General features: G+C 63.7%; 50 protein-coding genes and 2 tRNA genes (2 of these 52 running past the window's edge). 34 read left to right on the top strand and 18 right to left on the bottom strand.

Annotation, left to right across the window (positions count from 1 at the left end; translation table 11 throughout):
* Window positions 1-532, top strand: the 3' portion of a protein-coding gene (gene truA, locus LDB26_RS02770) for a tRNA pseudouridine(38-40) synthase TruA (RefSeq protein ID WP_257540211.1). It extends 212 nt beyond the left edge of the window; only the last 532 of its 744 coding nucleotides appear in the window; its start codon lies off the left edge, out of view; it ends in the stop codon at window positions 530-532.
* A 3-nt stretch (window positions 533-535) separates the two neighbouring features.
* On the opposite strand, the gene LDB26_RS02765 is transcribed toward truA, so the two are convergent.
* The gene (locus tag LDB26_RS02765; protein WP_257540208.1) at window positions 536-1255 is read right to left on the bottom strand and encodes a queuosine precursor transporter; all 720 of its coding nucleotides are present in this window, start codon (window positions 1253-1255) and stop codon (window positions 536-538) included.
* 86 nt (window positions 1256-1341) lie between these two features.
* Between LDB26_RS02765 and LDB26_RS02760 the strand changes: the two genes are divergently transcribed.
* Window positions 1342-1418: transfer RNA gene (locus tag LDB26_RS02760), tRNA-Arg, on the top strand.
* Window positions 1419-1470: 52 nt separating this feature from the next.
* Here the strand turns inward: LDB26_RS02760 and LDB26_RS02755 are convergent.
* A complete protein-coding gene (locus tag LDB26_RS02755) occupies window positions 1471-1923 on the bottom strand; it encodes a 3'-5' exoribonuclease (protein WP_062063861.1) in 453 nt (150 codons plus the stop codon).
* Window positions 1924-2084: 161 nt separating this feature from the next.
* Here LDB26_RS02755 and LDB26_RS02750 point away from each other — a divergent pair, with 161 nt between their 5' ends.
* On the top strand, window positions 2085-2762 hold the full coding sequence (locus LDB26_RS02750; RefSeq protein ID WP_257540206.1) for a spermidine synthase: 678 nt from the start codon (window positions 2085-2087) through the stop codon (window positions 2760-2762).
* Window positions 2763-2774: 12 nt separating this feature from the next.
* On the opposite strand, the gene LDB26_RS02745 is transcribed toward LDB26_RS02750, so the two are convergent.
* Window positions 2775-3116 (bottom strand): antibiotic biosynthesis monooxygenase, encoded by a 342-nt coding sequence (locus tag LDB26_RS02745; protein ID WP_257540203.1) that lies wholly within the window; start codon window positions 3114-3116, stop codon window positions 2775-2777.
* A 68-nt stretch (window positions 3117-3184) separates the two neighbouring features.
* The gene (gene fsa, locus LDB26_RS02740; protein ID WP_062063856.1) at window positions 3185-3838 is read right to left on the bottom strand and encodes a fructose-6-phosphate aldolase; all 654 of its coding nucleotides are present in this window, start codon (window positions 3836-3838) and stop codon (window positions 3185-3187) included.
* A gap of 165 nt (window positions 3839-4003) precedes the next feature.
* Here fsa and LDB26_RS02735 point away from each other — a divergent pair, with 165 nt between their 5' ends.
* Window positions 4004-4669, top strand: a complete 666-nt coding sequence (locus LDB26_RS02735) for a DUF2490 domain-containing protein (protein WP_257540201.1) — start codon at window positions 4004-4006, stop codon at window positions 4667-4669.
* Window positions 4670-4714: 45 nt separating this feature from the next.
* On the top strand, window positions 4715-6886 hold the full coding sequence (locus tag LDB26_RS02730) for a primosomal protein N' (protein ID WP_257540199.1): 2172 nt from the start codon (window positions 4715-4717) through the stop codon (window positions 6884-6886).
* 251 nt (window positions 6887-7137) lie between these two features.
* Here the strand turns inward: LDB26_RS02730 and ada are convergent, their stop codons facing one another.
* On the bottom strand, window positions 7138-8199 hold the full coding sequence (gene ada / locus LDB26_RS02725) for a bifunctional DNA-binding transcriptional regulator/O6-methylguanine-DNA methyltransferase Ada (RefSeq protein ID WP_306812048.1): 1062 nt from the start codon (window positions 8197-8199) through the stop codon (window positions 7138-7140).
* Window positions 8200-8337: 138 nt separating this feature from the next.
* Between ada and LDB26_RS02720 the strand changes: the two genes are divergently transcribed.
* The 8 genes from LDB26_RS02720 (at window position 8338) to LDB26_RS02685 (ending at window position 17841) form a co-directional block, all read left to right on the top strand.
* Window positions 8338-9885 (top strand): S1C family serine protease, encoded by a 1548-nt coding sequence (locus LDB26_RS02720; RefSeq protein WP_062063850.1) that lies wholly within the window; start codon window positions 8338-8340, stop codon window positions 9883-9885.
* A 181-nt stretch (window positions 9886-10066) separates the two neighbouring features.
* Window positions 10067-10621, top strand: a complete 555-nt coding sequence (locus tag LDB26_RS02715) for a F0F1 ATP synthase subunit delta (protein ID WP_062068557.1) — start codon at window positions 10067-10069, stop codon at window positions 10619-10621.
* Window positions 10622-10623: 2 nt separating this feature from the next.
* Window positions 10624-12153 (top strand): F0F1 ATP synthase subunit alpha, encoded by a 1530-nt coding sequence (gene atpA, locus LDB26_RS02710; RefSeq protein WP_062063848.1) that lies wholly within the window; start codon window positions 10624-10626, stop codon window positions 12151-12153.
* A 55-nt stretch (window positions 12154-12208) separates the two neighbouring features.
* Complete coding sequence (locus LDB26_RS02705) at window positions 12209-13093, top strand: F0F1 ATP synthase subunit gamma (protein WP_062063846.1); 885 nt, start codon at window positions 12209-12211, stop codon at window positions 13091-13093.
* Between the two features lie 25 nt (window positions 13094-13118).
* Window positions 13119-14564: a F0F1 ATP synthase subunit beta gene (atpD, locus tag LDB26_RS02700; RefSeq protein WP_062063844.1), complete on the top strand. Its 1446-nt coding sequence runs from the start codon at window positions 13119-13121 to the stop codon at window positions 14562-14564.
* Between the two features lie 50 nt (window positions 14565-14614).
* Entirely contained in the window at window positions 14615-14869 is a 255-nt protein-coding gene (locus tag LDB26_RS02695) for an ATP synthase F1 subunit epsilon (RefSeq protein WP_062063842.1), read from the top strand.
* A 481-nt stretch (window positions 14870-15350) separates the two neighbouring features.
* Complete coding sequence (locus LDB26_RS02690; protein WP_257540197.1) at window positions 15351-16874, top strand: CpaF family protein; 1524 nt, start codon at window positions 15351-15353, stop codon at window positions 16872-16874.
* A gap of 148 nt (window positions 16875-17022) precedes the next feature.
* Entirely contained in the window at window positions 17023-17841 is an 819-nt protein-coding gene (locus LDB26_RS02685) for a class I SAM-dependent methyltransferase (protein WP_257540195.1), read from the top strand.
* Window positions 17842-17927: 86 nt separating this feature from the next.
* Here LDB26_RS02685 and LDB26_RS02680 read toward each other — a convergent pair whose 3' ends face one another.
* Window positions 17928-18359 carry an OsmC family protein gene (locus LDB26_RS02680; RefSeq protein ID WP_257540193.1) on the bottom strand — a complete coding sequence of 144 codons (432 nt, stop codon included), beginning with the start codon at window positions 18357-18359 and terminating at the stop codon, window positions 17928-17930.
* A 101-nt stretch (window positions 18360-18460) separates the two neighbouring features.
* On the opposite strand from LDB26_RS02680, the gene LDB26_RS02675 reads away from it, so the two are divergent.
* From LDB26_RS02675 to LDB26_RS02625, 11 genes are all read left to right on the top strand, one after another.
* Window positions 18461-18826 (top strand): PRC-barrel domain-containing protein, encoded by a 366-nt coding sequence (locus tag LDB26_RS02675; protein WP_062063835.1) that lies wholly within the window; start codon window positions 18461-18463, stop codon window positions 18824-18826.
* Between the two features lie 157 nt (window positions 18827-18983).
* Window positions 18984-19646 (top strand): alpha/beta hydrolase, encoded by a 663-nt coding sequence (locus LDB26_RS02670; protein WP_062068555.1) that lies wholly within the window; start codon window positions 18984-18986, stop codon window positions 19644-19646.
* A 102-nt stretch (window positions 19647-19748) separates the two neighbouring features.
* Window positions 19749-19922, top strand: coding sequence for a YezD family protein (locus LDB26_RS02665; protein ID WP_231746425.1), 174 nt, complete (start codon window positions 19749-19751; stop codon window positions 19920-19922).
* A gap of 157 nt (window positions 19923-20079) precedes the next feature.
* Window positions 20080-22539 carry a TonB-dependent receptor gene (locus LDB26_RS02660; RefSeq protein WP_062063832.1) on the top strand — a complete coding sequence of 820 codons (2460 nt, stop codon included), beginning with the start codon at window positions 20080-20082 and terminating at the stop codon, window positions 22537-22539.
* Between the two features lie 90 nt (window positions 22540-22629).
* Window positions 22630-23502 (top strand): 3-methyl-2-oxobutanoate hydroxymethyltransferase, encoded by an 873-nt coding sequence (gene panB / locus LDB26_RS02655; RefSeq protein ID WP_257540191.1) that lies wholly within the window; start codon window positions 22630-22632, stop codon window positions 23500-23502.
* A gap of 74 nt (window positions 23503-23576) precedes the next feature.
* Entirely contained in the window at window positions 23577-24275 is a 699-nt protein-coding gene (locus LDB26_RS02650; protein WP_062063828.1) for a tetratricopeptide repeat protein, read from the top strand.
* A 14-nt stretch (window positions 24276-24289) separates the two neighbouring features.
* Window positions 24290-25633 (top strand): PQQ-binding-like beta-propeller repeat protein, encoded by a 1344-nt coding sequence (locus tag LDB26_RS02645; RefSeq protein WP_231746467.1) that lies wholly within the window; start codon window positions 24290-24292, stop codon window positions 25631-25633.
* Window positions 25634-25666: 33 nt separating this feature from the next.
* The gene (gene der / locus LDB26_RS02640) at window positions 25667-27034 is read left to right on the top strand and encodes a ribosome biogenesis GTPase Der (protein ID WP_257540189.1); all 1368 of its coding nucleotides are present in this window, start codon (window positions 25667-25669) and stop codon (window positions 27032-27034) included.
* Window positions 27021-27260 (top strand): sulfurtransferase TusA family protein, encoded by a 240-nt coding sequence (locus tag LDB26_RS02635; RefSeq protein WP_062063823.1) that lies wholly within the window; start codon window positions 27021-27023, stop codon window positions 27258-27260. The genes der and LDB26_RS02635 overlap by 14 nt, the downstream gene beginning before the upstream one ends.
* A 55-nt stretch (window positions 27261-27315) precedes the next feature.
* The gene (locus LDB26_RS02630; RefSeq protein WP_257541953.1) at window positions 27316-27756 is read left to right on the top strand and encodes an Hpt domain-containing protein; all 441 of its coding nucleotides are present in this window, start codon (window positions 27316-27318) and stop codon (window positions 27754-27756) included.
* A 54-nt stretch (window positions 27757-27810) separates the two neighbouring features.
* A complete protein-coding gene (locus tag LDB26_RS02625; RefSeq protein ID WP_257540187.1) occupies window positions 27811-28815 on the top strand; it encodes an LLM class flavin-dependent oxidoreductase in 1005 nt (334 codons plus the stop codon).
* 3 nt (window positions 28816-28818) lie between these two features.
* Here the strand turns inward: LDB26_RS02625 and LDB26_RS02620 are convergent, their stop codons facing one another.
* Window positions 28819-29883 (bottom strand): acyltransferase, encoded by a 1065-nt coding sequence (locus LDB26_RS02620; RefSeq protein ID WP_062063819.1) that lies wholly within the window; start codon window positions 29881-29883, stop codon window positions 28819-28821.
* Between the two features lie 255 nt (window positions 29884-30138).
* Here LDB26_RS02620 and LDB26_RS02615 point away from each other — a divergent pair, with 255 nt between their 5' ends.
* Window positions 30139-31797 (top strand): ATP-binding protein, encoded by a 1659-nt coding sequence (locus LDB26_RS02615; RefSeq protein ID WP_257540185.1) that lies wholly within the window; start codon window positions 30139-30141, stop codon window positions 31795-31797.
* A 6-nt stretch (window positions 31798-31803) separates the two neighbouring features.
* On the opposite strand, the gene LDB26_RS02610 is transcribed toward LDB26_RS02615, so the two are convergent.
* From LDB26_RS02610 to LDB26_RS02585, 6 genes are all read right to left on the bottom strand, one after another.
* Window positions 31804-33261, bottom strand: a complete 1458-nt coding sequence (locus LDB26_RS02610) for an MATE family efflux transporter (protein WP_062063817.1) — start codon at window positions 33259-33261, stop codon at window positions 31804-31806.
* 38 nt (window positions 33262-33299) lie between these two features.
* The gene (locus tag LDB26_RS02605; protein ID WP_257540182.1) at window positions 33300-35999 is read right to left on the bottom strand and encodes a valine--tRNA ligase; all 2700 of its coding nucleotides are present in this window, start codon (window positions 35997-35999) and stop codon (window positions 33300-33302) included.
* Window positions 36000-36103: 104 nt separating this feature from the next.
* Window positions 36104-38143: a S9 family peptidase gene (locus LDB26_RS02600; RefSeq protein ID WP_257540180.1), complete on the bottom strand. Its 2040-nt coding sequence runs from the start codon at window positions 38141-38143 to the stop codon at window positions 36104-36106.
* 106 nt (window positions 38144-38249) lie between these two features.
* The gene (locus LDB26_RS02595) at window positions 38250-38756 is read right to left on the bottom strand and encodes a DUF2497 domain-containing protein (RefSeq protein WP_062063811.1); all 507 of its coding nucleotides are present in this window, start codon (window positions 38754-38756) and stop codon (window positions 38250-38252) included.
* A gap of 66 nt (window positions 38757-38822) precedes the next feature.
* Window positions 38823-40304 (bottom strand): TolC family outer membrane protein, encoded by a 1482-nt coding sequence (locus LDB26_RS02590; protein WP_257540178.1) that lies wholly within the window; start codon window positions 40302-40304, stop codon window positions 38823-38825.
* A 13-nt stretch (window positions 40305-40317) separates the two neighbouring features.
* Window positions 40318-40950, bottom strand: coding sequence for a protein-L-isoaspartate O-methyltransferase (locus tag LDB26_RS02585; RefSeq protein ID WP_062063807.1), 633 nt, complete (start codon window positions 40948-40950; stop codon window positions 40318-40320).
* A 192-nt stretch (window positions 40951-41142) separates the two neighbouring features.
* Between LDB26_RS02585 and LDB26_RS02580 the strand changes: the two genes are divergently transcribed.
* The 4 genes from LDB26_RS02580 (at window position 41143) to LDB26_RS02565 (ending at window position 45288) form a co-directional block, all read left to right on the top strand.
* Window positions 41143-41216 (top strand) — tRNA-Cys (locus LDB26_RS02580).
* 164 nt (window positions 41217-41380) lie between these two features.
* Window positions 41381-41485, top strand: coding sequence for an Arm DNA-binding domain-containing protein (locus tag LDB26_RS02575; RefSeq protein WP_231746424.1), 105 nt, complete (start codon window positions 41381-41383; stop codon window positions 41483-41485).
* Window positions 41486-41754: 269 nt separating this feature from the next.
* Window positions 41755-44130 (top strand): TonB-dependent receptor, encoded by a 2376-nt coding sequence (locus LDB26_RS02570; RefSeq protein ID WP_062063805.1) that lies wholly within the window; start codon window positions 41755-41757, stop codon window positions 44128-44130.
* Window positions 44131-44238: 108 nt separating this feature from the next.
* Window positions 44239-45288: a tyrosine-protein phosphatase gene (locus tag LDB26_RS02565; protein ID WP_062063803.1), complete on the top strand. Its 1050-nt coding sequence runs from the start codon at window positions 44239-44241 to the stop codon at window positions 45286-45288.
* Window positions 45289-45331: 43 nt separating this feature from the next.
* Here LDB26_RS02565 and LDB26_RS02560 read toward each other — a convergent pair whose 3' ends face one another.
* The gene (locus LDB26_RS02560) at window positions 45332-46129 is read right to left on the bottom strand and encodes a helix-turn-helix domain-containing protein (protein ID WP_257540176.1); all 798 of its coding nucleotides are present in this window, start codon (window positions 46127-46129) and stop codon (window positions 45332-45334) included.
* Between the two features lie 97 nt (window positions 46130-46226).
* Here LDB26_RS02560 and LDB26_RS02555 point away from each other — a divergent pair, with 97 nt between their 5' ends.
* From LDB26_RS02555 to LDB26_RS02545, 3 genes are all read left to right on the top strand, one after another.
* Window positions 46227-47441 (top strand): MFS transporter, encoded by a 1215-nt coding sequence (locus LDB26_RS02555; RefSeq protein WP_257540174.1) that lies wholly within the window; start codon window positions 46227-46229, stop codon window positions 47439-47441.
* A 123-nt stretch (window positions 47442-47564) separates the two neighbouring features.
* On the top strand, window positions 47565-49958 hold the full coding sequence (locus tag LDB26_RS02550) for a membrane-bound PQQ-dependent dehydrogenase, glucose/quinate/shikimate family (protein WP_257540172.1): 2394 nt from the start codon (window positions 47565-47567) through the stop codon (window positions 49956-49958).
* 71 nt (window positions 49959-50029) lie between these two features.
* Complete coding sequence (locus LDB26_RS02545) at window positions 50030-50713, top strand: glutathione S-transferase family protein (RefSeq protein ID WP_197413700.1); 684 nt, start codon at window positions 50030-50032, stop codon at window positions 50711-50713.
* Between the two features lie 6 nt (window positions 50714-50719).
* On the opposite strand, the gene chrA is transcribed toward LDB26_RS02545, so the two are convergent.
* The 4 genes from chrA to LDB26_RS02525 all read right to left on the bottom strand — a co-directional run bounded on the left by chrA (window position 50720) and on the right by LDB26_RS02525 (window position 54528).
* Entirely contained in the window at window positions 50720-51910 is a 1191-nt protein-coding gene (gene chrA, locus LDB26_RS02540; RefSeq protein ID WP_062063796.1) for a chromate efflux transporter, read from the bottom strand.
* Window positions 51911-52131: 221 nt separating this feature from the next.
* Window positions 52132-52554 (bottom strand): nucleoside-diphosphate kinase, encoded by a 423-nt coding sequence (gene ndk / locus LDB26_RS02535; protein WP_062063794.1) that lies wholly within the window; start codon window positions 52552-52554, stop codon window positions 52132-52134.
* 91 nt (window positions 52555-52645) lie between these two features.
* A complete protein-coding gene (locus LDB26_RS02530; protein ID WP_062063792.1) occupies window positions 52646-53083 on the bottom strand; it encodes a DNA polymerase III subunit chi in 438 nt (145 codons plus the stop codon).
* On the bottom strand, window positions 53083-54528 hold the full coding sequence (locus LDB26_RS02525) for a leucyl aminopeptidase (protein ID WP_062063791.1): 1446 nt from the start codon (window positions 54526-54528) through the stop codon (window positions 53083-53085). Before LDB26_RS02525 ends, LDB26_RS02530 begins: the two co-directional genes overlap by 1 nt.
* A 249-nt stretch (window positions 54529-54777) precedes the next feature.
* On the opposite strand from LDB26_RS02525, the gene LDB26_RS02520 reads away from it, so the two are divergent.
* Both LDB26_RS02520 and LDB26_RS02515 read left to right on the top strand, forming a co-directional pair.
* Window positions 54778-56979, top strand: a complete 2202-nt coding sequence (locus tag LDB26_RS02520) for an LPS-assembly protein LptD (protein ID WP_082635312.1) — start codon at window positions 54778-54780, stop codon at window positions 56977-56979.
* An 86-nt stretch (window positions 56980-57065) separates the two neighbouring features.
* A protein-coding gene (locus tag LDB26_RS02515) for a peptidylprolyl isomerase (protein ID WP_062063789.1) crosses the window boundary here: on the top strand, window positions 57066-57671 show its start. It continues 780 nt past the right edge of the window; only the first 606 of its 1386 coding nucleotides appear in the window; its start codon is at window positions 57066-57068; its stop codon lies beyond the right edge, outside the window.

Raw genomic sequence — 57671 nt, 5'->3', positions numbered from 1 at the left:
ACCCTTCCGGCTGATGGAGGCGGTCAATGCGCGGCTGCGGCCCCATCCCGTCGCGGTGCTGGCGTGCGAGGCGGTGCCGGATGACTGGCATGCGCGCTTTTCCTGCGTGGGGCGGTCCTATGTCTATCGCATCGTCAACCGGCGCGCGCCGCTGACATGGGAAAGCGGGCTGGCGTGGCGGGTGATCCAGCCGCTCGATGAAAAGGCGATGCAGGAAGCGGCGCAAGTGCTCGTCGGGTTGCATGACTTCACGACGTTCCGTTCGGCCCATTGCCAGTCGGCAAGCCCCATAAAGACGCTCGACCGGCTGGACGTGGAGCGGGCGGGCGACCGGATCGCGATCCATGCGGCGGCGCGGTCGTTCCTCCATCATCAGGTGCGCTCGATGGTGGGCTGCCTCGCCATGGTGGGCATGGGACGGTGGAGCGCGGCGGACATGCAAAGGGCGCTGGAGGCGCGGGACCGGGCGGCGCTGGCGCTCAACGCGCCGCCGGACGGGCTGTATTTCGTGCGGGCGGATTATCCGGCTTGAGGATCAGATGCGGGTGCGGAAGGGCGTGAAGTTCGTGCCCTCGTCATAGACGTCCAGCCCTTCGCGGCGCTTGAGCGTGTTGACGGCGAGGTAGGTGACGGGCGTCAGCACCGCTTCCCATGCCACCTTCATCGCCCAGTTGGTGACCATCACGGTCAGAACCTGCGCGGTGGTCCAGTTGCCGTAAAAGGCTAGCGGATAGAAAAGCAGGCTGTCCACCCCCTGCCCCACGATCGTCGAGCCGATGGTGCGGGTCCACAGATGCTTGCCTTTGGTCAGCAGCTTCATCTTCGCCAGGACGAAGCTGTTCGCCAGTTCCCCCGCCCAGAAGGCGACGAGCGAGGCGAAGACGATGCGCCAGGTGCTGCCGAACACGGCTTCATAGGCTTTCTGGTCGGGCCAGCCCTGCGCCGGGGGGAGCGCCACCACGACCCAGCTCATCAGCGCCATGAACAGCATCGCGACGAACCCCGCCCAGACGCAGCGCCGCGCGCGGGCATAGCCATAGACTTCGGTCAGGACGTCGCCGATCACATAGCCCAGCGGAAAGAACAATATGCCCGCGCCAAACGTGACGCCGCCCAGCGAGGACAGCTTGGCCGCGCCGATCAGGTTGGACAGCAGCAGGATCGCGACGAAGGCCGCCATGAAGAAATCGAAATAGCGCAGCGGACGTGCACCCAGCGTCGCCGCATCGATTTTCCGGACCCCCGCGTCGTTCATGCATGTTGCATATCCTGTGCGTGCAGGATTGCAAATGCCGCTGATGATTGCACACCGCCCCAAGCGCCGCTATCGAGCGCAACGATGGCCCCGTAGCTCAGCTGGATAGAGCATTCGCCTTCTAAGCGAATGGTCGCAGGTTCGAATCCTGCCGGGGTCGCCATTCCTGCCAAGCCGGGATAGCGCGGTGAACGCTGACGCAGCCGCGCGAGCGGTCAATAAGCCGAACCCAGGCAGAAGTCCTTGAGCGCGCGGGCATCATATAGGGCGTTGTGGGGCATCCTGCTGTTCGCGGCCGCGCTGAAACCCGCCGCGTTGATCAATTCCAGACGCAGCCCGTCGATGGTGATCATCTCGCCCGGTCCAGTCACCAGCAGATGACAGAAATAGCCCAGATCGTCCGGCCAGTCCGCCACGATCACCGGGTCCGGGTCGTTCGCCAGATAGACTTCGATATGCCGCGCCGCCTGTTCGCGGCTCAACATATGATCGACCCCCAGCGGAACGGACCGGAGATAGGGAATGACGTTCTGCTGCACCCATGAATGGACTTTCGCGGGAAGCGGCAACGACACGTAGAAATCCTGATCGCCATATTCCGGGACGAGCGCCAGACTGATCAAATCTCCGCCGAAGCCATTGAATTCGGTATCAAGAAAGTATCGCAATGGAGGAACGCTTTTCAAAGTGGGGGGCCAACAATGTCCGGCCGCTATGCCGCCGCGCCTCCTGTCCGTAAACCCTCCATCGCAGCTTTGCTTGGCGCATGACCGTGACATGCCATAGGAGGAGGCGAAGCCAAACCACCGCCCCATAAGAGAAAGACGTTATGCAGCCACGGGAATATATCGGATCGGCCACTGTCCCCGGTGGCGAAAAACTGACGCTCTATCGGCGCGGCGGGGATTTCATGATCGTGCTCGACCGCAATGAGTTGATGAGCAGCCGGATGAGCGGATCGGAAGAGGCGCTCGCCCATATGACCTGCGAACGGCTGCATGGCCGCAAATCCCCGCATTTCCTGATTGGCGGCTATGGCATGGGATTCACCCTGCGCGCCGCGCTCACCGCGCTGGACGGATCGGCGCAGATCACCGTGGCCGAACTGGTGCCCGAGATCATCGCCTGGGCGCGCGGGCCGATGATCGAACTGGCGGCCGGTTGCCTCGACGATCCGCGCGTGCGCCTGATCGAGGATGATGTCGCGAACGTGATCGCTGCCGCCAGCAGCCGTTACGATGCGATACTCCTCGATGTGGATAATGGTCCCGATGGGCTGGTCCGCCAGGCCAATGATCGTCTCTATTCACCGCAAGGTCTGGCGGCGGCCATCGCCGCGCTCAGACCGGGCGGCGTGCTGGCAATATGGTCGGCGGCACCGGATGCCGCCTTTGCGCGCCGCCTGTCCCAAACCGGCCTTGTCGTCGATGAAGTCAGGGTTCGGGCCCGCAGCAACGGCAAGGGCCCGCAACATATCATCTGGTTCGCGCAAAAGGCCGCGCGCTGAACGCCCCGGCCGTCAGCCTTCCGCCGGAAGGCCCCGCGACCGCAGCAGCAGGTCGTCCGTGACGGTCATGGTGAAAATGGGATCGGCATCGGGCGGCACTTCGGCCACCGCGTCGCTGAAGGCGGCGCGGGTTTCGGGATCGTCATAGACCATCTTCCGGTCGAAGGCCGCGCGCCATGTGGCCTCGTCCGGCCATTCGGCATAGCCGACGAAACGCCCGTCCCCGTCGCGATGCAAGCGCGAACCATAACTGCCATATTTTTCACGGATGAGGTCCGTGCCCCGGCGCCATGCCGCGCGGAACTGGTCTTCCTTGCCGGGGTGGACGCGCCACCAGTAAACCGCGACGAACATGGCTTTCTCTCCCTTGTTGCAAGGGAGAATGACCGGAAGCCGGAGATGTTTCCAGCCCCGCCCTATAATCAGAGAAGCGACTGGCCGGTTTTTTCCCAATCCGCCAGGAACCCGGCGATGCCCTTGTCGGTCAGGACATGGTTGAACAGCGCCTTGATGACGGCTGGCGGGGCGGTCATGACGTCCGCGCCGATCTTCGCGGCTTCCAGGACATGGATCGGGTGACGGACCGAGGCGACCAGAATTTCCGTTGTGAAGCCATAATTATCGTAGATCAGGCGGATGTCCTCGATCAGCTTCATGCCGTCAAAGCCATTGTCGTCATGACGGCCGACGAAGGGCGAGATGAAAGTCGCGCCCGCCTTCGCCGCCAGCAGCGCCTGATTGGCCGAAAAGCACAGCGTCACATTGACCATGCAGCCATCGTCGCTGAGCGCCTTGCAGGTTTTCAGGCCATCGATGGTGAGCGGCACCTTGATGCAGACATTGTCCGCGATCTTCCGCAGGATGGCGGCTTCCTTCATCATCGTTTCATGGTCGAGCGCGACGACTTCGGCGGACACAGGGCCATCGACGATGCCGCAAATCTCTTCCACCACTTCAATGAACTTGCGGCCCGACTTGGCGATCAGCGAGGGGTTGGTGGTGACGCCGTCCAGCAGGCCGGTGGCGGCCAGTTCGCGGATTTCGGCGGTGTCGGCGGTGTCGACGAAGAATTTCATGGTATGAGGCTCCGGGCGAAGGGACGAATCGTTCCTGCCCTTTAGCGGTTGGTGGCCGGAATCGCCATCACATCGCCATCACATCGCCATCGCCTGAACCGCAAAGGCTTTGCATCGGGCCCAGCGCAACTTTATGGCAGCGGCACCTTTCCAAAGGACCGATCCATGCCGTTACCCCCGCGTCTGCATATCCTCTCGGGCGCGCTCACCCTGTCTCCCCTGCTGACGGCCATGCCCGTCTTTGCCGAAACGAACGAGAATCAGGCGTGGATCGGCGAATCGGTGGCGATCCAGGCCAGCGAGGCCGACACTGTGACGCTGGACATGAGCCAGCGTTTCCGCAGCGCGCGGTCGGACGATGAGCAAGGCCTTTTCCGGGTGGCGCTGGATCATCGCGTCGCGCAGGGCGTGCTGGTTGGAGGCGGCATCGCTTATGCGGAGGGGAAGGCGGAAGAGGAGATGCGCCTGTTCCAGCAGGTGACATTCAGCCGGGGCATCTGGCAGGCCCGCACCCGGCTGGAGCAGCGTTTCTTCGACACGGCCGACCGCGCAAGCTGGCGATTGCGGCAACGGGTGCAGGCCAGCGTGCCGGTCGATGACGACAGACGCTGGACGATCGTGGGGGCGGTGGAAGTCTTCTTCCACCTCAACCGCGCACGGCCTTCGGACAAAAGCGGGCTGGCCACCATGCGTCACCAGATCGGCCTGCGCCATGCGGTGAGCAAGGCGATGGACGTGCAACTGCTCTATATGCGCCAGCAGAGCTTTCGCGATCACCGGCCCGATGCGGTGGCGCACGTCCCCTGGCTGACGCTCGCCTGGAAAATCTGACGCAGCGGCTTTGCCTCCACGGCCATGCGCGGTAGGGACAGTCGCATGAGTTCGCGCGCCCGTGTCCTGTTGCTGAACGCCGCCTTGGGGCCGCTCGACTATCGCGTGCCGCACGGGATGAACGCCAGGCCCGGCAGCATCGTCGTCGCGCCGCTCGGCCCGCGCCAGATCGTCGGCGTGGTGTGGGAGGAGGATGCTTTCCCCGATGTGGAGAGCGTGGGCGACAATCGCCTGCGGAACATCGTCGCGCTGGTCGATGCGCCGCCGGTGCCGGAGACGCTGCGGCGGCTGATCGAATGGACGGCGGATTATTATCTCGCGCCGCCCGCCGCCGTGCTGCGGATGACGCTGGCGTCGATGGCGGCGCTGGAGGGCGCGCGGACGGTCATCGAATATCGCGCCACCGGCACCCTGCCCGACCGCATGACCGAGCAGCGCACGCAGGCCATGGAACGGATCGGCGAGCGGCAGGGGCTGATCCGCGAGCTGGCGATGATCGGCGGGGTGAGCGACGCGGTGATTCGCGGCCTCATCAAGGCGGGCGCGTTCGAGGCGATGGAGGTGAGCGTCGACACCCCCTTCCCGCAGCCCGACCCCGATCATGCGCCGCCCGCTTTGTCGGACCAGCAGCGCGCCGCCGCCGACAGCTTCGTGGAGGCGGTTCATGCCCGCGACTTCGCGCCGTTCCTGCTGGACGGCGTGACGGGATCGGGCAAGACGGAGGTCTATTTCGAGGCCATCGCCGCCGCGATCCGCGAAGGGCGGCAGGTGCTGGTGCTGCTCCCCGAAATCGCGCTGACGGAGCCTTTCCTCGAACGCTTCGAGAAGCGGTTCGGCACGGTGCCGGTCAACTGGCACAGCGGTCTGCGCCAGAGCGAGCGGCGGCGGGCCTGGCGCGCCATCGCGGCGGGCGAGGCGCGGGTGGTCGTGGGCGCGCGATCGGCCTTGTTCTTGCCCTACCCCAATCTGGGCCTGATCGTCGTCGATGAAGCGCATGAGGCGAGCTTCAAGCAGGAGGATGGCGTCCACTATCATGCCCGCGACGTGGCGGTGATGCGCGGGCTGATCGAGAAATTCCCCGTCGTGCTCGCTTCGGCCACGCCCGCCATAGAGACGCGGCATCAGGTGGAGCTGGGCCGTTATCGGGAAATCAAGCTGCCGGGGCGCTATGGCGGGGCGGAAATGCCGGACATTGCAGGCATCAACCTGCTGACCGACCCGCCCGAACGAGGGCGCTGGATCGCGCCGCCGCTGGTGATCGCTATCGATGAGAATATGGCGAAGGGCGACCAGAGCCTGCTGTTCCTCAACCGCCGGGGCTATGCGCCGCTGACGCTGTGCCGCCATTGCGGCTATCGCTTCCAATGCCCCAATTGCACCGCGTGGATGGTCGAACACCGGCTGACGCGGCGGCTGGCCTGCCATCATTGCGGCCATGTGATCCCCTCCCCCCGCTTCTGCCCGGAGTGCAAGGAGGAGGACAGCCTTGTCGCCTGCGGTCCGGGCGTCGAACGAATCGCGGACGAGGTGAAGGCGCTCTGGCCACAGGCGCGCACCGCCATCGTCACATCCGACACGCTCTGGTCCCCGGCCAAGGTGGCGGAGTTCGTGAAGTCGGTGGAGGCAGGCGCAGTCGACATCATCATCGGCACGCAGCTTGTGACCAAGGGTTATCATTTCCCGAACCTGACGCTGGTGGGCGTGATCGACGCCGATCTGGGGCTGGAAGGCGGCGACCTGCGCGCGTCGGAGCGGACCTTCCAGCAGATCGTGCAGGTGGCGGGGCGCGCGGGGCGCGGGGTGAAGCCGGGGCGTGTCTTCATCCAGACGCGGATGCCCGAAAGCGAGGTCATACAGGCGCTGATCGCGGGCGATGTCGAACGATTCTATGCGGTGGAGACGGAGAATCGCCGCCACGCCAATGCGCCGCCCTTCGGCCGCTTCGCCGCGATCATCGTGTCGAGCGAGGATGCCGACGAAGCCGCGCAGGTCGCCCGCCTGATCGGAAAATCCGCGCCGCTGGTCGAAGGGATGCGGGTTTATGGTCCCGCGCCCGCGCCGCTGTCGGTCCTGCGCGGACGGCACCGCCATCGCCTGCTGATCCATGCGACGCGGCAGGTGGATATACAGGCGGCCATCCGCGAATGGCTGGGCAACCTCACATGGAAATCGGGCACGCGGGTCGCGGTGGACGTCGATCCCTACAGCTTCATGTAAGCGGGATCGTGATCGAAAGGCCCTGCATCAGTTGGAATTGCGGGCGAGCGCCTTCCCCTTGCGGTCATTGGCAAACAGGTAGATGCGCGCCGGGCTGCCCGCTTCCAGATCGCCCTTCCCCGTCTCATGGCGCAGCGGCGAAAAGGACCAGCAGCCTGCGAAACGCCCTCATGTTCAGTCATCCCCAATGACATCGAATCACACGCGAAATGGTGACAAGCAGGGTGCGGGAAGGAAAGGAGGATCGCCCCTTAAGGCCTCTTTTCCCGTTCCAGTAAGGCCCGCTTCCGTTCGATGCCATAAGCGTAGCCGCCCATGCTGCCGTCGCTCCGCAGCACGCGGTGGCAGGGAATGAGGACGGCCAGATTATTGTCGCCACAGGCCGTTCCCGCCGCGCGCACCGCGCCCGGCTTGCCGATGGCGGCCGCGATTTCGCCATAGCTGCGGGTTTCGCCGGGCGGGATGGCGCGCAGGGCCGCCCAGACCGCCTGCTGGAAAGCCGTGCCGCGCACATCGACGGGAAGGTCCGCATGGCCCGCCGGATCGTCGATCAGAGCCGCGACCTGCTTCGCCAGCGCATGAAGGCGCGCGTCGGCGGGCAAGATCTCCGCCCTGGGGAAGCGGCGGCGCAGATCGGCTTCATCCTCCTCGAAGCTGATCCGGCACAGCCCCTTTTCCGTCGCGGCGATCAGCGCGCGCCCAAGGCTGGTGAGGACGATCATATGGCGAATCGTCGCGCCCTTGCCGCCGTCCTTCCAGGCGCTCGGCGTCATGCCCAGATGGCGCTCCGCATCGGCATAGGCGCGGCTGGGGGCGTTATAGCCCGCTTCGTAGATCGCTTGAGTCACATTGTTCTCCTTTCCCAGCGCCGCTTTCAGCCGCTCGGCGCGCAGGGCGCGGGCATAAGCGGCGGGCGTCATCCCCGTTTCCCGCTTGAACAGGCGGTGGAAATGATGCGGCGCATAGCCCGCATGCGCCGCGACCTCATCGAGCGACGGCGGCGTTTCGGCTCCGACAATCAGGGCCTTGGCCCCTTCCACCGCCAGCCTGTCGCGCCCGACCTCATCGGGACGGCAACGCAGGCAGGCGCGAAATCCCGCCGCCCGCGCAGCCGCCGGATCGGGCAGGAAGATCATATTCTCCCGCTTCGGATGACGCGCGGCGCAGCTTGGCTTGCAATAAATGCCGGTGGTCAGGACCGCGCCGACGAACTGGCCGTCCACCCCGCGGTCGCGGCGCAGGAAGGCGTCCCAGCAGGCGTCGGGATCGGGCATGGTCCGCTCGGAGGCATAGGGATGAGTCATCTGGTTCATGCATATGGGATAAGGCGAAGGGAATCGCCACGCTTCCCGCCGCTTGCTGTCAAAACGGATATTCATTTCCGCTTCGCCGACGTTCCGCATATTTCCCGATTGCCTAATGGCGGCCTTAGCATATGTATGCGCGCCACTATGGTCGCTTTCCTTCGCCGCCTCTGCCTGATCCTTGCCCTCGCAATGCCCGCCATGGCGCGCGCCGAACAGCAGGACATCGCCGCCGCCGCGCGCGGCGTGGTCCGCGTCGTGCTGGTCGCGACGGACGGAAGCGAGGCTTATTTCGTGGGCCATGGCAGCGGCCTTGCCGTCGCGCCGGACAAGGTGCTGACCAACGCCCATGTCGTCGAACTGACGCGCGAAGAAAAGAATCTCGTCATCGGCGTGATCCCGTCCGAAGGGCGCAAGACCTTTGGCGGCCGCGTGATCGCCTATTCGCCGGGCAATGATCTGGCTTTGATTCAACTGGAAGAAGGCAGCCTGCCCGTCAGCACCTTCTATGCGGGTGCGGTCAGCGATGGGCAGCATGTGACCGCCATCGGCTATCCCGGCACGGTGGACCGGGCGCAGGGGCTGGGCCTCAAGCAGATGGTGGAGCCGCTGGGCACGGTGAAAACGAGCGGCAATGTCTCCTCCGGCCGGTCGACCCAAAGCTTCGACACGATCCTTCACACCGCTCCGCTCGCCGCCGGGAATAGCGGCGGGCCGCTGGTGGACGATTGCGGACGGGTACTGGGCGTCAACAGCTTCGGTTCGGTGTCGGACGGCAATGACGCCGAGTTCGGATTCGCGGTTTCCTGGCGGGAGGTCGCCTCCTTCCTGCGGCAGGCGGGCGTGTCGTCGCTGCACACGGTCGTCCCGTGCCGCTCCATGGCCGAAGCCGACGCGGCCGAAGCGGCCATCACCCAGCGTGAGGCGCAGGCGACCGAGCAAAGCGAACGGGCGCAGGCCGACACCCATGAAGCGGCGATGGCAAAGGCCCGCGACGATGCGGAACGCGACGTGATCTCCGCCCGCGAAAACGCCATGGCGGGCGCGGCGGTGCTGCTGGCGGTCGCGGTGCTGTGCCTTGGCGCGGGCGGCCTGTTCTACTCGCAGAAGCGGGAAAAGCGCGCGACATGGTGGCTTGCCGGCGGGGGCGTCGCCCTGTTCGCCGCGCTGGGGCTGTTCTTTCTCAAGCCCAGCTTCTCCAGCATCGACGAACGGATCGTCCTGCCCCAGGATCAAGGGACGGTCAGCAACCGGGCATTCGCATGGGCGGGCGACAATATCTGCCGCATCGACCTCAGCCGCAGCCGCCTGACGGTGTCGCAGGCCAATGACATTCCCTTCCACTGGGCCGAAGGCGGCTGCGTCGACCGGCAGACGCAATATGTCTCCACCGGCACGAAATGGCAGCGCGCCCATGTGCCCGAAGACCGCAATTTCGTGAGCGTCAGCGAATTCGACCCGGCGACCGGCCTGCTCAGGGTCCAGCGCTGGCTGCCCGATGGCGACACGATGGACAAGGCCCGCGCGCTCCTGAAAGACAAGCCGATCAAGGGGTGCAGCAGCGATTCCGACCTGCTCGCCCGCATTTCGGCGCTGCGATCCGACTTGTCCGCCCTTCTGCCCGCCCAGCCCAATGAACGGCTGGTCTATCGGTGCCAAAAGGGCCGGCTGGCCCCCGCCGACCCGCAAAACTGACCATTTTGCCGGTCGAGGGAGGCCCCGCCATGGGGCCATGCCTGACCCCATGCGAATGAATCGCGCTCCATGGCTTGCATAGTCATAATCGCGCTGCTAACCGGCCCCGCAACAGGGGAACGGGCGTGACTGCTCCCCTTTCTTTGCATGACCGGCATATTGAGTGGAGGACGGTAAGCGCGTGGAGACTACCGGCGGTATTCAGGCTAGCCTAAGCGGCCGCTATGCGGTGGCGCTGTTCGATCTGGCCCGCGACGGCAAGACGCTCGACACCGTTGCCGAGAGCCTTGCCGCTCTCAAGGCCGCGATCGCGCAGTCGGCTGATTTTAAGGGGCTTATCAACAGCCCTGTGCTGAGTCGCGATGCGGCGGGCAAGACGATGACCGCCGTGGCCGCGTCGATCGGGACGGACCCCCTGACCACCAAATTCCTGGGCGTGCTGGCGCAGAACCGCCGCCTGTCGCAGCTTCCCGCGGTCATCCGCGCCTATGAAACGCTGCTGTCGAATCACAAGGGCGAGGTTCGCGCCGAAGTGACGAGCGCCCATGCGCTCACCAAGACCCAGATCACCGCCCTGAGCAAGAGCCTCAAGGCGCGTGTCGGCCGCGATGTCGCGGTCGACGCGAAAGTCGATCCCGCGATTCTCGGCGGGCTGGTCGTCAAGATCGGCAGCCAGATGATCGACAGCTCCATCCGCACCCGTTTGAATAGTCTCGCCATGGCGATGAAAGGCTGAACATGGATATCAACGCCGCAGAAATTTCGAAGGTCATCAAGGACCAGATCGCCAATTTCGGCACCGAAGCGCAGGTGAGCGAAGTCGGCTCCGTGCTGACCGTGGGTGACGGCATCGCCCGCGTCCATGGCCTCGACAACGTCCAGGCGGGCGAAATGGTCGAATTCGCCAATGGCGTGCAGGGCATGGCGCTGAACCTGGAAGCCGACAATGTCGGCGTCGTGATCTTCGGCTCTGACGCCGAGATCAAGGAAGGCGACACCGTCAAGCGCACCGGCACCATCGTCGACGTTCCGGTGGGCAAGGGCCTGCTGGGCCGCGTCGTGGACGGCCTGGGCAACCCGATCGACGGCAAGGGCCCGATCGAATATACCGAGCGCAAGCGCGTGGAAGTCAAGGCGCCGGGCATCATCCCCCGCAAGTCGGTGCATGAACCCGTGCAGACCGGCCTCAAGGCCATCGACGCCCTCGTCCCCGTGGGCCGCGGCCAGCGCGAACTCATCATCGGCGACCGCCAGACCGGCAAGACCGCCGTCGCGATCGACACCTTCATCAACCAGAAGGGCGTCAATGCGGGCGACGATGAGTCGAAGAAGCTCTACTGCATCTACGTCGCCGTCGGCCAGAAGCGTTCGACCGTCGCGCAGATCGTGAAGCAGCTTGAGGAAAATGGCGCGATGGAATATTCCATCGTCGTCGCCGCGACCGCTTCGGAACCCGCTCCGCTCCAGTATCTGGCGCCCTATACCGGCGTCACCATGGGTGAGTTCTTCCGCGACAACGGCATGCACGCCGTCATCGTCTATGACGATCTTTCCAAGCAGGCCGTCGCCTATCGCCAGATGTCGCTGCTGCTGCGCCGTCCTCCGGGCCGCGAAGCCTATCCGGGCGACGTTTTCTATCTGCACAGCCGCCTGCTGGAACGCGCTGCGAAGATGAACGACGCCAACGGCGCAGGCTCGCTGACCGCTCTGCCGATCATCGAAACGCAGGCAGGCGACGTGTCCGCCTACATCCCGACCAACGTGATCTCGATCACCGACGGCCAGATCTTCCTGGAAACCAACCTCTTCTACCAGGGCATCCGCCCGGCCATCAACGTGGGCCTGTCGGTGTCGCGCGTCGGTTCCGCCGCGCAGACCAAGGCGATGAAGAAGGTCAGCGGCTCGATCAAGCTGGAGCTGGCGCAGTATCGCGAAATGGCGGCCTTCGCCCAGTTCGGTTCGGACCTCGACGCGTCGACGCAGAAGCTGCTGAACCGCGGCGCGCGCCTGACGGAACTGCTCAAGCAGGCCCAGTTCTCGCCCCTGCCCTTCGAGGAGCAGACCGCGTCCATCTTCGCGGGCACCAACGGCTATCTGGATAGCGTGCCGGTCAAGGACGTGACCCGTTACGAAGAACTGATGCTGGCCTATCTGCGTCACGATCACCCCGAAATCCTCGCGGAAATCCGCGACAGCAAGGATCTGGGCGATGGCGCGAAGGCAAAGCTCGTCGCCGCGCTCGACGCGTTCGGCAAGACGTTCGCGTAAGATTGTAACCGTCATCCCGGTCCCCATGCCGGGATGACGAACCAGAAGGTTCGTCATGGCCAGCCTCAAGGAACTGAAGCTCCGCATCGGGTCGGTGAAGTCGACCCAGAAAATCACCAAGGCGAAGCAGATGGTCGCCGCCGCGAAGCTGCGTAAGGCGCAGGCCGCGGCCGAAGCCGCGCGCCCATACAGCCAGCGCCTCGAAGCCGTTGTCGCTTCCCTCGCGTCCAAGATCGCGGGCGGATCGGGCGAAGGCGCCTCTCCGCTGCTCGCGGGCACCGGCAAGGATGAAGTGCATCTGCTGGTCGTCGCCAACTCCGACCGCGGGCTTGCCGGCGCGTTCAACGCGAACATCGTCAAGGCGGCGCGCGCGCGGGCCGACGAACTCATCCAGCAGGGCAAGACGGTTCGCTTCTACCTGATCGGCCGCAAGGGCCGTCCGGTCATCAACCGCACTTTCCCCGGCATGATCGTCGCCCAGTTCGACACCACCGGCGCGAAGGAACCGGGCTATAGCCAGGCCGAACAGATCGCCCACGAACTGACCGACATGTATCTGAACGGCAAGTTCGACGTCGCGCATCTCTTCTTCTCGCGCTTCAAGTCGGCCCTCGCCCAGATCCCGACCGAGCAGCAGATCATCCCGGTCAAGATCCCCGAGGACGCCGACCGCAACGCCATCGCCGCGACGGTGGAATATGAACCGAGCGAGGAAGCGATCCTCGACGACCTGCTGCCGCGCAACATCACGGTGCAGCTTTTCAAGGCGCTGCTGGAAAACAACGCGTCCGAACAGGGCGCGTCGATGACCGCCATGGACAATGCGACCCGCAACGCCGGCGACCTCATCAACAAGCTGACGATCCAGTACAACCGCAGTCGCCAGGCCGCGATCACCACCGAACTCGTCGAAATTATCTCGGGCGCGGAAGCCCTTTAAGACAACCGCACGCAAGGAAGCAGTCATGGCAACCACCAACAATGTAGGCCGCATCTCGCAGGTCATCGGCGCTGTCGTCGACGTGACCTTCCCCGATGCGCTGCCCTCAATTCTCTCGGCGCTGGAAACCAGCAACAACGGTCAGCGGCTGGTGCTGGAAGTCGCCCAGCACCTGGGTGAAAACACCGTCCGCACCATCGCGATGGATTCGACCGAGGGCCTGACCCGCGGTCAGGAAGTGACCGACACCGGCGCGCAGATCAGCGTTCCCGTCGGCCCCGCGACGCTCGGCCGCATCCTGAACGTCGTCGGCGAGCCGATCGACGAGCGCGGTCCGGTGCAAACCACCCTCACCGCCCCGATCCACGCCAAGGCTCCCGAGTTCGTCGACCAGTCGACCGACGCCAGCATCCTCGTCACCGGCATCAAGGTCATCGACCTTCTCGCCCCTTATGCGAAGGGCGGCAAGATCGGCCTGTTCGGCGGCGCGGGCGTGGGCAAGACCGTGCTCATCCAGGAACTGATCAACAACATCGCGAAGGGCCATGGCGGCACTTCCGTGTTCGCGGGCGTGGGTGAGCGGACCCGCGAGGGCAACGATCTCTATCACGAATTCCTCGACGCGGGCGTTATCGCCAAGGATGCCGAGGGCAATGCGATCTCCGAAGGGTCCAAGGTGGCGCTGGTCTACGGCCAGATGAACGAACCGCCGGGCGCCCGCGCGCGCGTCGCCCTTTCCGGCCTCACCATCGCGGAATATTTCCGTGATCAGGAAGGGCAGGACGTGCTGTTCTTCGTCGACAACATCTTCCGCTTCACGCAGGCGGGCGCGGAAGTGTCGGCGCTGCTGGGCCGTATTCCCTCGGCCGTGGGCTATCAGCCGACGCTGGCGACCGACATGGGCCAGCTTCAGGAACGCATCACCTCCACCAACAAGGGGTCGATCACCTCGGTGCAGGCCGTCTACGTTCCCGCGGACGATTTGACCGACCCGGCGCCCGCGACCTCGTTCGCGCACCTTGATGCGACGACCGTTCTCAACCGCGCCATCTCCGAACTCGGCATCTATCCGGCGGTCGATCCGCTCGATTCGACCAGCCGCGTTCTGGAACCGCGCGTCGTGGGTCAGGAACATTACGACACCGCCCGCGCCGTTCAGGAAATCCTGCAGAAATACAAGTCGCTGCAGGACATCATCGCCATTCTGGGCATGGACGAGCTGTCGGAAGAGGATAAGGTGACGGTCGCCCGCGCGCGCAAGATCCAGCGCTTCCTGTCGCAGCCCTTCCACGTCGCCGAAGTCTTCACCGGCATTTCGGGCAAGTTCGTCCAGATCGAAGACACGGTGAAGTCGTTCAAGGCCGTGGTCGAAGGCGAATATGACCATCTGCCCGAAGCAGCCTTCTACATGGTCGGCGGCATCGACGAAGTGGTCGAAAAGGCCAAGAAGCTGGCTGCTGAAGCCGCGTAAGTCGCAAGCTCAAAGCCCCTCCCCCGGCGGGAGGGGCCAAGGAAAAGAAGATGGCACTGCATTTCGAACTCGTGACCCCGGAAAAGCTCGTCCGTTCGGAGGAGGTCTGGCAGGTCGTGGTGCCCGGCACCGATGGCGACTTCGGCGTGCTGGAAGGCCATGCGCCCTTCATGTCGACCGTCCGCGACGGCGCGATCCAGATTTTCAGCGCGGCGGGCGCCGCGCCGGAAGTCATTCCCGTGCAGGGCGGCTTTGCGGAGGTCAATGAAAAGGGCCTGACCGTTCTCGCTGAACACGCGGGCTGAAATCACCGCTTTCCAGTCCAATCGCAGGATGGGTATGGATAGGAGAATAAACCCCGCGCCCTTATGGTGCGGGGTTTTTCTTTTGGGTGCTGGCTGATTGAGGAGCCTTCGTATCGCGAGACGACCGGTTACGGCCCGAGGCGAACCTCTTCCCTCCGTTCGCCCTGAATAGGGGCTGAGTCGTTCGACAGGGCTGACGACAGGCTTGTCGAAGGGGCGTATCGAAGGACAGTGGCGGGCGAGCAACCCTTCGATACGGGCCTTCGGCTCCGCTCTGCCCCTATTCAGGGCGAACGGAGATAGGAATGGCGGACAGGCCACTCCCCCTAACCGCCAGCGCCGCCGCTGTTTGCCCCCCCCCCGCGCCCTCGGCCGCATTAGCCATTTGTCAAAGTTTCCACCCTATTCACCTTTTCCAGCCATATCCGGTTGGCCTTGCCCTGCATGGTCGGCCTGAACACGCAATTTGCGGCGGAGAGTCATGAGCGCATTTGGACGGAAAAATGGACCTGCCGGCATCAAGCCGGGTTTCGGCGTCGCGCGACCCATGCATGCCCCGGTGCGCGAAGAGACGCAGGGAGGGGAACAGTTCCCGCCGCTCGAAACGATCGCCCTGCCGGGGGAAGCGCCCCTCGACCCCCTGTCCGCCCCCACCAGCCAGATGCAGCGCAACGCCGATGCGATGCAGCGCCTGGCCGATCGCGCGAACCTGGAACATGCGGCGGATACCGGACCGCAGGGCTTCGAGGCATCGGTCCACAAGATCAAGGAACAGGTGCTCCCCCGCCTGCTGGAGCGCGTCGATCCCGAAGCCGCCGCGACCCTTACCAAGGATGAGCTGGCCGAGGAATTCCGGCCGATCATCATGGAAGTGCTGGCGGAACTGAAACTCACCCTCAACCGGCGCGAACAATTCGCGCTGGAAAAGGTGCTGGTGGACGAACTGCTGGGCCTTGGTCCGCTGGAGGAATTGCTGGCCGACCCGGACGTCACCGACATCATGGTGAACGGCCCCGACCAGACCTATATCGAAAAGAAAGGCAAGCTCCAGATCGCGCCGATCAAGTTCCGCGACGAGGAGCATCTGTTCCAGATCGCCCAGCGCATCGTGAACAAGGTGGGCCGCCGCGTCGACCAGACCACGCCGCTGGCCGACGCGCGCCTGCCCGACGGCTCCCGCGTCAACGTGATCGTGCCTCCGCTCTCGCTGCGCGGCACGGCCATCTCCATCCGTAAATTCTCCGCCAAGCCGATCACCATCGACATGCTGTCCCAATGGGGCGCGATGAGCCAAAAGATGGCGACCGCGCTCAAGATCGCGGGCGCCTGTCGGTTCAATATCGTGATTTCGGGCGGCACGGGTTCGGGCAAGACCACCATGCTCAACGCCCTGTCGAAGATGATCGATCCGGGCGAGCGCGTGCTGACCATCGAGGACGCGGCCGAACTGCGCCTGCAGCAGCCGCACTGGCTGCCGCTGGAAACCCGCCCGCCGAACCTGGAAGGACAGGGCGCGATCAGCATCGGCGACCTCGTCAAGAACGCCCTGCGTATGCGCCCCGACCGCATCATCCTGGGCGAAATCCGCGGCGCGGAATGTTTCGACCTGCTCGCCGCGATGAACACGGGCCATGACGGCTCCATGTGCACGCTCCACTCCAACAGCCCGCGCGAGTGTTTGGGCCGTATGGAGAATATGATCCTGATGGGCGACATCAAGATTCCGAAGGAAGCGATTTCCAAGCAGATCGCCGATTCGGTCGACCTGATCGTGCAGGTGAAGCGCCTGCGCGACGGCTCCCGCCGCGTCACCAACATCACCGAGGTGATCGGGATGGAGGGCGATGTCATCGTCACGCAGGAACTGTTCAAGTTCGAATATCATGATGAGGACGACAGCGGGAAGATCGTGGGCGAATATCGCTCCATGGGCCTGCGCCCCTATACGCTGGACAAGGCGCGACAGTTCGGTTTCGACCAGCCTTTCCTGGAAGCCTGCCTCTAGGACGCAGATCGCGCGCTCCGCTTTTTCGCGAACGGCTTGAACTTTTGTGACGAAACATGGCTGACGGGCGTCGTTCGCCATGCCCCCTTGCGCGGAGGGGAAGAGGCCGTCATCTTCAGGGTCCGTCCCAAAAAGAAGAGGGTGTCCGATGAACCGCCTCGCCTGCGTCGGCCTTTTGCTGACAGCCGCCCTGCCCATCGCACCGCTCGCCGCGCAACATGCGGGCCATGGCGATCATGCCGCGCACAAGGCGGCCGACCCGATCAGCGCCGCTGTCGCCGATCCCAATCGCACCCCCGCCAATGTCGCGCGCGACCGCTACCGCCATCCGGCCGAAACGCTCGCCTTCTTTGGGATCACGCCCCAGCAGACGGTGGTGGAATATTCGCCGGGCGGCGGATGGTATAGCGAGATACTCGCTCCGCTGCTGCGCGATCAGGGCACCTTCTACGCGCTGCAACCCAGCGGACGTTATCTCGATGGCTACAAGGCGTTTCTGGCCGCCAAGCCGAATGTCTACGATCGGGTGAAGCTGGTCGCCTATCCCGATCAGGCCGCGCAGATTCCCGCCGGGACGGTCGATACGGTCCTGACCTTCCGCAATGTGCACAATATGGTAGCCAGCGGTTCGCAGGCGGCGACATTCAAAACCCTGTTCGTCATGCTGAAACCCGGCGGCACGTTGGGCATCGTCGACCATCGCCTGCCGGAAGATCGCGACAGCGCGCTGGAAAAGACCAGCGGCTATCTCAAGGTTTCGACCGTCCGCCAGATCGCGGAGGCGGCCGGTTTCGAATATGTCGGCGCGTCGGAAATCAACGCCAATCCCAAGGATACGGCCGATTGGGGAAAGGGTGTCTGGACCCTGCCGCCAGTGCTGAGCCAGGGAGATGCCGACCGGGACACATATCTGGCGATCGGCGAAAGCGACCGCATGACGCTCAAATTTCGCAAGCCGGCGACATAGAATAATAATCGGAGTCGCAGGCGTGATTGGGCCAGCCGCCTTCGCATCGCCCGACGGAAACATGGTCGCGGACGCGCAGGATATGACTATCCCATAAGCTCGGCATCCAGACTGATGTCCGTGTCCAACAGCTTGGAGACGGGGCAATTCGCCTTCGCCTTGGCGGCCAGTTCCTGAAAGGCGACGGTATCGACGCCCGGTATCTTCGCCTTGAGGGTCAACTTGCTGGCGGTGATGACAAAGCCACCCTCCTGCTGCTCCAGCGTCACGACGGCGGCGGTTTCTATCTTTTCGGCGGTAAGCCCCGCTTCACCCAGGATCAGCGATAGCGCCATGGTGAAGCAGGCGGCATGGGCTGCGCCGATCAGCTCCTCCGGGTTGGAACCGGGCACGCCTTCGAACCGGGCAGCAAAGCCATAGGGATAGGCATTGAGTGCGCCGCTTTGGGTGGAGATCGCGCCTTTGCCGTCCTTCAGGCCGCCGCTCCAGACGGCCGATCCGCTGCGATTGATCTTCATGACTTTACTCCTGCTCTGTCGCGAGTGGAACTCGATCTCGCCTTCATGGTTGCATTATAGAGACGCCGATTTTCGGCACCTTGTCTTACAGGAGAATGGCAATGACCGACATAGGAGTGGAAGCCGGCCGCGACCTGATCGCATCCGACCGCGTCGAAGGCACCGCCGTATTCAATCTGGCGGGAGAGAAACTGGGCCACATATCCAATTTCATGGTGGAAAAGCGGGGTGGGCAGGTGCGTTACGCAACGCTGTCCTTCGGCGGTTTTCTGGGGATCGGCAACGATCATTATCCGCTGCCCTGGTCGATGCTGGACTATGATGTGGACAAGGGCGGCTATGTGGTCGACCTCAGCAAGGAAGTGCTGGAAAAAGCACCCAGCCACAATGCCGAGAACCGCCCGGATTATGACGAAAATTATGGGCGCAGCGTCTACCAATATTATGGGCTGGTCTATCCCTGGTAGGCGCCGGAGGGGAGGATGGTTGCCGCCAGCCTTCCCTGCCCTCCCCTCCAGATAGGTTAGCCGACGTCAGGCACATCCTGCCGCTTTTCTATTGTCTACTAAATAAATAGAATTATATTGAGGGCCTGATCTAGGCGTGAGGATGAGGCTGCTCACCATGGAATATTTCGGATATGCCCGTGACACCCGCCAGCCTGTCGTGCTGACGATTCCGGGCCTTAACAATAGCGGTCCAGGCCATTGGCAGACATTGTGGGAAGCACGGCGTGGCGACTGCCAGCGAGTCGATCTGGGTAGCTGGGCCAGCCCGAATCGCAATGCATGGGTCACCCGACTCGATACGGCCATCCGCGAAGCGGAAGCGCCGGTGGTGCTGGCGGCGCACAGTCTGGGTTGCCTGGCGGTGGCATGGTGGGGCGCGCTTCAAAGCCAGGCTTATGGCTGGCCGGTGACGGGCGCGCTGCTGGTGGCGCCACCCGATTGCGACCGGATGGAAACACCCGAAACCATCGGCGGGTTCGGCCCGACGCCTTGCGCCCCCCTGCCCTTTCCGTCGATAGTCGTGGCGAGCCGGGACGACCCCTATATCTTCTTCGAACGCGCCCACAGCATCGCCAAGAATTGGGGCAGCAAGTTCATGGATGCGGGCCATAGCGGCCATATCAACGCCGAATCGCGGCTGGGCGACTGGGCCTTTGGCCAGAGCCTGCTGGAAAACCTGATCGATCAGGCACACGATCAGGCCAGCGCCATGCGGCAAATTCGCCCTGCCATCCATCCCGTGCATCAGGACGCCCATCGCATCAGCGCATCGCGTTGACCCGGGCGTTGCAAGACAAACTTGCATGCTCCCTATATTTGCTTTTTTGTCTATCATTATAGTTGAGATATAGCGAGCCCAACACTTATGAATGAAAAGACCATGACAGATATCCGCCACGACCGCGCCGCGGCAACGCGTCCCGACATCACGCTCAGCATCGACAAGGTGCGCGGCGTTCTGGAAGCGCTGCGCTTCGGCTCCATCACGCTGACCGTGCATGACGCGCGCGTGGTGCAGATCGACGTGACGGAAAAGACGCGCCTCCACGCCTGACAGGGAACGGGGGCCGTATGATTTGCGCCGCCGAAAAGGGCGGCGAGCGGCTTTGGGGGGTAAGCCGCACCAATGAGAATACCCCAAGCATCGGTTTTGACCGGACCACCGGAAAGGCCGCGATCAACATTCACCGGACATCCGGAAGGGGAAAAATATGATTGCGCGTTTCCTGTTGCTCGCCAGCGTGGCGGGCACATCCATCATCACACCCATGGCCTTTGCACAGGAAGCTCCGCCCGCCGCGGACAGCACCGAACAAGCCAGCAGCCGTGGCGAGGTGATCATCGTCACCGCCCGCCGCCGTCAGGAAACGGCGCAGGAAGTGCCGCTGGCGATCTCCGTGATCCGTGGCGACAGCATCGAAGCCACCGGCAACTTCAACGTCGTGAAACTCCAGCAGCTCGCGCCGACGCTGCAAGTCTACACCACCAATCCGCGCAACACATCGGTCAACATTCGCGGCCTTGGCGTGCCGTTCGGCCTGACCAGCGATGGCTTTGAGCAGGGTGTCGGCATCTATGTCGACGACGTCTATAATTCGCGTGTCGCCGCCGCGACCTTCGATTTCCTCGATGTCTCTCAGGTCGAAGTGCTGCGCGGCCCGCAAGGCACGCTCTATGGCAAGAACACTACCGCCGGCGCGATCAATATCACGACTAACCAGCCGACCTTCGATTTCGAGGGCCGCGCCGAACTGACCGTCGGTAATCTCAACTACAAGCAGGCCAAGGCCGCCATCTCCGGCCCCCTGTCGGACACCATCGCCGCGCGCATCGCCGTGGCCTCGACCAGTCGGCGCGGCACGCTTTACAACACGACCACCGACCGCTGGGTCAACGAGCAGGACAATCTGGGCATTCGCGGCCAGTTGCTGTTCAAGCCCAACGAGGATCTCAGCATCACGCTGTCGGGCGACTATAGCAAGCAGAACCCGGAATGCTGCGGCACCGTCTATGTCCGCGTCGGCAAGACCCAGCGCGCGCCCAACCGGCAATATGACGAACTCGTCAACGCGATCAACGCCGCCAGTCCCGGCCGCAACTATGCCGTGCCCAGCACCAATCCCTATGACCGCCTGACCGACACCGACGCCAGCCTGAATGCGGGCAACAAGATCGGCGGCGCGTCGCTCCGGGTGAAGTGGGATGTCGGCGCCGGCACCTTCACCTCCGTCACCGCCTGGCGCTTCTGGGACTGGAAGCCGGAGAATGATCGCGATTTCACCGGCCTGTCGATCGTGTCCAAGTCGCAAAACCCTTCGCAGCAGGACCAGTACAGCCAGGAATTCCGCTATAATTATGAAAGCCAGAAGATCGACTTCGTGGTCGGACTGTTCGGCTTCAAGCAGCGGATCGACACGCAGGGCACCGAGCAGCAAGGCTCCGACGCCAGCCGGTGGAGCCTGTCCGGCGCACTGGCGAGCGATCCCAGCGTCCTCGAAGGCCTGACCGCCACCAACACGCAATATCTCAAGAGCACCAGCGCGGCGCTGTTCGGTCAGCTCAGCTGGAAGGTGACGGACGCCCTGACGATCCAGCCGGGCGCGCGCCTCAACTATGACAAGAAGTCCGGCTATTATCAGCGCGTCGTCACCGACGGCGCCGGCCAGACCCTCAATTGCACCCCGGCGCCGGGCACGGCCCTGCCCGCCGTGCTCGCCGCGCAATGCGGCGTTTACCAGCCGCAGGTCAGCGCGCCGTCCGACAGCGCGTGGAACTTCACCTACGACTTCAACGTCAATTACAAGATCGCCCGCGACATCCTGGCCTATGCGACCTATGCCAAGAGCTTCAAGACGCTGGGCATCAACCAGAACGGCCTGCCGCTCAATGCCGACAATACGGTGAATTACGACGCGGGCACGGTGAAGCCGGAATCGGTCAACCATTTCGAAGTGGGCCTCAAGACCCAGTTCTGGGATCGCCGGGCCACCTTCAACCTTTCCGCCTTCCGCACCGACATCAAGAATTTCCAGGCGACGGTGAACGGCGGACAGTTCGGCACCGTGCGCGGATATCTGGCCAATGCGGAAAAGGTCCGGTCGCAGGGTATCGAGGCGGACTTCAAGGTCGTCGCCAGCGAACGCTTCACCGCTTACGCCAACGGCGCCTATACCGACGCCAAGTACAAGAAGTTCACCAACGCCCCCTGCCCGCCCGAACTGTCCGGCGGCACGTTGCAGCCCGCCGACGCCACGCCCGATTATTCGCAGCCCGGCGTCCCTGGCGCGCTCAGCCCGCGGCAGTGCGACATTTCCGGTCAGGGCCTGCCCGGCGTGTCGAAATGGGCCTTCTCCTACGGCGCGGAGGTCAACGCCCCGGTCACGCTGCTGGCGAAGGAAGGCCAGGTCTATCTGGGTGTCGACGGCAATTACCGCTCGCGCTGGAATTCGAACGCCTCGCCGTCAATCTATACGGAGGTGAAGGGCTATGCGCTGACCAACTTCCGCGCCGGTTTCCGCGGCGAGGGTTTCGACATCTTCGGTTGGGTGCGGAATGCCTTCGATGTGAACTATATCGAAAATCTTCAGGTCGCGCCCGGCAACACCGGCCTGATCGCCGGTCAGCCCGGCGACCCCCGGACGTGGGGCGGAACGATCAAATTCTCGTTCTGATACGATCCGGGCCAGTCGGGGCGGCACATAATGCCGATCCGGCTGGCCCGGCATTTGCGCCGGGGAAGCGGCTGGGGTAGAGCACAGCCCATGTCCACGACCTTCACGCTCGACACGTCGACCAGCCGCGCCAATCCTACCCCAGCGCCGATGAAGCGCCTGACCGTGCCCGCCATCCAGCGGCGCAAGTTCGAGGGGAAAACGGACGAGCCGCTGGTGATGCTGACCGCCTATACCGCGCGGCAGGCCCAGATCCTCGATCCCCATTGCGACATATTGCTGGTGGGCGATTCGCTGGCGCAGGTGATTTACGGCCTGCCTTCCACCCTGCCGGTGACGCTCGACATGATGATCGCCCATGGCGCGGCGGTAGTGCGCGGCAGCTATCACAGCGTCGTCATCGTCGACATGCCCTTCGGCGCCTATGAAGCTTCCCCGCAGCAGGCCTTTGCCGCCGCCAGCCGCATCCTTGCCGAAACGGGCTGCGCCGCCGTCAAGCTGGAAGGCGGGCAGGCGATGGCCGAAACCATCGCTTTCCTGAGCCAGCGGGGCATCCCCGTCATGGCGCATATCGGCCTTACCCCGCAGGCGGTGAACGCGCTGGGCGGCTATGGCGCGCGGGGCAAGAGCCAGCAGGAACATGCCAAGATCATGGCCGACGCCCGCGCTGTGGCGGATGCCGGGGCCTTCGCCGTCGTGCTGGAAGGCGTGATGGAGGAACTGGCCGACGCCATCACGGGCAGCATCGACATTCCGGTCATCGGCATTGGCGCATCGGCCCGGTGCGACGGGCAGGTGCTGGTGATCGACGACATGCTGGGCATGTTCGATCGGGTGCCGCGTTTCGTGAAACGCTATGAAAATCTGGCCGAAACGATCGAAGGGGCGGTCAAAAACTATGCCGCCGACGTGCGCGCCCGCGTCTTTCCGACCGAAGATCAGGTCTATCGGCCCAAAAAGTGATTTGCGCCTTGCCCCGCGACCGCTAATGATCGCGCCTTTCGACATAATGACCATCATATTTCCCGGAGACAAGCGTGGCCCTGACGCCGCAAAATAGCGAAGCCTTCATGCGCGAGGTGGACGATGCCGTCCGTCAGGACCGGCTGCTGACCTTCTGGCAGCGGTTCGGGCGCTGGATCGCCGTTGCGGTGGTCGTCGGCCTCGCGGCTTTCGGGGGCTGGCTCTATTGGCAGCATCACAGCAAGACCCAATCGGAAGCCGTGTCCGAACAGATGGACAAGGTGCTGAGCACCGCCATGGGCGGCGGCGCGCCGGACGCAAAGGAGCTGGATGCGCTGGCGCAGGCAAGCCAGCCGGGTTATCGCGCTTCGGCCCAGCTCATCAAGGCGGGCACCGCTTCGGGCAAGGGCGATGCAAAGACCGCGATCGCCATCTATCAGGCGATGGCGCAGGACAGCTCGCTGGACCAGCCCTATCGCGACCTCGCCCTGATCCGGCAGACGGCGCTGGAATATGAAAGCCTTAAGCCCCAGCAGATCGTCGATCGGCTGAAGCCGCTGGCCGTCGAAGGCGCGCCGTGGTTCGGCAGCACCGGAGAAATGGTCGCCATCGCCTATATGAAGATGGGCAAACGCGATCTCGCCGGGCCGCTTTTCGCGGCCATGGCCAAGGACAAGAATGTGCCGCAGTCCATCCGTTCACGCGCGCGACAGATGGCCGGGCTATTGGGGGTGGACGCGGTCGAAACGCCGACCGAAGGCTCTGAGGGATAAGCGAGCGCATGGGGATGCAGGAAATGACCAAGTTTTCGGCCATGGGCCGTGCCCTGACCGTTGCCGCCATGGTAGCGATGCTGGCCAGTTGCGGCATCGTCGGCGGCAAGAAGGGCGGGCCAAAGACACCCGTGGTCGGCAAGCGGACATCGATCCTGACCGCCGAACAGGGGGTGGAGGTCGATCCGACGCTGGCCGACGTGCCGGTCACGCTGCCCGAACCCTATGCCAACGATCAATGGTCGCAGCCGGGCGGCGCACCGTCCAAGACCATGGGACATCTCGCGCTGGGCGCTTCGCCGCGGCAAATCTGGTCCGCGTCCATCGAGGGCAGCACCCCCAAGGCGCGGCTGGCGGCAGCGCCGGTCATCGTGGGCGGCAAGCTCTACGTCATCGACGCGGGCGCCCATGTCATCGCCTATGACGCCAATAGCGGCGCGAAGCTGTGGCAGACCCCCCTGCCTTCCGAAGGCAATGGCCGCGCCCTGTTCGGCGGCGGCGTCAGCGTCGTGGACGACCGAGTCTTCGCCAGCACCGGCATCGGCGACGTGGCCGCGCTCAATGCCAGCAACGGCGCCATCATCTGGAAGAAGCGGCCCGGCGGCCCGCTGCGCGGCGCGCCGACACTCGCCAACGGCCATGCCTATGTGATGGGGCAGGACAACCAGATTTTCGCGCTCAATCAGACCGATGGCGCGGTCCAGTGGACCGACAGCGGGACGCTTCAGGTGACGGGCGTGTTCGGCGTCGCCGCCCCCGCCGCCGCGCAAGGCACGGTGATCGCGGGATACAGCTCCGGCGAACTCACCGCCTATCGTTATGAAAATGGCCGCTCGCTCTGGGGCGATGCTCTTTCGCGCACCAGCATTTCCACGGCGGTCGCATCGCTGACGGACATCGACGCCGACCCGGTGATCGATCGTGGCCGCGTGTTCGCCATCGGACAGGCGGGCCGCATGGCCTCCTATGAACTCGTCACCGGCCAGCGCCTGTGGGAAATCAATATCGGCGGCATTTCGACGCCGTGGGTGGTGGGCGAATGGGTGTTCGTCGTCACCAGCGACGCCAAGCTGCTCTGCGTCGCGCGCGCCACCGGCAAGATCCGCTGGATCAGCCAGCTCCGCCGCTGGCAGAAGGAAAAGAAGAAGGACAAGGCGATTCGCTGGACCGGCCCGGTTCTGGCGGGCAATCGCCTGGTTCTGGTATCGACGCACGGCGATCTGGTCTATGCCGATCCCGCGACCGGCGCGGTGCAGGCCGATATCGAAATGGACAAGCGCATGTCGCTGCCCCCGGTGGTGGCCAACAACACGCTCTATATTCTTGCCGATGACGGCAAGCTGACGGCGCTACGGTAAGGCGCTACGGAAAGAAGGAAACGGGCCCTCATCATGCTGCCCACAGTTGCTATTGTCGGGCGGCCCAATGTGGGCAAGTCCACCCTCTTCAACCGGCTCGTCGGAAAGAAACTGGCGCTGGTCGACGACCAGCCCGGCGTCACGCGCGACCGGCGGGAGGGGGAGGCGCATCTCCTCGGCCTCGACTTCACGATCATCGACACGGCGGGGTATGAGGAAGAAGATCCCCAGACCCTGCCCGGCCGGATGCGGATGCAAACGCAGGCGGCGGTCCAGAATTGCGATGTCGCCCTGTTCCTGATCGACGCGCGCGCGGGCATTACCCCGCTGGACGAGGAAATCGCCCGCTGGCTGCGCGAAAGTCCTGCGCCCGTCGTGCTGGTGGCCAACAAGGCGGAAGGCAAGGCGGCCGATCCGGGCGTCATGGAAGCCTTCAGCCTGGGCCTGGGCGAACCCATTCCTTTCTCCGCCGAACATGGGCAGGGCCTTGCGGACCTGTTCCAGGCTCTCCTCCCCCATCTCGAACGCGAGGATGGCGATGAGCATGAGAAGGAATTTTACGAGGACGATGAAAGCGCACCGCTCAAACTCGCCATCGTCGGCCGTCCCAATGCGGGCAAGTCCACGCTCATCAACCGGCTGCTGGGCGAAAACCGCCTGCTGACCGGCCCGGAAGCAGGGATCACCCGTGACAGTATCGCCGTAGATTGGGCGTGGACCAACGCCGATGGTGAAGAGCGACCCGTCCGCCTGATCGACACCGCCGGGATGCGGAAACGCGCCAAGGTGCAGGACAAGCTGGAAAAGCTCGCCGTGTCGGACGGCCTCAACGCCGTCAACTTCGCGGAGGTCGTCGTGCTGCTGCTCGACGCCACGCGAGGGCTGGAAGCGCAGGATCTTCGCATCGCCGACAAGGTGCTGGAGGAAGGGCGCGCGCTCGTCATCGCGCTCAATAAATGGGACACGGTGGAACATGGCTCGGCGCTCTATCAGGGCATCAAGCAGGCGCTGTCCGATGGCCTGGCGCAGGTGCGCGGCGTGCCGATCATGACCGTATCCGCCGCGACCGGCAAAGGACTGGACGACCTCATCCGCGTCGCCTTCGAAACGCGCACCTCATGGTCGCAGCGCGTGTCGACCGGCATCCTCAACCGCTGGTTCGAACGGGCGCTGGAAGCCAACCCGCCCCCTGCCCCCGGCGGCAAGCGGATCAAGCTGCGCTACATCACCCAGAACAAGACGCGGCCACCGACCTTCGTGCTGTTCGGAACGCGGCTGGATGAACTGCCGGAAAGCTATCGCCGCTATCTGGTGAACGGCATCCGCAAGGAACTGGGCTTCGGTGCGGTGCCGGTGCGTTTGACGCTGCGGAGCGCCAAGAACCCTTATGCCAGCAAATAGCGCCGCGCCGACCCATGTGAACGCGCGGGGCATGAAATGCCCATGGCCCGCGTTGCGCGCCGCCCGCGCCATGCGGGACGCCGATGCGATCATCATCGAAGCCGACGACCCCATCGCGCCGGGCGAACTGGAAGCGTTGGCGCGGGAACAGGGCTGGGCCTTCGCGACGATGGATGGCGGATGCTTTTCGATCGTCCGGCACCGGGAGACAGGTTCGCGCCCTTAACCTGCTATTTACGCGGCCTCCCTATGCCGTTCCGCTTGAGCAAGGAGTGGCGAGGGTGCCCCACGGCAATGCCGAATTGGTGAACTGGCAGGAATTTAAGCGGACCCGAGCCGAACTGGCCACGGCGTTCATGCGGATTCTGGGCTATTTTCGCGAGGATGGCGAAAAGGCGATCGGCCTGATCGAACAAGCCTTTCGCGACCGCAACGCCGCCGCCCTGGTGGCTCCCGCCCACAAGCTGAAAGGGGAAGCCGCCCAATTCGGCGCCCATCGGTTGAGCTTCATGGCGGAACAGATCGAAATGGTCGCCCGCCGCTGCGTCGAATGTCATGAAAGCCCGGAAGAACTGATCGAGATCGTGGTCGCCCTGCGTCCATGTTTCGCCGAAACGCTCGCACTGCTGGACCGGGAAGCCAATCCGCTGGCCATGCGGAAACCAGCCGCTTTCGGCCGCCGCGCGGCAAGCGCGACAGCCGGATTTGGCCGGGCGGTGTGAAACCGCCCAGATTTCGTGTTGAAACAAAACGGGGCTTGTCCCCATATGCGGGTCATGACCCTTCTTTCCCTGCTCGATCTCGTCCCTGTCACTGAAGGCAGTGACGCTTCCACCGCCCTCTCCCACGCTGCCGCACTAGCCGCCCATGCAGAGGAGCTGGGCTATCACCGTTATTGGGTGGCTGAACATCATGGCATGGTGGGCATCGCTTCGGCGGCCACAGCCGTTGTGCTGGCCCATGCCGGTCATGCGACATCGACCATCCGCATCGGCGCGGGCGGCATCATGCTGCCCAATCATGCGCCGCTCCTGATCGCCGAGCAATTTGGCACATTGGCCGCCCTGTTTCCCGGACGGGTGGATTTGGGCCTTGGCCGCGCGCCGGGATCGGACCAGCGTGTCGCGCAGGCGATGCGGCGGACATTGACGGGCGGGCCGGACCAGTTCCCTCGCGACGTCATGGAACTTCAGGCCTTTTTCGCGGACGATCCGCGCCTGGGCATTCAGGCGACGCCAGGCGCGGGCGCGGATGTGCCGCTCTGGATATTGGGGTCGAGCCTGTTCGGGGCACAATTGGCTGCCGCGTTGGGTTTGCCCTATGCCTTTGCCTCCCATTTCGCACCCGCCGCGCTGGATGAGGCGATCGCCCTCTACCGCAGCGAATTTCGTCCCTCGGTGCAGCTTGACCGGCCTTATGTCATGGCCGGATTCAATGTCTTTGCGGCGGACACGATGGACGAAGCCCAGTGGATCGCCACGTCGATGCAGCAGAGTTTCGTCAGCCTCCGCTTCGGCCAGCCCGGCAAGTTGCAGCCGCCCGTGCGCGATTATTATGAAACGCTGCCCATTCAGGCCCGCAAGATGCTGGACAAGGTGCTCAGCGCTTCCAGCATCGGCACGCAGGCCGATGTGGAGCGCGACCTGGCCGCCTTCATCGACCGCACCGGCGCCGATGAAATCATCGTCAGCGGACAGATTTTCGACGCGGCAGCCCGCCAGCACAGCTTCGCCATCGCCATGGCCGCCGCACAGGCGATCAACGCCCGCGAGCCGGCCTGATCCTTACGCCTCGCGCAACCGTCCGCCGCTCAGGAACGCGGCAACGCCCGGCGCCATCCGGCTGAGCAGCGTGCCCAGCAAGACCACCGCCGCAAGGACGAGGAACGGCTGCGCGATCAGGTAGACCGGATAGAGGGGCGAACCCAGCTTCCCGAACAACATGCCCAGCAACGGGCCGCCCAGCCAAATCAGGATCAGGTGCACGCAAAACAGCAGAAAGGCATAGGGCTCGATCTTCAGCAGCAAGCCCCGCGCCGGACTGTCGGCCAGTGCCCAGGACAGCCGCCAGAAGAACAGGGCCGCGGCGATCCGCACCGCCATGTCGAGCGTCGCGCCCGGCACCCCGGACGGATCGGGACCGGGGGGCAGGATCAGCAGGAGCTGAAACGACATGAGCAGGAGGAAGGGCGCGGCGGCCACCGCAAAAGGCAGCGCCGCCGTCCGGTCCGCCAGCGTTCCGCGCCGCGCCAGCATGCCGATGACGAAAAAGAACAGGATCGACGGCCGCATCAGCACGGGCGGCCCCAGCCCGCTGATCTGGCAGGCGAGCGCCATGCCCGCCACCGTCACCAGCAACCAGCCCGGCAATCGCACCAGCAGGGGTGCCGCCAGCATGCACAGGAAGAGATCGCGCAGGAAAGGCATCTGCACATTGATGTCGGGATTGCGGCTGACGATGAAGAGTTCCTGCACGATCCATTCCGCCGAATGCGGCACGGGCGCGAGCATGTGGAACAGGAATGCCGCGCCGGACACCAATAGGATGCCCAGCGCATTCCATGTCAGCATGGGCAGCAATATGGTTTGCGCCTTGCGGCCGATATGGCTGCTCCAGTCCCGCGTACGGGACGAACCGCTCACCAGCCAGCCGGAAATCAGCCCGAGCAAGGGTACGGCGCTATGGCCGAAAATCTCCATAAGCACCCAGCGGAGGCTTTCCTGCGGCGTGCCGCGAAGCTGCGCCAGATCAGCGCCGCTCAGCCCCGTCCAGGCATGCACATAGACCACACCCAATATGCACAGGACGCGGGCAATGGAGATGGCATCCGACTGGCGCGCGGGGTTCATCGTCAATCTTGTCTGCACGCAAGCTCCGGATCGTTACGCATGTTCAATGCCCCGACTTGATTCATGTTCCTCCGCCCGTCCCGCTTCCAATCCGATCCAAAACGGACCTTCGACAAGCCGCGCTTAACCTATTGCGCGTCATCATGCGCCCATTTCCGCACATTCTGCGCTGCATAAGCCTATTTTTACCAATCGGCGCTAGCGTCCTCCTGTTTGCCGGAAGATGAACCGGCCATGGGGGGATGGGAAATAATCATGAACTACATGTCAGACGCAGTTCATTTCAAACCGGCCGCCGCGCCTGTGCCCCTCTCCCTCGTCGGACCGATCGGAATCGTGTTCGAAACGGCCGGATCAAGCTCCAAAATCATCCTCGACGCCGTTCGCCTGGAACAGTTGGGCGAACATGACGATCCCTGCATCGCAACTGCGGGGCAGGTCGGCAGCCAGGTGAAGATGCGCGTCGGCCAGAGCTGGCTGATCGCCAGCATCCGCGCCATGGCGCTGGATCGCGCCAATGATGGCACCATCATCGCCGACATCGACTTTCTGGGCGAGGGCGAGGAAGAACCGGTCACCCGCTGCATCCACCATTTCCGTCGCGGCGTGACCCGCTACCCCCGGCCTGGCGCAGAAATCCATCCGGTTTCCAGCGAAGATATGCGGCAAATCTACGCCGCCGACGACAAGCCGCATGTGCAGATCGGCACGGTCTATCCCACCGCAGACACGCGCGCCGCGCTATATGTCGATTCGATGCTGGGCAAGCATTTCGCGCTGCTGGGTTCCACCGGCACCGGCAAGTCGACCAGCGCCGCACTGATCCTTCACCGTATCTGCGACCTTTCGCCGCAGGGCCATATCGTCATGATCGATCCCCATGGCGAATATGGCGCCGCCTTTGCCCGCAACGGCGCCGTGTTCGATGTCAACAATCTGGCGCTGCCCTATTGGCTCATGAATTTCGAAGAGCATTGCGAGGTGTTCGTGACGTCGCAGGGGTCCGAGCGGACGGTGGACAGCGACATCCTCGCCAAATGCCTGCTCGCCGCGCGCTCGAAGAACCGGCTTGCCGAAAGCATCGGTCGCCTGACGGTCGATTCCCCCATCCCCTATCTGCTGTCGGACCTCACCAACATCCTGCAGAATGAAATGGGCAAGCTGGAAAAGGGCACCGGCACCCTGCCCTATATGCGGCTCAAGACCAAGATCGACGAAATCCGGTCGGACCCGCGCTATTCCTTCATGTTCTCGGGCATGCTGGTGGCGGACACCATGCAGGACTTCCTCGCGAAGATTTTCCGCCTGCCTTCCGGCGGCAAGCCGATCTCCATCATCGACGTGTCGGCCATGCCCTCCGACATCACATCCGTCGTCGTGTCGGTGTTGTCGCGACTGGTGTTCGACTATGCGCTCTGGGCGCGGGATGAGCCCCAGCGGCCCATCCTCCTCGTCTGCGAGGAAGCGCATCGATACATCCCCAGCACCACGGCGGGATCGGGTCAGGCCGTCCGCCGCATACTGGAGCGGATCGCCAAGGAAGGCCGCAAATATGGCGTGTCGCTGGGCCTTATCACGCAGCGCCCATCAGACCTGGCCGAAGGCGTGCTTTCGCAGTGCGGCACGATCATTTCGATGCGCCTCAACAATGATCGCGACCAGGCATTCGTGAAGGCCGCCATGCCGGAGGGCGCGCGCGGTTTCCTCGATTCGATCCCTGCGCTCCGCAATCGCGAGGCGATCATCTGTGGCGAAGGCGTCGCCGTACCGATCCGCGTCGCGCTCGACACGCTGGAGGAGGAGCGGCGGCCCGCTTCAGGCGACCCCAGTTTCACGGAACAATGGCGCGAAACGGGCGGCGAGGCCGACATTCTCGACCGCACCATCACACGCTGGCGCTCTCAGGGACGCTGACCAGCCTTATCCGGCTGGCGCGATGCGTCCGGCCGGTTCACTTTCGGCATGGACGGATTCGCGGCATTCCTCTTCGTGCAGCGGCACGATCAGCTTGGCCTTGCGCCATCCCCCGTGCAGGTAGACGGCGGCCGCCAGCGCCAGCGCCACGCTCGATCCCACCGGGAAACTGTACCACAGCGCATTCGCGCCGATATGCGGATAGGCCCAATAATAGAAGCCCAGCCGAACACCGAACAGGGTGAAGATCAGGATCAGCAGCGGACGCACCACCACGCCATTGGCGCGCATCACGCCGAACAGGATCATGACCAGCCCGAACAGCATGAAGCTCCAGCTCGCGCGAAGCTGCATCTCCCATGCGGCAGCGCTGGCAGCTTCGTTACTGCCGAGGAACAGGGCCAGCAAGGGTTCGTGGAACAGCAGAATCACGGCAATCATCGCGCCGGTGATCGCAAGCAGATAGAGTATGCCGTAACCGGCGATCCGGCCGATCCTGTCCCACCGTCCCGCGCCGATATTCTGCGCCGCCATGGCGCTGACCGCCGCGCCTATGGCCATGGCGGGCATCTGGAGATAGGTCCAGATCTGCTGGGCCGCGCCATAGGCCGCGGTGATGAGGAACCCTTCGCGATTGACGAGACCGATCATCACGAGGCCGGAGGCGGACATGACGATCATCTGCAATCCCATGGGCAGCCCCTTGCCCAGCATCACCCGCACTTCCGCCCACGCCGGACGCAGATAGGCGATTTCGCGCCCCTTCAGACACAACGGCAAGTCCTTGGCATAGCTATAGCAGACAAGACCGATCAGGCTGGCAAAGCCCGCAATCGCCGTGGCCGCAGCCGATCCGCCGATGCCCAGCGCCGGAATCGGCCCCAGCCCCAGAATCAGCACGGGATTGAGCACCAGGTCGATAGCCACGCTGACGATCATGAAGATCAGCGGCGTGCGCGCATCACCCGTGCCCCGCAAGCCCATCATCATCATGACGCTGAGCAATGTCGCCGGCATCGCCACGAAGATGACGCGAAGATAGATGAGGGCGAGGTCAAACGCCTCCGGCGGCGTTGCGAGCAGGCGCAGCAAGGCGGGGCCGCCAAGCCACCCGCCGACCGCAACCACCATCGCCAGCACGAAGCAGAAGCCGATCGCCGATCCGAAGGCTCGCCGCGCCGCGTCCATATTGCCCGCACCCATGGCCTGCGCGACCATCACCGTGGAGGCCATGCCAAAGCCAAACACCACGGAGAACATCAGGAACATGATGATGTTCGCATTGGCCGTCGCCGCCAGCGCCTGCGCGCCCAGGAAGCGGCCGACCCAGATAGCGTTGATCGATCCGTTCAGCGACTGGAGCACGTTGGAGGCGAGCGTCGGAATGGCGAACAACAACAGGGTCGATGCTATCGGTCCCCGAATCAGGTCTTTGCCGCCCTTGCCCGCGGTTGCTGCCGCCATCCTGTCATCCCCTCTTTTATAACGGCGGGCCAGCTCGGTCAGCCGAGCCGTTCCAGTGCCGCTTTCAGCTTTTCCGCTTCGGCGCTTTTTTCCGCATGATCTTCGCGCGCCTTGGCGACGGCTTCGGGCTTTGCCTTTTCGACGAAACTCGCATTGCCAAGCCGCCCTGCCAGCGAGTTGCGCTCTTTTTCCACTGCCTCAAGCGCCTTGGCAAGGCGCGCCTTTTCCGCCGCAATGTCGATCACGCCTTCCAGCGGAAGGATGAAGGTCGCCTCGTCGACCACGATCTGCGCCGCGCCGCCCTCGACGGCATCGCCGAAGGACAGGCTTTCCACCCGTGCCAGCCGCGCCAATGCCGCGCCCTGCCGGTCGAGCCGCCGCCGCGTTTCTTCCGAAGCATCGCGCACCAGCGCTTTCATCTTCGCGCCGGGTGGCACGTTGAGTTCGGTCCGCGCCGCACGAATGGCGCTCACCAACCGGATCAGCCAGTCGATCTCCGCCTGCGCCTCGCCGTCCACGGCGTGAAGCGCCTGCGGCCATTGGGCGACGATCAGGTCATTCTGACGGGCGCCCATCGCATGCCATAACTCTTCGGTAATGAAGGGCATGAAGGGGTGCAGCATGACGAGGATCTGGTCGAAAGCCCAGCCCGCGACGGCGCGGGTTTCCTCATCCATCTGGCCTTTGGAAAGTTCGATATACCAGTCACAGAACTGGTCCCAGATGAAGTGGTAGATGGCGTTTGCCGCCGCGTCGAAGCGCAGTTCCTTCATCGCGGTGTCGATCGCCTGCACCGTCGCAACCGTCTCCGCGACAATCCAGCGATTGACCGGCGCCTGCGCCGACGGCGCTTCATGGCTGGCGGATGCGACCACGCCATTGGCTTGCAGGAAGCGGGCGGCGTTCCACAGCTTCGTCGCGAAGTTGCGATAACCCTCAACGCGCTTCTCATCCATTTTCACGTCGCGGCCCTGGCTTTCCATCGCCGCCATGAAGAAGCGCAGCGCGTCCGCGCCGAACGTGTCGATCAAACCGAGCGGATCGACGACATTGCCCTTGGACTTGGACATTTTCTGCCCGTCCGCGGCGCGCACCAGTCCATGCAGATAAAGCTTGCGCCATGGCACGTCGCCCATGAACTCCAGCCCCTGCATCGCCATGCGCGCATCCCAGAAGAAGAGGATGTCGAAGCCCGAAATCAGCAGGTCGTTGGGATAATGCCTGGCGAGCGTTTCGGTCTGTTCAGGCCAGCCCAGCGTGCCGAAAGGCCAGAGCGCGGAGGAAAACCATGTGTCGAGCACGTCGGGATCGCGGGCCAGTTTCTTGTTGCCCGCAAGAGTTTGCGCCTCTTCCTCCGTCTCGGCGACGTAGGGATTGCCGTCCCCGTCATACCATGCCGGAATCTGGTGCCCCCACCAGAGCTGGCGGGAGACGCACCAGGGCTGGATGTTTTCCATCCAGTTGAAGAAGGTTTTTTCCCACGTCCTGGGAACGATCTCGATCCGCCCGTCGCGCACCGCCTGCATCGGCGCGACGGCGAGCTTTTCGGCGTCGACATACCATTGGTCAGTCAGCCACGGTTCGATCACCACGCCCGAACGGTCGCCATAGGGCGTCTGGATCGTGCGCGGTTCGAAGTCGGCCTCTTGCGGTTCGCCGTCCTTGTTCTTCGTGACATGCGGCACCAGCAGGCCCAGCCCCTTCATCTCCGCGACCACCAGTTCGCGCGCGCCGTCGACGCCATCCCTGCGGAAACGGTGCAGGCCAAGGAAGCGATCCGGGATCAGGCCGTCCGCCGTCTGGATCACATTGGCGTCGGCATCGAACATGTTGAGCATGTCGGCGGCCTTCATCCCCGCGCGCTTGCCAACCTCGAAATCGTTGAAGTCATGGCCGGGCGTGATCTTGACCGCACCAGATCCCAGTTCCGGGTCGGCATGGTCGTCCGCCACCACCCTGAAGCGGCGGCCGGTGATGGGTTGGAGAATGTCCTTGCCGATCACATCCTTGTAGCGCGGATCGTCGGGATGCACGGCCACCGCCATGTCGGCCAGCATCGTTTCCGGGCGGGTGGTGGCGACAACGATATGATCCGACCCATCGGCCAGCGTCACTCCGTCCGCCAGCGGGTATCTGAACCGCCAGAAGCCGCCATTCGTCTCCTTCGTCTCGACCTCGAGGTCGGAGATGGCGGAGCGGAAATGCGGGTCCCAGTTCACCAGCCGCTTGTCGCGATAGAGCAGGCCCCGCTTGTGCAGTTCCACGAACGTCTTGATGACGGCCCGCGAAAAGCCCTCATCCATGGTGAAGCGCTCATTCGCCCAATCCATCGAGCAGCCCAGCCGCCGAAGCTGGCCGGTGATCGCGCCGCCGCTCTCCGCCTTCCACTCCCACACCTTCGCGACGAAATCCTCGCGGGTGAAGTCGGTGCGCTTGCTCCCGGCGGCGTTCAATTGCCGCTCCACCACCATCTGCGTCGCAATGCCCGCATGGTCGGTCCCCACGACCCACAGCGCATCCTTGCCGCGCAGCCGCTCGTAACGGATCACGATGTCCTGCAACGTATTGTCGAGCGCATGGCCGATATGCAGGCTGCCGGTCACGTTCGGCGGCGGATTCACGATGGTGAAGGGTTCTGCGTCGGGCCGTTCCGGGCGGAACAGGCCATTGCTCTCCCAATGGGCATACCAGCGGGATTCGATTGCGGCGGGGTCGAAGGTCTTAGGCAGTTCAGTCATGGGAAGGCGCCTTAGAGCATCACGCGAAAAAGTGGGAACCGGTTTTTCGCTTTACGCGATGCGGCAATCAAAAAAACGCCCTCCCTTTACCATTCAAGCCTTCTTTACTTGCGCGTCCACTTGTCCAGCCAGGACAGCGCCTCGTCATACCATTGCAGTGAATTGCGGGGCTTGAGCACCCAGTGATTTTCGTCCGGGAACACCAGCAGCTTCGACGGCACACCGCGCCGCTGGAGCGCGGTGAAGGCCGCCAGTCCCTGCGTATAGGGGATGCGGAAGTCCTTTTCGCCGGTCACGACCAGCATCGGCGTTTTCCATGCGGCCACATGATTGACCGGGTTCCACTTCTCGAACTCTTCGGGCTTTTCATAATAGGGGCCGCCATGTTCCCATTCATCGAACCACAGCTCCTCGGTTTCATAGGCCATGGCGCGGGCGTCGAACACGCCGTCATGCTGGACGAGGCATTTGAAGCCGTCCGGCCAGATGCCCGCGATCCAGTTCATCATATAGCCGCCATAGCTGGCCCCCAGCGCGCAGGCATTGCCCGCATCGACATGGGCATCCTTTGCCGCTGCCGCCGCCAGCCCCAGCTTCAGGTCTTCCAGCGGCTTTCCGCCCCAATCCTTGTTGATGCTGTCGGTGAAGGCCTGGCCATAACCCGTGCTCCCATGGAAATCGACGATGACGGCGGCATAGCCATGAGCCGCGAAAGCCTTGGGATTCCAGCGATAGGACCAGCTATCGTTGAAGCTCCCCTGCGGCCCGCCATGGACCAGGAAAGCGACCGGCAGCTTGCCCGCAGCCCCCTTGGGCTTCACGATCTGGCCCCAGACGGTATCGCCATTCGCGCCCTTGAAGTTGAACCGCTGGACCGACACATCATCGACGCCCGCCAGCTTGCCGGCGTTGACGCTGGTCAGGCGCACAGCCTTGCCCTTGGCCGGCATCTTCCAGAAATCGGCCGGCGACTGGATGCTGTCGAGCGCATAAACGAAGCCGCCATCGGGCAGCGGCGTCACGCTGCCGACATGGCCCGCCTGCGTCAGGCGCGCAACCTTTCCGGAGGCGACATCGACGCGAAAGACGGGATGATCCAGCACATCGTCAGCGGTGACGAGGATGCCCTTGCCATCCGCCTCCCACGCGATCGTCGCCACGGAGCGATCCCATGCTTCGGTCAGCGCCTTCGTCTCGCCGGTCGCAATGTTGCGGAGCATCAGCACCAGCCGGTCAGCCTCATAGCCCGGACGCTTCATCGCCGCATAGGCCAGCCACTGACCGTCGGGCGACACCGCAGGCATGGTGTCGGTCGCGTCATTGGCGTCGGTCAGGTTGATCGGAACGGCGCTGCCATCCGCCGGGGCGGCGAAAATATCGAGGTTGGTGGAAAGCGGTTCGATCCGCCCTGCTTCCCGCAGGGTGAAGAACAACGTCTTGCCATCCCTGCTCCACGCAATTTCTTCCGCTCCGCCAAAGGGCTTGGACGGGCTATCCCCGACAAGGCCACCCATCACAGACACTGCCTTGCCGCCCGGCTGCCCGCCCGACAGGGGCATGACGAAGATCCGTGACCGCTGGCCGTCCGCCCATGTGTCCCAATGGCGCACGAACAGTTGCTCATAGACGCGGCCCGTTCCCGCGCTCGGCGGACTGGCGGGCTTTACATCGTCCAGCACCTTCGCGCCCACCGGCCGGTCGGCCCAAAGCGCCACTTTCTGCCCATCGGGGCTGAGCAGATAGCCGGAAACACCGCCTGGCGCCCGGCTGACCTGCTCCGGCTGTCCGCCAGCAAGGGCCACGCGCCAGAGTTGATCGTCACCGCTGGCGTTCGAAACGAAATAGAGCGATGCGCCATCCGCCGAGAAGGCAGGTGAAGCCTCATTTTTGTCCGGGTTCGACGCGATCATTTTCGGCGCCTGCCCCTTGCGGCTGATGTCCAGCAGATACAGGTCCGTGCGTCCCCGATTACCCGACAAATCAGTGACGCGAAGCTGATAGGCCAGCCATTTGCCGTCGGGCGACGCCACCGGCGCGGAAATGCGGTTGAGACCGACCATGTCGCTCGGCGTAAAGGGCCGCGCGACCGCTGGAGCCTGCGACAATAGCAGGACAGCCAGTCCGGCAAGCAATATATGTTTCATGAATGGTCCCTTGCTATCGGACGGCGCGGGCTTTCATCCGTGCCGCCATGATGGAAGGGTATTAGGCCGACAATACAGCGTCGGCAAGAACCGGAGAGCCGCCTGCTCAGCGTCCGGTGATGCGCTGGATTTCCTTCGCCACCATATCCTCGACCAGCGCGGGCAGGCGGGCATCCAGCCAGTCCTTCAGCATGGGCCGCAACATAGTCCGGACCAGCCCCTCCAGCGTATTGTCGCCGCCATCCTTGGGCGTCACCAGCATGGAGGACAGCGCCGAGAGCGAATGGCGTGCGGCAACCTCGCTTTCAACCGACAGGATGCCGTCGCTTCCCGCCGCTTCCGGCCCGGCAGCGGCGGCAGATTTGGAAACGGGCATGGGTTCATCCTCCATCCCGACCTCATCGGTCAGTTCCAGCACTTCCTCTATAGCGGGCTCTATAGCGGATTCAACCGCCGGAGCGGGCACGCCCAACTCCACCGGGGCCTTCGCCGATTCGCCACGACCGCGGCGCGGCGCGGCCTGCTGCACGGCCTCCTCGCCTTCCTCGGCGATGATGCGCTTGATGGATGAGAGGATCTCTTCCATCGAGGGTTCCTTGCTCATGTCACCCATGGACGTTCCCTAACGGCTTGTTTCAGCCCTGCCCGTTCTCAAGACCGCGCAAATAATCCCGCCAGCTCAAGGCTGTGCGGCTCCAGCCTCCACATTGGCGTTTTGTGCGGGCGTGTCAACGGTGCGCGTCGCCTGCGGGGTGGGCGCGCGATCATAGTCCCAATCGAACCATTTGCCCTTCACACGGTCATAATTGACCATGGGATCATAGAGCGTCCCGCCTTCCAGCCCCAGGTCGCGCGCTTCGGCATGACCCATAGCGGCCAGCAGGCTGAAGCCCGCGACATAGGCATTGCGGCGCGCGGACACCAGTTCCACGCGGGCGTTCAGCGATTCCTGCTCGGCATTGAGGATGTCGAGGATCGTCCGGCTGCCGACCGAATTTTCCGCCCGCACGCCTTCCAGCGACAGGCTGGCGGCGTCCACCGCTTTCTGGCTGGATGCGATGGTCTGGAGCGACGCCTGCCAGCTGGCGTAAGAAGCACGCGTCTGCGCGATAACGCCGCGTTCGACCTCGATCTGCTGCTCCATCGCCTGCGATTCGAATGCCTGGCTCTGCCGCACCCGCGCACCCGGCCCGCCGCCCTGATAAAGTGGGATGTTGAGTTGAACGCCCGCAGCGGCCTGCTTGTTGATCTGCGGCCCGGCACCGATCTCGCCATTCGCCCCCCCATTGGGCAGCGTGTCCAGATAATTGGTGTAACCCGCCTGCGTGAAGGCCGACAGGCGCGGCGATGTGCCCGCCTTGGCCACCTTCACATCATAGCGCGCGGCGTCGCTGGCCTTTTTCGCGGCAAGAATGTCGGGATTATCGTTGAGCGCCACCTGCACCGCCGCGGCAGGCGAATCCGGCAGCCCCGGCAAGGCAGGCGGCGGCTCCAGATTGTCCGGGGCTTCCCCCACCAGCGCGACATAATTTTCCCGGCTGGTGATCAGATTCGCTTCGGCCGTCTGCAAATCGGATCGGGCCAGCGCCAGACGCGATTCGGACTGCGCGACATCGGTGCGCGTTACGTCCCCGACCTCGAACCGGTCGTTCGTCGCCTGAAGATTGACTTCCAGCACATTCACATTGGCGCGGTTCAGCGACACGATCGCGCCGTCGCGGATCACGTCCATATAAGCGGCGACCACCTGGGAAAAGATGCTGGCTTCCGTACCTCGCAGGTTCGCCTGCCCGGCCTCGACCCGGACCTTCGCAGCCTTGACGCCGTTGCGGACGGCGCCGCCCGAATAGATCGGCACGCTCAGTTGCGCGTTGGCGTCAATCGTCCGCTGGGGCGAGGTGAAGCTGATCGTCGGCTTCAATATGCTTTCGGAATAGCTGCCTGTCGCATCCAGCGCGGGCCGCCCGGCCGCCTTCTGGATCGGCACATTCTCATCTGTCGCCCGCTGCCCCGCTCGCGCGCCGGTCAGCGTCGGGTTGGAGCGATAGGCCTTGACGAGCGCGCCCTGCAGCGTCTCGCCCCAGGCCTGACCCGTCATTGCGGAAGAAACCAGCAAGGCCGTGGCGGCGCAGAGCCGGAGGGAATGTCGCCTTGCCGTCATCTATTCCCGTCTTTCAGAAGGTGAAACGCTCCGGCGCAGCAAAGCCCGGCAGCACCACCATTTCGATATCCGCCAGCCGCGAAAGCCCCAGCGTACCCGCCACGACGCGACCGCTACACAAACGCGTGACGCCGCGCTCGACAAGGCCGGTCACGACTCTCCCGCTTTCGGCAAGCTGGGCAACAAGCGCCGCCGGCACATCCTGCACCGCCCCGTCGATGAACAGCACGTCATAGGGCGCACCCCGCGCCGCTCCCGCATGGAGGGGACCGCGCACGACAGTCACGCCCTGCACCGTGATCTCCGGCCCGCCTTCTTCCTCGACGGCGGTGACGAGAGCGCCCAATCCGGCCAGCAGCGCCGCGCTATAGCCCGTGGCCGCACCGATCAGCAGCACCTTATCACCCGGCTCGACCTGGGCTTCCTTGAGCAGCCGGCCCGTCACCAGCGGAGGATTGAGCGCGCGGCCACCCGACAGCGGCACGGGCCGGTCGATATAGGCCATGGCGCGACGCTCCACAGGCAGAAAATCTTCCCGCGGCACCCGGGCCATCACGGCGATCACGCGCTGGTCATCCACATCGCTGGTGCGAAGCTGGCTTTCGACCATGGCGGCCCGCATTGATGAAAAATTCTGCTCGGTCACGACAGTTCCTCGCTTGGCACAACTGTATTGACAATGCAATACAGCAAGACGTTCACCGGACCTCTAAATCAGCACAGAGCCCACGCCAAGCAGCTTTACGCGATGCCAGGCCAGATTCTTGCATCCCATGACCGCGAGCGCGCTTGACTTTGCTCCCAAAGCCGCACATTTGCGGCCTCCACCACTTGGGATGGCCCGATGGCGGAGTGGTTACGCAGAGGACTGCAAATCCTTGCACGCCGGTTCGATTCCGGCTCGGGCCTCCATAAACCTGTCAGCCCACGCATGCTGATGGTAAAAAATTCTTTATTTCCATTATCATAATGTCATCCTCTGGTTGTCAGTGATGGCCTCTGTTTGCTTATAGCCGCGGATGATGGAGGCCTTTTTTGGGGGCCTCGCGAGGCCCCTGTAGAAGCGAGGCTCCCGAATGGTGCTGACCGACATCGCAATCCAAAACGCCAAGCCCAAGGAAAAGCCCTACAAGGCCACGGACGCGCAGGGGCTTTTCTTCTGGCTTTTAGTGATGGCATGAAGGCGTAGCTCGTGCATGACGTCCTCTCTCTGTGATGGGAAGTTATCGCCTTCCCCGCCCGAATATCTGAAAAATATACCAAATCTCACTACGCCCTGATGATCGGAACCTCGACGCGCTGAAAGCATGCTTTCCCTTGCCGCCTGTCTCAAAAGCTCCGCCAAACAGTCGCAAATCGGCAATTGATCCGTCGCGCAGCCGAAACATCGCTTCCCTAAGGGACACGGCAAGACCCGCCGAAACAGGCAGGTTCGATCCAAGGGGAAATCATGATCAGCATACGCGCACGGATGGCCGCCACGGCCTCCAGCTTCATTTTCGCTGCCTTGAGCACAATGCCCGCATTGGCGGCCGAACCCGTCGCACCCGATGCGGCTCTGGATGGCGGCGGTCTTCGGGAGATCGTCGTCACGGCCCAGAAACGTCCCGAAAATCTCCAGGCCACGCCGATCTCGATCTCGGTGATGGGAAGCGACGACCTCACCAATCGCCATGTCACATCGCTCGTCGACCTGGGCGACGGCGCCATTCCGTCCTTGAAGATCGCACCCTTTTACTCGCGTAATTCGGCGCTGATCGTGAACATTCGCGGTATCGGCGTTCTGTCGGACGGCAACCAGCCCGCCCGCGATCAGGGCGTGGGCGTCTATATCGATGGCGTCTATCTGGGCCGCGCTCAGGGTCTGGGCACCGCCCTGTTCGACATCGAGAATATCGAAGTCCTGAAAGGACCGCAGGGCACCCTGTTCGGCCGCAATACCGAAGGCGGCGCCGTCAATATCGTCACGAAAAAGCCGACCGGCGAATTGCACATGAACGCCACCGGCGGCATCGGCAATTTCGGCATGTACAAGGGCGAGGTGCATCTGGACCTGCCGTCGTTCAACAATATCGCGCTCAAGATCGACGGCGTGGTGGCCCATCGCAACCCGCTGGTGAAAAACCCGCTCGCGGGCGCCGAAGGCTTCAACCAGTATGACAAGCGCGGTCTGCATGTCGAAGCCCTTTGGAAGCCGTCGTCCGACTTCAGCGCCGACTACAGCTTCGACATTTCAAAGGACGAGTCGACCTCGCTCTATCTGAATATGATCCGGCCCGGCACCAACGTACTGGCCGACGCCGCCACGGTCCAGCCGGATCGCGTCCGCACCGCCAATGTGGGTGTGACGCAATTGCCGAGCGTCGGCCGGGTGCATGGCCATCGCCTGACGCTGGAATGGGACACCGCGCCCGAACTCACGCTCAAGTCGATCACCTCCTACCGCAAGCTTGAGCAGAGCCAGTTCGACAACGGCTCCGCCGCGACGGCGATGTCGACCCCTGCGTCCGCGCTGAACCCCGCCACCGGCTTTACCGGTTTCCAGTTCGCCCGCGCCAGCCTCGCCGGTTTCTGGCAAAACCAGTGGAGCCAGGAAATCCAGGCCATCGGCGATATCGGCCGCGTGAAATTCGTCGCAGGCGCGCTCTATTATCGCGAGCGCGTGCGTGACAATGCACAGGCCTACAACACCAACATGTTCACCAATGCCGAAGGATCGGCCTATACCATCCTCTCGCTCGATCCGGCTGCCCAGCGGATCGACCGGTCCAGCCATGTCACGACAAAGAGCATCGGCGCCTTCGGTCAGGCGACATGGACGCCCGACATTCTCGACGACGCCGTGCATCTCACCGGCGGCCTGCGCTGGACCAAGGACAGCAAGCACGGCGCGCTGGAGATTGTGAACGGCGCGCTGCCGGTCGACCGGAACGGCGTGGCGGGCGAAATCGGGCTGGACGCCAGCTGGTCGCGCGTCGATCCGATGGTCAATCTTTCGATCGACCTGACGAAGGATGTTCATGTCTACGGCAAATGGTCCACCGGCTATAAGTCTGGCGGCGCCAACTCCCGATCACAGGAATATGATCCGTTCAACCCGGAGTCGGTTTCGATCTTCGAAATCGGCGCGAAGACCGAGTTTTTTGACAATCATGCGCGCTTCAACATCGCTGCCTATGCCGGCACCTACAAGAATATCCAGGTAGACTTCAGCCGCCCCTATGAAACGGGCGGCGTGCGACAGACGCGCACGACGCTGTCCACGGTGAACGCACCGGGCAAGGGCGGCCTGCACGGCGTGGAAGCGGAACTGACCGTCAACCCGCTGGAGGGTCTGACGCTGTCCGCCGCCTATTCCTATCAATATGTCCGCATCCCCGCGACCGTGAACCCCTACCCCAATGCGCTGGGCGTCATCAGCACCGTCGCGGTGCCGATCTACCAGACCTACACGCCCAAGCATTCGGCGAGCGGCTCGATCGACTATGAATTGCCATTCAATGGCTTCACCATCCGGGCGCATCTGGACGGCAATTATGATGGCGGCTTCTATTCCAACGCGACCGATCCCGTCTATGTCGGCCCGGATAATGCAGCGAACATCTACCAGCCGCGCACCGAAAAAGCGTTCATCGTCAACGGTCGCCTCGCCATCGCGGATGTGGACATGGGCAGCATGGACGCCAGGATGAGCTTCGCGCTGTGGGCCCGCAACCTCTTCAACGAACAGCATCTGTTCTACAAATCGCTTAGCCCTACTTCCGGCCTGAGTGGCTTCTTCAATGAGCCGCGCACTTTCGGCGGCGAAATCAATCTGCGTTTCTGACCGGATGGGAACGATGGCGGCGACGCGCCGACATCGTTCCTTTCGACATCAAAATTCAATAAAAGTCTTGCACGGCCGTCGCACAGGCCAGGATACAGGAACGATCCCATGAAACATCAGATCATCTTGCCGTTGATAGCGCTGCTCTATGCCGGTTCCGCTTATGCAGCGTCAGTCGACGCGCCGCTGGTGACGCGAACGGCGCCCGACACGCTGACGGTCACCTGGACCGACAAAAACCCCGTCGACGTCTTCCTGTCCAACGATCCGGCCGCGACGCCCGGCACGGCAAGGCTGGTGTCGAAAGCGGATCGCGACGGGACGGAAACCGTGACGATCCCCGCAGGAGAACGCGCCTATTTTCTGCTGAAAGATCGCCAGTCCGGCGACTTGGCGCGCGTCGCCGAACGGGTGCTGCCGCTGCGGCAGGGATCGAACTTTCGGGACATTGGCGGCTATCCGGCGGCAGGCGGCAAGCATGTGCGCTGGGGCCTCATCTATCGTTCGGGCGGCCAACCGCTTCTCTCGGATGCCGACGTGAAGGAAATCCAGTCGCTCAAGCTGGCCAATCTGGTCGATCTGCGTTCGAACGAGGAACGCGTGATCGCGCCCACGCGCGTCGATGGCGTGCCCTATCAGGCTGTCGGCTATTCGATGATGGCGCTGGCCGGCAATGGCGTGCCGAAAAATGGCGCCGCCGTCTACCAGGCCATGCCGACCATGATGGCGCCGCAACTGCGGCTGATTTTCCAGGATCTGAAGGCGAACAAGGGCGCCATCGCCTATAATTGCACGGCGGGGCAGGATCGCACCGGCTTCGTAACCGGCATGATCCTGTCCGCACTGGGCGTCCCGCGCGATACGATCATCGCCGATTATCATCTGTCGACCACCTACAGGCGTCCCGAGTGGGAAATGCCGAAGATCGACACCGTCGCCCAGGCGAACAATCCAGTGGCGATGTATTTCGCCAAATTTCAGCAAGACCCGGCCGTCGCGAAACCGCAACCGCTCAAAGACCCTGATGGCACCGCCTTTCTGAGCCACGCCTTTGACGAAATCGATAAGCGCTGGGGTTCGGTCGACGCCTATCTGGAACAGGAAATCGGCGTGACGAAGGTGGACCTGGCGGCACTGCGCGCCAATTACCTGGAATGAATGATGCCTTGGCGTTCGGCCGGGGATAGTCTGGCCGAACGCTTCAGGACCCGTTCGCTTTTTCGGGCTTTCCATCGGTCGGCCGATAATGGCTGGGCGCCACACCGATCAGGCGCTTGAACATCGTCGTAAAGGCGGCAGGGCTTTCGTAGCCGAGGTCCAGCGCGATGGTGGTCACGGCCTCTCCCGCCGCCAGCCTCGGCAAGGCTACGAGCGGGCATGCCTGTTGTCGCCACGCCCGGAAACTAAGGCCGGTCTGCTTGCGGAATGCGCGCGTGAACGCCCGACGCCCCATGCCCAGATCGGCGCTCCACTGGTCGATGGTGTCGTGCGGCGTCGGAGCGTCAAGGAACATCTGGCATTTGCGCGCCATGGCGGCATGTTTAGGAAAGGGAACGGCCAGCGGCACGGTCGGCGCGCAGGCCAGTTCGGCAAGCAGAAGCGCCATCACCATGCCGTCCCGCCCGCCGACCTCATATTCCGGTTCGATATCGCATGCAGCCTCCAGCAGGCTGCGGAGCAGCGGCGAGACCTGAATCACCTTGCTGGCATCGCCCAGCGAGCCGTGGACATCAGGCTCGATCAGGACGCTGCGCGTGCTGACCGCGCCGACCATCCGCACCGAATGGCTGACCCCGCCAGGGGTCCAGATCGCACGCTCGGGGGGAGCCACCCAAGCGCCATAGGGCGTGCTGACGACTACCACGCCGCGCGCGGCATAAAGCAACTGGCCGCGACGATGCCGATGCCAGTCCAACTCGAAAGCCGGCGGATATTCATTGCCGATGCCCACGATCGGACGATCGATATGCTCGACCAGGGCCGGGTCGGACCAAGACACAGAATGTCCCACTCTCAAAAGAAAAAGACCCATACAGGAATGCGGGACAAAATGGGAGCGTTTATGGCGACCGCATTCCATCTGACGAGTGCGAACCATGAACGCCACCAAAGCAGCCCCGCTCCATAGCGATACGAACACCACCATATTCGGCGTGATCGTTGCGATCAGCTTCTGCCATCTGCTTAACGACATGATGCAGTCGCTGCTGCCGGCCATCTATCCCGGCCTGAAAGCGGAACTTGCCCTCTCCTTCAGCCAGATCGGCCTGGTCACACTGGTCTATCAGATGACCGCGTCGATCCTGCAGCCGCTGGTCGGGCTTTATGCCGACAAACGCCCAACGCCCAACGCCTTGCCGGGCGGCACATTATTTTCGCTGGCCGGACTCGTCCTGCTTTCGATCGCGCACAGCTACTGGCTGCTGCTGGTCGCCGCGGCCTTGCTGGGCATGGGATCGTCGATCTTCCATCCCGAATCCTCCCGCGTGGCGCGCATGGCGGCTGGCGACGGGCACGGTCTTGCCCAGTCGATGTTCCAGGTCGGCGGCAATGCGGGATCGGCGCTCGGCCCCCTTGCCGCGGCGGTGGTGGTGGTGCGCTGGGGCCAGTCGAGCCTGGCCTTCTTCGCGATGCTCGCCCTGCTAGCCTGCGCGATCCTGTGGAATGTCGGCCAGTGGTACAAGCACCATGGCCTTGCCCGCCTCTCGCGCGGCCATGCAAGCGGGCATGTCATGCCAACCTTGCCCCGAGGCAAGATGCTGGGCGGCATCGCGATCCTGCTCGCCCTGATCTTCTCGAAATATGTCTATCTGGCCAGCCTCACCAGCTACTTCACCTTCTATCTGATCCATCGCTTCGGGGTGAGCGTCGAAGTGGCCCAGTTGCACCTGTTCGCTTTCCTGGGCGCGGTTGCCGTGGGCACGATAGCGGGTGGTCCGCTGGGTGACCGGTTCGGGCGGAAATATGTGATCTGGTTTTCGATTCTCGGCGCACTGCCTTTCACGCTGCTGCTGCCGCATGTCAGCCTGTTCTGGACCGGACCGCTGACCGTCGTCATCGGCCTGATCCTTGCCTCGGCCTTCCCGGCTATCGTGGTATTCGCGCAGGAGCTGGTGCCGGGAAAGATCGGCATGATCTCGGGCCTGTTCTTCGGATTTTCCTTCGGCATGGGCGGGGTCGGCGCGGCCGTGCTGGGCGAAGTGGCGGACCGGACGGGCATTGAAATGGTCTATGCCATCTGTGCTTTCCTGCCCGCCATCGGCCTGCTCGCCATCTTCCTGCCCAATCCCACCACGCGCGCGGGGGCATAACGCCGCCCCGCGCGCCGGATCGAAACGCGTGAATTTTTGTTCATGTTCGGAACACAAGCAAGGCATGTCTCTTTTACCGGAAGCGTCCCGAACGCCGCCTTCCCTTCGCGAGAGACTTCCAGCATGACGAATTCCTCCGAACAGCGCTCCCTCCCGGCTTCCATTCTGGGGATCCTCCTCGCTCTCATCGGCCTCATTCTCGCCATAGGAGGCGCATGGCTGCTGATCGAAGGCGGATCGGCCTATTATCTTCCAACCGGCCTTGCGATGATCGTTTCAGGCGTCCTGCTGCTGCGCGGGCGCATGGCGGGCGCATGGCTCTACATCGCGATTTTCGTCGTCACCCTGCTATGGGCGCTGTGGGAAGTGGGGTTGCAACCGTGGGCGCTTGTGCCGCGTGTGGTCGCGCCGCTGGTGCTGCTGATCGCGCTCCTGCTCATCATGCCGACCATGACGCGCGCGCGTCACCGGTGGCGCAACGCCGGGATCAGTGTCGCGGTGGTGCTTGTGGCTGCTTTGATCTTCGGCTGGGGTATTGCAGGCAACTATATTCCGGCCATGCAGGGCCAACTGCCCGGCAGTCGTTATGCGATGGCCGATCCGTCGCTCGGCGCGACCGGCGCCGACTGGCCCGCCTATGGCGGCACCAACAGCGCAAGGCGCTATTCGCCGCTGAACCAGATCACGCCCGCCAATGTGGCCGGTCTCCAGCGCGCATGGACGATCCACACCGGCGACCTCCCGCAGTCGGCGCAGATCCGCAGCACCTATGGCGCGGAGAACACGCCGCTCAAGATCGGCGACACGCTCTATGTCTGCACGCCCAAAAGCATGGTGATCGCGCTGAACCCTGCAACGGGGCAGCAGAAGTGGCGCTTCGATCCCAAGGTTTCGGACGATGCCATTCCCTATACGGCCGCGTGCCGGGGCGTCAGCTATTTCGCGGTGCCGGACGCGGCAGCGAATACAGCCTGCGCGCGGCGCATCATCCTGGGCACGCTGGACGCCCGCATCATCGCGCTCGACGCCCGCTCGGGCCAACTATGCCGGGACTTCGGCCAGAACGGGCAAGTGCGGATCACCGACGGCATGGGTCAGGTGCCTCCGGGCTATGTGTCGATCAATTCGCCGCCAACGATCGTGCGCGGCACCATCGTCACTGGCCATCAGGTGCTCGACGGGCAGGATCGCTGGGCGCCTTCCGGCGTGATCCAAGCCTATGACGCCGTCACCGGCCAGATGCGCTGGGCCTGGGACATGATGCACCCGGAACGCAGCGGCCCGCCGCCCGCCGGACAGAGCTATACGCGCGGCACGCCCAATATGTGGACCATCGCATCGGGAGACGAGCAACTGGGCCTCGTCTATCTGCCGATGGGCAATGCCGCAGCGGATTATTACAGCAGCCTGCGCCGGCCGGAGGAAAACCGCTACGCTACCTCCCTCGTCGCCATCGACGTGGCGACGGGCAAGCCGCGCTGGTCGTTCCAGGCCGTTCGCAAGGATGTGTGGGATTATGATTTCGGCGCGCAGGCGACGCTGATCGACTTTCCGACTGCCCGAGGCGCGGTGCCTGCCATGGTGCTGCCCAGCAAGCAGGGCGACATCTACATCCTCGACCGGCGCACCGGGCAGCCTCTCACGCCCATCGGAACGATCCGCGCACCGGGCGGCGGGGTCGAACCGGAACAGCGCGCGCCCACGCAAATCGTCTCCCTCTATCATACATTGCGTCAGCCCGACCTGACCGAACGGAGCATGTGGGGCATGTCGCCCATCGACCAGATGATCTGCCGCATCCAGTTCCGCCGGGCGAGCTACAAGGGCTTCTTCACGCCGCCGGAGACGGATCGCCGTTCGATCGAATATCCCGGCTATAATGGCGGCACGGACTGGGGCGGGGTCGCAGTCGATCCCGCGCGCGGTGTGATCGTCGCCAATTATAACGACATGCCCAACTATGTTCGCCTTGTCCCGCGCGCGGAAGCGAACAAGAAGGGGTGGGCGCCGCGCGATCAGGCGCGCGGGCGGATCGGCGGGGCGGAAGGCGCGGGCGATCCGCAGGCGCACACGCCCTATGCGGTCGACGTCAACGCCGGATGGCGCCTGCCCTTCACGGGCATGCTGTGCAAGCAGCCCCCTTATGGCGGTATCCGGGCCATCGACATGGCGACGGGGAAGACGATCTGGGACCGGCCCTTCGGCACGGCGCGGACCAACGGGCCATTCGGCATACCGTCCATGTTGCCGCTGACCATCGGCACGCCCAACAATGGCGGATCGGTCGTGACGGCGAGCGGCCTGATCTTCATCGCGGCCGCAACCGACAATCTGATCCGAGCCATCGACTTGCGGTCCGGGAGGACTTTGTGGACGGATACGCTGCCCGCTGGCGGCCAGGCAACGCCCATGACCTACAGCCAGAATGGTAAGCAATATCTGGTCATCATGGCCGGCGGGCATCATTTCATGGAAACGCCCATCGGTGACGAAGTGATCGCCTACGCCCTGCCCTGACATCGCTCCTGCCGTCATATTGACGCCTTCACGCTCTCGACTTTCTGTCCCCGCCGACTAAAGCTGGGGCCATGATGAAGCTGTTCATTGGCAACAAAGCCTATTCGAGCTGGTCGCTGCGCGGCTGGCTGGCGTGCAAACTATCGGGCCTCCCGTTCGAGGAAGTGGTCGTCCCCCTCTATGACGAAGCCTGGGAAAAGCGGCGCGAAGGCGATGAGTTCGCGCCTTCCTCCGGCAAGGTGCCGATCCTCTGGGACGGCGACGACATCGTCGTGTGGGACAGCCTGGCGATCATCGAATATCTGAATGAAAAGTCGGGCGGCGACCAGTTCTGGCCCGCCGATCCCGCTGCCCGCGCCATGGCTCGTTCCATGGCGGCGGAAATGCACAGCAGCTTCGCCGCGCTCCGCCGCGAGCACAGCATGAATATCCGCCAGATCTATGATGCCGTCCCGCCATCCGAAGCCGTGACGCAGGACATTGCGCGCATCATGCAACTCTGGGCACAGGCGCGCGCCCGCTATGGCGGCGAAGGCGATTTCCTGTTCGGCGCATTCGGCGCAGCCGACGTGATGTTCGCGCCGATCGTCACGCGCTTCATCACCTATCAACTCCCCGTCGCCCGCTTTGCCCAGGCCTATATGCACGCGGTCATCGCCCATCCGTGGATGCAGGAATGGATCGGCGGCGCGCAGGCGGAAGAATGGGTGATTGATCGCTTCGAGGCGCCTCCTCACAGCAGCGGCCCCGCCTGACTTTTCCTACCGCCAGACCGCCCAGCCGATCGCCGCGCCCGATGCGACGATGGCGGGCGTCACCCATTTGCCCTTGAGCCGCCAAGCGGCGAACAGGCTCGCCCCGACCAGCAGGATGGCGAACGCCCAATCCTCCGTACGGGCGAAGGTCGAAGCGCCCAACTGCAACAAAGTCGCCACGATCGTGCCGACCACCGCAGCCCCCACCCCGTCCAGAAAGCGGTGCAGCAGCGCATTTTCGACCACCGCCTCCAGTCTTTCGAAGAAGATCATGGAAAAGGCGAAGGCGGGCAGGAAAATGCCTGCCGTCACCGCGATCGCTCCGGCCCAGCCACCCGCGACATAGCCAACGAACGTTCCGAATATCACCAGCGGCGCGGGCAATGTTCCGGCCAGCGCCACGCCATCCAGAAAGGCCCCGTCGGAAATCCAGCCCCGACCCACCGTGTCGTGGCGCACGTAAGGGATGGCGGTATAGGCCCCGCCAAAGGTCAGCAATCCACCCTTCAGCCCGGTCAGGAACAACGCGACCGCTCCCGCCGCCGTCGCGCGCACCGCTTCGGCTGGCAAAGGCATACCGCCATGAGGCAGGATGAGCCATCCGCCCACGCACAGCCCGATGACCAAGACGCCAGCGAGCGGGAGGCTTCGCACACATGCATAGACCAGCCCCGTCGCCAGCAAGGGCCCCCAGAACGGCAGCCCCGCCAGCGTGGCGGTGGCGGAAATCGCCGCCAGCAAGATCAGCATCCGGTCCACCAATATATGCACCGCGATCCGCTGCACGGCGCGGGCGATCACGCCTAGCACAGCCAGTTGCACGCCCAGCAATGCGCCGTCGAACGCGCCAACACCCGCCACGAACCGCACATAGGCGAAGGCGCACAGCAGCATGAGCACGAACCCGGGCAACATGAAGCCCAGCCCCGCGAGGAAACCGCCCAGCCGACCGCGCGCCATCATGCCCATATGGACGCACAACTCGTGCGCTTCGGGCCCCGGCAATATCTGCATGACGGCCAGCAGACGGTTGAACCGCTGGCTGCTCAGCCAATGCTCCTCCTCGACCAGCGCCTGCCGGATCATCGCGATCTGCGCGACCGGGCCGCCAAAGGCCAGGCAGCCGAAGCGCAGGAACCTGATGAAAAGACCGGGAAGAGAAAGCGGCGGCGGCGAACAGGCTTTGTCTTCAGTCATGAACAGCTCCCAACCGCAAATACGCGGTTTTCAGGAGCGGACTTGGACGGCCATCGTCTGGACGGGCGCCCGCATAAGGCCCGTGGAGCCATGATAGCATCGCCATGCGAAATGAAAAGGAGCGTTCCAAGGAAAGGTGGGGAAGACGCGCAGCGCATAATAACCAAAGAAAAAGGGCCGGGCTATCGCCCGACCCTTCCTTTTTTGCGATGCTGCGCGGATCAGCCGACGATTTCTTCCGGCTTGAAGAAATAGGCGATCTCGATCGCGGCATTTTCCTCGCTGTCCGAACCATGGACCGAATTGGCTTCGATCGATTCGGCATATTCCTTGCGGATGGTGCCTTCGTCGGCATTGGCCGGGTTGGTGGCGCCCATGATGTCGCGATTGCGTTTCACGGCGTCTTCGCCTTCCAGCACCTGCACGACGACCGGGCCGGAAATCATGAAAGCGACCAGATCGGCGAAGAAGGGCCGTTCCTTATGCACGGCGTAGAAGCCTTCAGCCTGCTCGCGGCTCATGCGGATGCGCCGCGAGGCGACGACCCGCAGGCCCGCTTCTTCCAGCTTCTTGGTGACGGCGCCCGTCAGGTTGCGACGGGTCGCATCGGGCTTGATGATCGAAAAGGTGCGCGTGACGGCCATGAGACCCGGAAACTCCGAATTGTTGGGATAAGATCGCGCGCCCTTTAGACCGGGCGGCTTTCCGCTGCAAGGGGCCTGTGTTCGCCGCGCATCAGGCGACGCGGACCCATTTTCGCCCTTCCTGGCGCCAGAAGCGGGGCTCCACCCCCTCGCGCTTCGCCAGCGCCCGCCAGCTTTCCCTTGCCGACTCGATCGTGTCAGCATCGAAGAAATGAAAGGCCCGCTCGAACATCAGCGCCTCGTCCCGCCACCGCCCGTCGGCCAGCGCCACATGCCGCGCCCCATTGCCCGCCGCGCATGTTTGCGACAGCAGGATCGGCTGCATGTCCTCCTGCCCATCGCCGGCGCGGCCATGGGCGAGGAAGCTGTCGGGCGGCCCGCCCCAAAGTCCCGCGGAAATCCGGTCCAGCCTTTCCGGCTCAGCCGCCACCACCAGCAGCCGCTCCCCCAGACCCAGCACGCGCGCCGCGATGGCGGGCAGCACCTGGTCCACGGGATCACGGCTGAGCTGGTAGAAATCGACCTGCATCAGCCTTCGAACTTGTCCGCCACGAAGCGGTCGATCAAACGCACGCCATAACCGGTCGCGCCCTTGTCCCACACCGGGCCGGGTTTGTCCGCCCAGACCATGCCGGCGATGTCCAGATGCGCCCATTTGACGCCATCGTCGACGAAGCGCTGGATGAACTGCGCCGCCGTGATCGAGCCGGCGTAGCGCGACCCGATATTCTTCATGTCGGCAATCGGGCTGTCGATCAGCTTGTTATAAGCGTCCGATAACGGGAAACGCCACAGCGGATCGCCCGCAGCCTTGCCCGCGGCGATCAGGCCGTCGGCCAACCCATCGTCATTGGCGAAGATGCCCGCATATTCGCTGCCCAGCGACACGATCATCGCCCCGGTCAGCGTGGCAAGGTCCACCAATATTTCGGGATCATAGGTTTTTTGCGCCCATGTCAGCGCGTCGCACAGGACCAGGCGTCCTTCCGCATCGGTGTTGAGCACCTCGATCGTCTGTCCGGACATGGATGTCACGATGTCGCCCGGACGCTGCGCGGCGCCATCGGGCATATTTTCGACAAGGCCGCAAATGCCGACGACATGGGCCTTCGCCTTGCGCCCGGCCAGCGCCTTGATCGCGCCCGCGACCGCGCCCGCGCCGCCCATGTCCCACTTCATATCCTCCATGCCCGCGGCGGGCTTGATGGAAATGCCTCCGGTGTCGAAGGTGACGCCCTTGCCGACAAAGACCGCCGGCTTTTTCTGCGCGCCGTCCGTGCCGTCCCATTCCAGAGCCAGCAGGCGCGGCTCACGCACCGAACCCTGCGCCACGCCCAACAGCGCGCCCATGCCCAGTTCCGTCATCGCCGCCTTGTCCAGCACGGTGATCTTGACGCCCAGTTCCTTCAGATGTTGGCAACGTTCGACGAAGCTCTCCGGATAGAGGATGTTCGCCGGTTCGGACACCAGTTCGCGGGTAAAGGCAACGCCCGCCGCGAGCGCGGACAGCTTATCCCACTCCGACCCGGCATCAGCGGAAACGATCGTCACCATCTTGAGCGTCGGCTTGGCCTTTTCCGGCTGGCGCGTGCGATAGGTCTCGATCCGCCAGCCGCGCAGCAGCGCACCAAAGGCCAGCCGCGCCGCATCCTTGCCCGTAACGCCGCCGGGAAATTCAACGGCGGCATGAACCGCGCCGCTGGTCGCCAGCTTCGCGGTGAGCGCGCCGCCCGCGCGTTCCAGATCGGCTTCGCTTCCCCCGCCAATGCCCAGCAGGACGACGCGCAGCACCTTGCCGCCTTCCTCCGCGAAGCTCTCGAAACTGGTCCCTGCCTCGCCCGTGAAGCGGGCCGCGGAAGCGCCCGCGATCAATGTCGGCGATGCCGTCAGCGGCAATGTTTCAACGGCGCCTTTCGATACAGCGAACACCAGCGTATCGGCGTCGGGGCGGGAGGGGTTGAACCTGATATCCATCCTGGAACCTTTTCTTCATCTCATGTGGCCTGCGCGGACCTATGCCTGCCAGATAGGCGGCTTTCTTCGTCTGGCAAAGGCCGTTCGACCGATTTAGAGCAAAAGAGCCGCCACGACCGATTGCGGCGCGGGCAAAGCAATGCGATAGGCGACTGCAAAGAAGCGCCCGCGAAAAGGCCCCATCCTTTGCAGACGAACCGTTCTTCCTCTTTTCTCCGTGCTGCCCTGCTTGTTGGCGCCGCGCTGCCCATGCCGGTTTTTTCCGCTCATGCTCTGGCGCAGCAACTCAACGAACCGCAGACGCCGATCAGCGCGCCCGATGCCCCAGTGCCGGAAACGGACGACCAGATAGGCTTTGCCGCCGATGCGCTGGTCTATGACAGCCAGAGCGAAATCGTCACGGCCAATGGCAATGTCCAACTCCTGCGGGAAGGCAACCGGCTGCGCGCGGACAAGGTGGTGTGGAACCGCAACACGGGACAGGTGGAAGCGCAGGGCAATGTCTCCGTCACCGACCCGGAAGGCAATACCGCCTATGGCGACCGTTTCGACGTGACCGACACGCTAAAGGACGGCGCGGTCGACAATATGCTGATGGTGCTGGAATCGGGCGGACGGCTGGCCGCCGTCAAGGGCGAGCGGGTCAATGGCATCTACACGCTGCACAAGGCGGCCTATACCGGCTGTTCGGTCGAAGACAGCGATGGCTGCCCCAAGGAACCCACCTGGCAGATCAACGCCGTCAAGGTCATCTACGACCCCAATCGCCAGCGCGTGACATACAGCCGCGCAACGGTCGAACTGTTCGGTCTCCCCCTGATCCCCCTGCCGGGCTTTTCGCATCCGGTGGGCGACAATGGGGGCACGGGCCTGCTCGTCCCCAATATCCGCTATGACCGGACCAACGGCTTTGAAGTCGCGCTGCCCTATTATTTCAAACTTGCGCCCAATCGCGACCTGACCGTCACGCCGCACATCTATTCCGACACGCTGCCCATGTTGGAAACGACGTTCCGGCACCTGTGGGATCGGGGCGCCTATCAGATCACCGGCTATGTCACCCATGGGCGGCGCGTCGGCATCGCCGATACATTCCCCACCGGCATGCCCGGGTCGGAACGCGATATTCGTGGCTATATCGACGCGAGCGGCGGGTTGCAGATCACGCCGGAATGGAGCGTCAACGGATCAATCCGCGTGGCCACCGACCGCACCTTCCTGCGCCGCTACGACATCAGCCGGGACGACCGCCTGCGTTCCACCCTGGGCGTGCAGAAAATTGGGACCAACAGCTATTTCTCGCTCGCGGGCTGGGCGGTGCAGACGTTGCGCGCCGGCGATTCGCAGGGAGAAACGCCGATCGCGCTGCCCGTGATGGATTATCGCCTGCGGATGGCCGACCCCCTGCTGGGCGGACGCATTCAGTTGCAGGCCAACACGCTCGCCATCACCCGCACCCATGGACAGGACACGCAGCGCGCCTTTGCCGCCTTTGAATGGAACCTCCGCAAGCTGACGGGCATGGGGCAGGAAGTCAGCTTCACCACCTATCTGCGCGGCGACGTCTATCACAGCAGCGACAATCTGCTGACCGACACGATCAGCTATCGCGGCGATCCGGGCTGGAAGGCGCGCGGCATCGCGGCGGCGGCGATCGACGTGCGCTGGCCCTTCATGGGCGAAGCCTTCGGCGGCGTGCAGCGCATCACGCCCCGCATCCAGATCGTCGCCGCGCCGCATCTGGCAAATCTGTCCGTGCCCAATGAAGACGCCCGCGCCGTCGACCTGGAGGACAGCAACCTCTTCGCGCTCAACCGTTTCGCGGGCTATGACCGGTTCGAGGATTCGACCCGCATCACCTATGGCCTGGAATATAGTCTGACTTTGCCTGATTTCACGCTGGAAAGCATCGTGGGCCAGAGCTACCGCCTCGACAGTCGGGAAAGCATTTTACCCGATGGGACCGGCCTGTCGGACCGCACCTCCGACATCGTGGGACGCACGACCGTCCGCTTCAAGGATTTCATCAGCCTTACCCATCGCTTCCGATTGGACAAGGACGGCCTGTCCATCCGCCGCAATGAAATCGACGCCACTGTCGGCAGCAGGAAAACCTATGCGATGGTCGGCTATCTGCGGCTTAATCGCAATGCAGGGCTGGCATTGGAGGATTTGCAGGATCGCGAGGAACTGCGTCTGGGCGGCCGCGTCCAATTCGCTCGCTTCTGGTCCGTGTTCGGATCGACCGTCATAGACCTTACCGACAAGAAGGAAGATCCGCTCAGTCTTGCGGACGGTTATGAACCTGTACGTCACCGCCTCGGCATCGCTTATGAGGATGATTGCCTGACGCTGGGCCTTACCTGGCGGCGCGATTATCAGACCACCGGCGATGCGCGAAAGGGCAATGCTTTCCAACTGCGGCTGGCTTTTCGCAATATTGGCATATAAGGATCGGCGTTCCCGCCAGCGCTCAGCAGGGGTTAAGGCGGACCCGCGCATTACGCGCCGGACCGTATTGGAGAGTTTTGCCGACGATGCAGCCTGTCGTTTCCAAGTCAAATCGCATTTCCCGGGCCATTATTTCTGGCCTGCGCGCTGTTTTGCTGTCCACCGCCTCGTTGGGACTGGGCGTGTCTGGCGCAACCGCTCAGACGGTGAATGACGATGACAATGTCGCAAGCCAGCAGCTGAACCTGCCCCAGGACGTCACCGTCTTCGGCAAGAGCGACCCCAATGTCCGCAAGGCGACGGCCATCGTGAACGGCCGGATCATCACGGGCACGGACGTGGACCAGCGCCTCGCCCTGATCATCGCGGCCAATGGCGGCAAGGTGTCGGACGAGGAAAAGGACAGGCTGCGCGTCCAGGTGCTTCGCAACCTGATCGACGAAACGCTTCAGATTCAGGAAGCCGCCGCCAACGACATTCGCGTAGCGCCCGAGGAAATCGAGGAAAGCTATCAGCGGGTTGCGGGCAATTTCCGTCAGTCCCCCGCCCAGTTCGACCAGTATCTGCGCGCGCAGGGCAGTGCGGCCGCCAGCATCAAGCGCCAGATCGAAGGCGAAATGGCGTGGAGCCGTCTGCTCCGCCGCAACATTCAGCCCTTCGTCAATGTGAGCGAGGAAGAGGTGAAGTCGGTC

Origin of the sequence: Sphingobium sp. CFD-1 (assembly GCF_024611115.1) — a bacterium.
GTDB lineage: Bacteria > Pseudomonadota > Alphaproteobacteria > Sphingomonadales > Sphingomonadaceae > Sphingobium > Sphingobium baderi_A.
Note: the sequence above shows the minus strand (reverse complement) of the source record. Positions and strands in the feature narration are given on the sequence as shown.

Excerpts from the sequence above, each read along its gene's own strand:
- ada (WP_306812048.1), bottom strand. The coding sequence starts at position 8,199 with ATGAACCAGATGACTCATCCCTATGCCTCCGAGCGGACCATGCCCGAT.
- LDB26_RS02605 (WP_257540182.1), bottom strand. The coding sequence starts at position 35,999 with ATGACTGAACTGCCTAAGACCTTCGACCCCGCCGCAATCGAATCCCGC.
- LDB26_RS02720 (WP_062063850.1), top strand. The coding sequence starts at position 8,338 with ATGGTCGCTTTCCTTCGCCGCCTCTGCCTGATCCTTGCCCTCGCAATG.
- LDB26_RS02680 (WP_257540193.1), bottom strand. The coding sequence starts at position 18,359 with ATGAAGATCAATCGCAGCGGATCGGCCGTCTGGAGCGGCGGCCTGAAG.
- LDB26_RS02745 (WP_257540203.1), bottom strand. The coding sequence starts at position 3,116 with ATGTTCGTCGCGGTTTACTGGTGGCGCGTCCACCCCGGCAAGGAAGAC.
- LDB26_RS02565 (WP_062063803.1), top strand. The coding sequence starts at position 44,239 with ATGAAACATCAGATCATCTTGCCGTTGATAGCGCTGCTCTATGCCGGT.
- LDB26_RS02670 (WP_062068555.1), top strand. The coding sequence starts at position 18,984 with ATGGAATATTTCGGATATGCCCGTGACACCCGCCAGCCTGTCGTGCTG.
- panB (WP_257540191.1), top strand. The coding sequence starts at position 22,630 with ATGTCCACGACCTTCACGCTCGACACGTCGACCAGCCGCGCCAATCCT.
- LDB26_RS02545 (WP_197413700.1), top strand. The coding sequence starts at position 50,030 with ATGATGAAGCTGTTCATTGGCAACAAAGCCTATTCGAGCTGGTCGCTG.
- fsa (WP_062063856.1), bottom strand. The coding sequence starts at position 3,838 with ATGAAATTCTTCGTCGACACCGCCGACACCGCCGAAATCCGCGAACTG.
- LDB26_RS02600 (WP_257540180.1), bottom strand. The coding sequence starts at position 38,143 with ATGAAACATATATTGCTTGCCGGACTGGCTGTCCTGCTATTGTCGCAG.
- LDB26_RS02555 (WP_257540174.1), top strand. The coding sequence starts at position 46,227 with ATGAACGCCACCAAAGCAGCCCCGCTCCATAGCGATACGAACACCACC.
- LDB26_RS02685 (WP_257540195.1), top strand. The coding sequence starts at position 17,023 with ATGAACCGCCTCGCCTGCGTCGGCCTTTTGCTGACAGCCGCCCTGCCC.
- LDB26_RS02695 (WP_062063842.1), top strand. The coding sequence starts at position 14,615 with ATGGCACTGCATTTCGAACTCGTGACCCCGGAAAAGCTCGTCCGTTCG.
- LDB26_RS02570 (WP_062063805.1), top strand. The coding sequence starts at position 41,755 with ATGATCAGCATACGCGCACGGATGGCCGCCACGGCCTCCAGCTTCATT.
- LDB26_RS02520 (WP_082635312.1), top strand. The coding sequence starts at position 54,778 with ATGCCGGTTTTTTCCGCTCATGCTCTGGCGCAGCAACTCAACGAACCG.
- LDB26_RS02675 (WP_062063835.1), top strand. The coding sequence starts at position 18,461 with ATGACCGACATAGGAGTGGAAGCCGGCCGCGACCTGATCGCATCCGAC.
- LDB26_RS02735 (WP_257540201.1), top strand. The coding sequence starts at position 4,004 with ATGCCGTTACCCCCGCGTCTGCATATCCTCTCGGGCGCGCTCACCCTG.
- LDB26_RS02620 (WP_062063819.1), bottom strand. The coding sequence starts at position 29,883 with ATGAACCCCGCGCGCCAGTCGGATGCCATCTCCATTGCCCGCGTCCTG.
- LDB26_RS02690 (WP_257540197.1), top strand. The coding sequence starts at position 15,351 with ATGAGCGCATTTGGACGGAAAAATGGACCTGCCGGCATCAAGCCGGGT.
- atpD (WP_062063844.1), top strand. The coding sequence starts at position 13,119 with ATGGCAACCACCAACAATGTAGGCCGCATCTCGCAGGTCATCGGCGCT.
- LDB26_RS02525 (WP_062063791.1), bottom strand. The coding sequence starts at position 54,528 with ATGGATATCAGGTTCAACCCCTCCCGCCCCGACGCCGATACGCTGGTG.
- LDB26_RS02595 (WP_062063811.1), bottom strand. The coding sequence starts at position 38,756 with ATGGGTGACATGAGCAAGGAACCCTCGATGGAAGAGATCCTCTCATCC.
- chrA (WP_062063796.1), bottom strand. The coding sequence starts at position 51,910 with ATGACTGAAGACAAAGCCTGTTCGCCGCCGCCGCTTTCTCTTCCCGGT.
- LDB26_RS02550 (WP_257540172.1), top strand. The coding sequence starts at position 47,565 with ATGACGAATTCCTCCGAACAGCGCTCCCTCCCGGCTTCCATTCTGGGG.
- der (WP_257540189.1), top strand. The coding sequence starts at position 25,667 with ATGCTGCCCACAGTTGCTATTGTCGGGCGGCCCAATGTGGGCAAGTCC.
- LDB26_RS02530 (WP_062063792.1), bottom strand. The coding sequence starts at position 53,083 with ATGCAGGTCGATTTCTACCAGCTCAGCCGTGATCCCGTGGACCAGGTG.
- LDB26_RS02625 (WP_257540187.1), top strand. The coding sequence starts at position 27,811 with ATGACCCTTCTTTCCCTGCTCGATCTCGTCCCTGTCACTGAAGGCAGT.
- LDB26_RS02615 (WP_257540185.1), top strand. The coding sequence starts at position 30,139 with ATGAACTACATGTCAGACGCAGTTCATTTCAAACCGGCCGCCGCGCCT.
- LDB26_RS02660 (WP_062063832.1), top strand. The coding sequence starts at position 20,080 with ATGATTGCGCGTTTCCTGTTGCTCGCCAGCGTGGCGGGCACATCCATC.
- atpA (WP_062063848.1), top strand. The coding sequence starts at position 10,624 with ATGGATATCAACGCCGCAGAAATTTCGAAGGTCATCAAGGACCAGATC.
- LDB26_RS02645 (WP_231746467.1), top strand. The coding sequence starts at position 24,290 with ATGCAGGAAATGACCAAGTTTTCGGCCATGGGCCGTGCCCTGACCGTT.
- LDB26_RS02730 (WP_257540199.1), top strand. The coding sequence starts at position 4,715 with ATGAGTTCGCGCGCCCGTGTCCTGTTGCTGAACGCCGCCTTGGGGCCG.
- LDB26_RS02750 (WP_257540206.1), top strand. The coding sequence starts at position 2,085 with ATGCAGCCACGGGAATATATCGGATCGGCCACTGTCCCCGGTGGCGAA.
- LDB26_RS02590 (WP_257540178.1), bottom strand. The coding sequence starts at position 40,304 with ATGACGGCAAGGCGACATTCCCTCCGGCTCTGCGCCGCCACGGCCTTG.
- LDB26_RS02705 (WP_062063846.1), top strand. The coding sequence starts at position 12,209 with ATGGCCAGCCTCAAGGAACTGAAGCTCCGCATCGGGTCGGTGAAGTCG.
- LDB26_RS02665 (WP_231746425.1), top strand. The coding sequence starts at position 19,749 with ATGACAGATATCCGCCACGACCGCGCCGCGGCAACGCGTCCCGACATC.
- LDB26_RS02610 (WP_062063817.1), bottom strand. The coding sequence starts at position 33,261 with ATGGCGGCAGCAACCGCGGGCAAGGGCGGCAAAGACCTGATTCGGGGA.
- LDB26_RS02765 (WP_257540208.1), bottom strand. The coding sequence starts at position 1,255 with ATGAACGACGCGGGGGTCCGGAAAATCGATGCGGCGACGCTGGGTGCA.
- ndk (WP_062063794.1), bottom strand. The coding sequence starts at position 52,554 with ATGGCCGTCACGCGCACCTTTTCGATCATCAAGCCCGATGCGACCCGT.
- LDB26_RS02635 (WP_062063823.1), top strand. The coding sequence starts at position 27,021 with ATGCCAGCAAATAGCGCCGCGCCGACCCATGTGAACGCGCGGGGCATG.
- LDB26_RS02575 (WP_231746424.1), top strand. The coding sequence starts at position 41,381 with ATGGTGCTGACCGACATCGCAATCCAAAACGCCAAGCCCAAGGAAAAG.